Raw genomic sequence first — 54,791 nt, 5'->3', positions numbered from 1 at the left:
TGAAAGTCTCGAGTGCGACCGAGTAGTGGTAAGCACCTAGCCAACAGCAAGGGTGTCCATGGCGACGTGGAATCTGAAGGAAGCTCAAGGCAAATCTCTGGTCCGACGAACAGAAATCACATAGAAGGCGCCATGCAAGGATAAGGTTGCAAAAGAAGCCGAAGTCCAATAACTACTAGAAAAAAAATTGTATGGTGTAGATGTGGCGGATAGATGGAGAGAATGATGCCAAATTCATTCTCTAGTATCATTTTGATACTTCTAGCGTCCTTTTTTGAAACCGCGACGATGGAAAGCTTTTAGTATAATATCGCGCGATGCCTCGTCTTGATTTTCTCGCTTTGTTCGCTGCGATTGACACTGTACATACCGATAATAGCCTGATCTAGATACCTCTAATAAGCTAGAGAAATAGCTAACGCAACGAGAAAAATTGTTATTTGAGACCAGTGTTTGAATCCATTGAAATTTCATATCCGTTGTTAATCTGTTTTTTCTTGTGAAGCACCTTCCTTCTATCTTCTCAAGCTTTTTAGAACCTCTACTTGTTCTTCTAATACAGCTATTCTTGCTTGTTGTCGTTGGATTGATTCTTCAGGTGTCAGTACTCGTTTGAGATTTTTTTTGAGCCCCTTTACGATTGTCCATCAAACCTATGACACTGTCTTTTTCATAGGCTTTTTCCAGTGGCTGGCACATTGCTCGACACGTTTCTTACATTTGGATTTTGTTTTAATTTTTGGATTTCGGCGTTTGAGAATAGTTTTTTTGTTCATGATTGCTTCCTTTCTGGCGGAGTTATTGCTTTATTTGAGTATATAAAAAATACCTATAGAATGCACTTCTTTTTTTTGAAGTGTCCATTCTATAGGTACCATTGTAGATTGAGCGTCTTAACTTCACCTTTTATTTTATTTGGAAACTTCGATTTGGATGTTTAGTTTTACTTCGTCACCAATAAGTACGCCGCCAGTTTCAAGAACTGCATTGTAGTTTAGTTCGAAGTCTTTACGATTGAATTTACCAGTTCCTTCAAATCCAGCAACCATATTTCCTGACATTGGGTCTTTGCTTGTTCCTTCATATTCTACGTTGAATGTGATTGGTTTAGTCACTGTGCGAATTGTTAAATCACCAGTTACTTTATATTCGTTACCACCATCTGCCACAACATTTGTAGATTTAAAAGTAATCGACGGATAGTTCTCTACATCGAAGAAATCCGGGCTCTTCAAGTGGCCATCGCGCGCTTCTTGACGTGTATCAACAGACGCTGCGTCTACTGTAAATGCTAGGCTAGCTGTCGTTAAGTCTTCTGGATCAAGCGTTAAATCGGCGCTAAAATCTTTGAATGCGCCTTTCACTTTAGATACCATCATGTGCTTCACTTGAAACTCGATTGAACTGTGTGCTGGGTCTACATTCCATTTTTCTACTGTCATTTTAAAATTCCTCCAATTAGTCAATTTTTTTGTTGGCGCCATCTTCATTTTGCTCGCCAGTGGGATTCGGCGTTTAGACCGATTGTTTTTAGTCCCATTATTAATGTTCCCTTCTCTTCCTCGTCTAACACATCGAGTTGTTCTTTTATCAATGCTTCAAACTGTGGAAATAAGTTGCTGATGAAAGTTGTGCCTTGCTCTGTCAGCGTTGCATAAACGATACGGCGGTCGTTTGGATCTGTTGTGCGCACGACATATTGTTTTTTTTTCAAGTTTTGTTACCATGTACGTCGTGTTACCGTTTGAAATGAGATTTTTTTGACCGATAGCCTGTAGTTGTTGTGGTCCAAGGTGATAAATCTGTTCTAAAACACCGAATTCACTTGGCGTGATCCCATTTTCCTCAACTAATTGAGCAGTCAATTTTTGAATCCAGCCTGCCGATCTCAGCAGAACCGTAAATAATTTCAAATCAACATTGTCCAAGGATATCACCTCGTTTCAACAAAGTGTTTTAATATCGAAATATCTTACAAACAAATAATAACATACTTGTAAAAAGTAAGTCAAGTGATTTAGAAAAAAATTTTAAAAAAAAATGGATTTCGTTAAGTTTATGTAAAGATCATTGTGTATAATAGAAAGTAGCGTAAAATAGAAGAGGAAGAGGTGATGCTAGATGGAATTAAGTGAAGATAGAGTAAATCGGGTACGTGACGTATTGGGGTCGTATTGGGCTATTAATCGAATTACGGCGAAGCATGCCGAACAGAATGCACTGAGTTTAGGTTTATCGTTGCAGCAAATGGCGATACTTAATATTTTATATGGACGTCCAGAATCGACAGTAGATGACTTAAAGAAGAAACTATTCACATCGACAGAAGTCATTTCGGCAAACGTGGATGGGTTGGTTCACGCCAGACTAGTCGAAAAAATGAACACAGAATTTGTAGAAAATGCCGATGCATGGCGCTTGCAGTTGACAGAAAAAGGCAAGGAAATGTCAGAGCGCTCGACGCAAAACGCATTCGCATACAAAGCAATGATGAAAGCTTTGGACGAAATGGATGACGAGGATATCGATAAGTTGATAGAGATTAACCACAAAATCGAAAGTCTTTTAAAAACAGACTAAGAAAAAGCGAAAAACCATTGAACGAAGCCGCAGAACCTCGGCGCGCTGAAAGATTAAAAAAGCAGATTGGCATATGGCCAATCTGCTTTTTTTAATCTCGTTTTCCGTTTTCATAGGAGTGTTCATCGAAAGAACATTCGTCGAGTGGGATAACTTTTGATTTTTGCGTATACTTATAAATGAGCCAAAATGCTAGGAAAATCGGAAGTCCGATATAGGAAATCGCGATTTTTTGCCACCATTGTGGATTTGAAATGTCTGGGTGTAAGAATGCGTTATAATCTTGTCCAATGATAACTAACAAACATAATACCAGTGCTAGAATCGGACCAAATGGGAAGAATTTCGCTTTGTATTTCAGATCGTCTAAGTTAAGCCCTTGCTTCACATATGCGCGTCGGAAACGATAATGACTAATCGCGATACCGACCCAAGCAATGAAACCGGTCAGACCAGAGGCGCTCAGAAGCCAAGTATAGATCACGGCACCATTGTCGCTTAAAGTGGTGATGAACGTCATAGCACCAACAATCGTCGTCAAAATAAGAGCTGCCATTGGAATACCGCGACGGTTTACTTTGGATAGAAACTTCGGCGCTTTTCCATCTCTTGCCATGGACCATAACATCCGAGTGGAAGCGTATAGTCCAGAGTTACCAGCGGATAATACGGAAGTCAAGATAACCGCGTTCATCACGGAAGCCGCAATGGCAAGGCCTGCTTTTTCAAAAACGAGCGTGAATGGGCTAATCGCAACATCTGTCGCTTCGCCACCAAGCAAGTTTGGGCTCGTGTAGGGAATAATCATACCAATAATGAAAATCGCAAAAATGTAAAAAAGCAAGATGCGCCAGAAAACTTGTTTAATCGCTTTCGGTACACTTTTCTCAGGTGTGGCACTTTCACCTGCTGCAATACCTACGAGCTCTGTTCCTTGGAAGGAGAATCCGGCGAGCAGGAAGGTCCCAAGAATGGCGAAAAATCCACCTTTAAATGGTGCGTCTCCCATTGTGAAGTTCTCAAAACCGATGAAGTGCCCACCAAGAATACCAAGAATCGTAAGGACACCGATGATTAAGAAGACGATAACGGTGACTACTTTGATGATAGAGAACCAATATTCTGATTCACCGTAAGCTTTGACGGATAGGGCGTTTAGGCCGAATATGAGCAATAGGAATACGGCGCTCCAAAGCCAAGCCGGTGCATCGGGATACCAAAATTGAATAATAAGTGCGGCGGTCGAAATATCAACGGCAAGCGTAATCGCCCAGTTAAACCAATAATTCCAACCAAGAGCAAATCCGAAAGCGGGATCGACAAACCGTGAAGCATAGGTACTAAAGGAACCCGAGACGGGCATGTACGTCGCCATTTCCCCGAGGCTCGTCATTAAAAAGTAAACCATTAAGCCAATCGCAGCGTAAGCGACAAGTGCGCCACCAGGTCCTGCTACTGCTATGGCATTTCCACTCGCAAGGAATAATCCTGTTCCAATCGAGCCCCCAATGGCAATCATCGATAAGTGGCGCGTTTTTAAATCTCTACGAATGTGACCTTGTTGCTGTTCTTTTTTCACTAGTAAAACTCCCTTTCTTCTCTGTTTGAAAATGAGGTTTTGGGAACAAAAAAAACCGAATCCCGTGTGCTTCTTTCGAGATCAGTCTATAGATACCAACATCAAAAAGCGTTAGATAGCACATCCGTTTCGTCAAGCTAATGGCAAAAACGGCAGTCCTGTTTCTTTCGATAACAGTCCCAGCTAAAGAGCAGTCATAAACCTGTCTTCACTTCGGCGAGCATCCTTTTTGCGGTGAGTCATCAGTGTGTTATGCACCTCGTCAACGTTACTTGTGAATTTCGCAACCTCTACCTCACCGTTTGGATGAGGATTTTATTAAGTTTTCATGTTCTATACTAACGAATATAGCGAGGAATTGCAAGGCTTTTTTTGTATTTCAAACGTTTTTTAGAGCTTCACGAACGGTGCTATAAGTGGGAATGCTTGGTAAGCGATTGTCGTAATTGACCATCAACATCGCAAAACGTGGTGAAACACCGGTCAGCATGAGGCTAACGCCTGTTAATTTCGTTAAGGCTAAAAATTTGATCAGATTCGCGGCAACATCTTCATTGAAATCAGCGAGTCCGGAAATATCCATAATTAAATAATCGATATGACTTATCTCAAGATAGGAAGCTACATTTTGCGTCATTTCTTCAAAACGATCGGTCGACAGCGCGCCAACTAGAGGAAGCACAGCGACACCTTCTTGGACGGGAACGATTGGCGTCGACATTTTGACGATTTCTTCAATCGAATCTTCAAGTAACATTTTGTATTTTTCTTCGCGTGTAACATCACGTTGAATGCCGATAAAGTAGTTTTTACCAGAAGCTTCATCGTAAAGCGGATCAATCGTCAATTCATTGAAAAAGACATCGCCATTTTTACGATAGTTTTGCAAGAAGACGTTCACGGTGGTACGGTTTTTTATGGCTTGGCCGATTTTAGCTAGCGCAGATTTATCTGTTTTGCGGCCTTGGAGCATGTGGCAGTTTTTCCCCATAACTTCTTCGGAGGTATAGCCTGTAATTCGTTCGAAGCCACTGTTCACATAAATAATTGGATTATTCGGTAGATCACCGTCTGTAATGATAACGCCAACACTGGTCATATTTAATGCTTTTAGAATAATATTGAACTGCAACTCTGCTTCTTTATTTAACATCCAAACAAGCCCCCGTTTTCGATTTTTATATACGTCCATCATACCAAAAAAAAATGGTAAATAGAAATGGCTTTGCGAAAATTCATTTTTAGTTCATAAAAGGGTGTTATACTTTGAGAGAAGCTGCTCGCTACCTAATAAAATGATGATAAAATAGTAAGAAATCGCTTTGATTTGATGAATAATTGTGCGTAAACTTGCAAAATGTAGTAACATAGGAAGGTAGAATAGTGAAGTGGAGAGAGGAGTAATTTTTGTGCAACAACCTTCCGTAAATGAATTGAAAGAATGGCGTAATGTGATGTTATTGCATCGCTTTGCCTTAGAAGAAGTGAATACGAAATTAAAAATATTGAATGATGAGTTCCAATTTCTGCATGATTATAACCCGATGGAGCATTTGAAATCGAGGGTCAAGAGCTTTGAGAGCTTAACGGCAAAATTGGAGAAAAAAAGGCTCGATATTACGCCGGAGAATGCGTATGAGCATGTGCATGACATCGCTGGAATTCGGGTGACATGCTCGTTTGTGTCGGATATTTATAAGATTTATGAGATGTTGGCGAACCAAGATGATATGACGATTTTGAATGTGAAGGATTATGTGGAGAACCCAAAACCTAACGGGTATCGGAGTCTGCATTTGATTTGTGAAGTGCCGATTTTCTTGACGAATACGTCGCGCAAAATGTGTGTGGAAATTCAGATTAGAACGGTTGCAATGGATTTTTGGGCGAGTTTGGAGCATAAGATTTACTATAAATATAAATCGACGGCACCGGCGCATTTGACGCAGGAACTATATGAGGCTGCGGCAATTATCCAGCACTTAGATGAGAAAATGAAATATTTAAATGACGAGATCGATCAATACAAAAATGAGGTTGAAGGCGAATAAGGGGTTGAAAAAAGGGTGGAAATATTTTATTACGTATTAATTATGCTGGCGACGATTTTAATTTCGAACGTTGTGAACCGGTTTATTCCGTTTGTGTCGATACCATTGATACAAATTGGATTGGGTGTTTTGGTGGCTTGCATGCCGCTCGCATTCGAATTGAAATTGAATCCAGAACTATTTTTGGTGTTATTTATCGCACCATTGCTATTTAATGACGGAAAACGGACGGATCGGCAGGCGTTATGGAATTTGCGTGCGCCGATTTTAATGTTGGCGTTAGGGCTTGTGTTTGTGACGGTGCTCGTGATTGGGTATTTTGTCAATTGGATGATTCCAACGATTCCACTAGCGGCGGCTTTTGCGCTCGCAGCAGCACTTGCACCGACGGACGCTGTGGCTGTAGGATCGCTTTCTGGACGCATCGATCTGCCTAAAAAAATCACGCATCTTTTAGAAGGTGAGGCGCTCATGAACGATGCTTCGGGTCTGGTTGCCTTCCAATTTGCGATTGCGGCGATGGTGACGGGTGTATTCTCAATTTGGAGTGCTTCGATTAGCTTTGTGATTATCGCGGTCGGTGGGATTATTTGTGGTCTCGTACTGACTTTCGTTAAATTTAAATTTCTAAAATGGATTCGTAGTCTGGGCATGGAAGATGTTACGCTACATATGTTAATTCAAATTTTGACGCCGTTTGTAATTTATTTGGTGGCGGAAGAACTGCATGTATCCGGTATTTTAGCGGTTGTTGCGGCTGGGATTATGCATGCTTTTGAAAAGCGGAAAATGGATCCGATGACCGTGAAATTGAACGTGGTATCGCAAGGCACGTGGTCGGTTATTATTTTCGTGTTGAACGGTTTAGTGTTTATTATTTTAGGAACGCAATTACCAGATATTATTCAAGTCGTTTGGGAAAATTCGGGTGTGAGCAACTGGCAAGTCGTGTTTTACGTCCTTCTCATCACGTTTAGTTTGATTACGATTCGTTTCTTGTGGATTCATTTAGGTTGGCTGATTCCGCATTTGATGAAAGGAAATGATCTGAGTAAGCCGAATTTACGAGCGACAGTACTGACTTCTTTATCGGGTGTTCGTGGCGCGGTAACGCTTGCTTCGGCGCTCTCGATTCCGTTTGTACTTGGGGATGGTAGCCCGTTTCCACAGCGATCTTTGATTATTTGTATCGCGTCAGGTGTTATTTTATGCTCACTCATTATTGCCACAGCGATTTTACCGCTTTTGGCTCGAAAAGATGAGAGTCAATCGGATAGCCCTCGTGCTGAAAAATCGATGAAGCTGAGTGTTTGTCGTCATGTTGTAGAGCAATTGAACAAAGAGATAACATCGGAAAACAAGGCGGCAACACAGTTTGTGATGGATGATTATCGTGGGCGTATGCGTGCCATTCAAAAAGAGGATATAGACATGGGCAAACGACGGGAAATCGATCGGGAGCAACATGCTTTGCGTTTACAAATTGTACAGTGGGAAAAACAAAATACGGATAAATTGTTGGCGCAGGGCGAGGCAAGTCATCATGCTGCCAGTCGTTACAATAATTATCTTGATGCGATGGAAAAAGCATTGTCTGGTAGAGGACGATCGCGCTCTGGCATGATGGGTATGATGTTTAAGCGCTTGATGCGCCAAGTGATGCATCCTAAGCAGTGGCAAAGAGCGAAAGAAAAAAATGAATGAAATGAAGCAAAATCCAGAGCAGTATCAAGAAATGATTGGTGAAATTAGGGATTTGCGTGAGAAGAATGCGAGTGTCGTTAATGATAAACTAAAGGCATTGCTGAATGATACGAACCAAGCTGTGATTTGGCCACTCATCAATGAGAATAAACGTATTTTGGAACAGATGAAACAAGAGCGTGGCAGTATGAAATCAAGAGAGAAGTTTGAACAAGCGAAAAAAGATGTGCAACTTCAAGCGGTTCAAATTGAACGTGATGTGATTCAGAGCCTGTTTGAGCAAGGTAGAATTTCAAGGGATTTGGCGCGTGAGTTGCGGCAGAATTTGAATTTATATGAGACGTATTATTTTGGGAATGAAGAATTAGCATGAAAGGGCAAGCCTGATGAAAGTATCCGACTTTCATCAGGCTTGTTTTTTTTGTAAAAAAGTATTGCGATTGTGGCGTACAATGATGTATAATTAGCGGTGCTGTAGTAAACATGAAGTTTACTATTACTAAACAATAATGACTCGGAGTTTACTTCTACTAAACTAATAGGAAGGGCGCGACTATGGATATTGGCAAGCGGATTAAGAATTTACGACTTAGTAAGAATTTGACGCAGGAAGAGCTTGGGGAGCGAACGGATCTGACAAAGGGTTATATTTCACAGTTGGAGCGGGATTTGAGCTCGCCTTCTATTGAAACGTTATTTGATATTTTAGAGGTTCTTGGCTGTACGCCGAAAGAATTTTTTGATGAGGAAGAGCAAGAGCAGAAGGTTGTGTACGACGCGAGCGAGCATACTTTTTTTTGAAGATGAGGAAAAAGGGTACCAAGTAAAGTGGTTGGTCCCTGAGTCTAATGAGAAAGAAATGGAGCCGGTTTATTTAACGCTTTCTGGAAAAGGGGCTTTTAAACAGTTTGAGCCTTCGTTATCGGAGACGTTTGCCTATGTTTTAGAGGGGAAAGTGACCATCAAATTAGGCCGGAAAACATACATGGCGAAAAAAGGCGAGGCAATTTATTTCCATGCTTCGGATGAACACCAAATTTGTAACGAGGAAGATGTACCGGCGACACTGATTTTGGTGGCAACGGATTCGTATTTGTAAGGAGGAAGACGCAAATGGCAGAAACAATTATTCGCTTCGAAAATGTGACCAAGCAGTTCGATAATAATCCACCAGTGCTTGATAATGTAAGTTTTGAGATTGAAAAAGGGAAATTCTATACATTGCTCGGTCCATCGGGGTGTGGTAAAACGACGATTTTGCGCCTGATTGCTGGTTTTTTGGAGGCAAGTGATGGCAAGATTTTTCTGAATGATAAGGTGATTAATGATATTCCTGCGAATAAGCGACCGGTGAATACGGTTTTTCAGGATTATGCCTTATTTCCGCATTTGAATGTGTTTGAGAACGTGGCTTTTGGTTTGCGTATTAGGAAATTGAAGAAAGACGTGATTCAGCAAAAAGTGACGGAAGCATTGCGATTTGTGAATTTGGAGGGTTATGAGCAACGTGAGATTACAGAAATGTCTGGCGGGCAGCGTCAGCGTGTGGCGATTGCGCGCGCGATTGTGAACGAGCCGGAAGTTATTTTGCTGGATGAGCCATTGTCGGCGCTTGATTTGAAATTGCGGACGGAGATGCAATATGAGTTGCGTGATTTGCAGCGTCGGCTTGGGATTACGTTTATTTTTGTAACGCATGATCAGGAAGAGGCGCTGGCGATGAGTGACGAGATTTTTGTGTTGAATAAGGGCGAGATTCAGCAAAGTGGGACGCCGATGGATATTTACGATGAGCCGATTAATCGCTTTGTGGCGGATTTTATCGGTGAATCGAATATTGTTTCCGGTAAAATGGTGCAGGATTTCGAGGTCGAGTTTGTGGAGCGCCGGTTTGAGTGTGTCGACCAAGGTTTCCATCCGAATGAGGTTGTCGAAGTCATTATTCGCCCTGAGGATTTGGAAATCACGGCGGAGGAAAAAGGAAATCTACGCGTGACGGTTGACTGGGTCTTGTTCCGCGGGGTTCATTATGAAATTGGTTGTATCGATGAGGACGGCAATGAATGGCTAGTGCATTCTACTAAAAAAGCACGAATTGGTGAAAAATTAGGGCTGGCGTTTGATCCAGAGGCAATCCATATTATGCGTCTTGGGGAAACCGAAGAAGAATTTGATGCCCGTCTAGAAAGTTACGAAGAGGCGTAGTGCGATGACGAGACGAGCGCGGACTTTTTATTTGATTCCTTATGCCTTTTGGATTTTGCTGTTTGTTATTGCGCCGATTGTGTTGATTGCTTACTATTCGTTTTTTGATATTGATGGGAATTTTACGTTTTCGAACTATGTGAATTTTTTTTACGCCGGTTTATTTGAAGATGACGGTGAGCTCTTTCTGGTATGCATTTTTGATTATGTTATTTACGTTATTGATTTCGTATCCTACGGCGCTTGTTTTGACAAAATTGAAACATAAACAGCTTTGGTTGTTGTTGATTATTTTGCCGACTTGGATTAATTTGTTGCTAAAAGCCTATGCGTTTATGGGGATTTTTGGAACGTATGGAACGGCGAATAAGTTTTTAGAATTTATCGGGATTGGTACGCAGCAGATTTTGTTTACGGACTTTAGTTTCTTGTTTGTGTCGACGTATATTTTTATTCCGTTTATGATTTTGCCGATTTATAATGCACTGGAGGAGATGAATCCGTCGTTAACGCATGCGGCGCAGGATTTGGGTGCTACGCGTTGGACGACATTTTGGCGGGTTATTTTTCCGATTACGCTAGATGGTGTGAAAGCGGGATGTCAGGCGGTTTTCATTCCGGCATTGTCGCTCTTTATGATTACGCGTTTGATTGCAGGAAACCGGGTGATTACGCTTGGGACTGCGATTGAGGAGCATTTCTTGGTGACGCAGGACTGGGGAATGGGCTCGACGATTGGCGTGTTCTTGATTATTGCGATGTTTATTATTATGTTTGTAAGTGGTGCTAAACGGAAGAAAGGGGCGATGAAATGAAGAAAAACAAATGGGGAAAAATTTATTTAGCCGTCGTATTCTTTGTTTTGTACGCGCCGATCTTCTATTTGATGTTCTACTCGTTTAATGCGGGTGGAACGATGAATCATTTTAGTGGCTTTACGTGGGATTATTATAAAGAGGTATTTCAAGATACCCGACTATTAATTATTGTGTTGAATACGTTTGTGATTGCGCTACTTTCTTCTGTGGTAGCAACGATTCTAGGCGTTCTCGGAGCACTGGCGATTCGCTATATGCCACGCCCGTTCGCCAAAAATTCATTGCTCAGTTTGAACAACGTCTTGATTGTGAGCCCAGACGTTGTGATTGGTGCTTCGTTCCTGATTTTCTTCACGATTTTAGGTGTAAAACTTGGCTTTATTTCGGTACTCGTGTCGCACATTGCGTTCAGTATTCCGATTGTTGTCCTGATGGTTCTGCCAAAATTGCAAGAGATGAGTCCGACGCTGATTGATGCAGCGCGGGACTTAGGAGCGAGCCAGTGGAACGTGTTGAGTAAGGTTATTTTGCCGTATATTTCACCAGGTGTTTTTGCGGGATTCTTTATGGCTTTGACGTATTCACTCGATGATTTTGCGGTGACTTTCTTTGTAACGGGAAATGGTTTCTCGACGCTTTCTGTGGAGATTTATTCGCGGGCGCGCCAAGGAATTTCGCTATCGATTAACGCGTTGTCAACCTTGCTATTCCTATTTACGATTGTGCTCGTTATCGGTTACTACTTTATTAATCAGCGCAATGCGAAGGCGGCGCAAGCGATGGAGGTGCCGAAAAAATGAAGTCATTAGTTCGTGTTTTTTGGTCTAGTCGTGATTGCGGCGCTATTGATGATGGTGCTTACCTTTTCACTGAATAAATCGGAAGGTTATTCGGGCGGCAATACGCTGACGATTTACAATTGGGGCGATTATGTTGATCCTGATTTACTGAAGAAATTTGAAAAAGAGTCTGGCATCAAAGTGATTTATCAAACGTTTGATTCGAATGAAGCGATGATGACGAAAATTGAGCAAGGCGGGACAACGTTTGACATCGCGGTTCCGAGTGATTATGCGATTAGTAAGATGCGGGAGGAGAACTTGCTAATTCCACTTGATAAAGCGAAATTGCCGAATAGGAAGTATTTGAATCCGCGTTTTATGGACCAGTCGTTTGATCCGGAAAATAAGTACTCGATGCCGTATTTCTGGGGAACGCTGGGCATTATTTATAACAAGAAGATGGTTCACGATATTCCGTTCACGAGTTGGAACGATTTGTGGCGACCGGAATTGAAAAATCAGATTCTGCTCATCGACGGCGCGCGTGAGGTGATGGGGCTTGGACTCAACAGCCTTGGCTTCTCGCTGAACAGTACGGATGAGGCGCAGTTACAGGAAGCGTTGATGAAACTAAAGGAAATGACGCCGAATGTGAAGGCAATTGTTGGGGATGAAATTAAAATTTTGATGGCTGGAAATGAGGCCGGAGTTGCGGTGACGTTCTCTGGTGAGGCTGCCGAGATGTTGGATCAAAACGAGGACTTGGAGTACGTGATTCCAAAAGAGGGTTCCAATTTGTGGTTTGATAATATGGTCATCCCGAAAACCGCGAAAAATGTGGATGGGGCGCATAAATTCATCAATTTCATGTTAAAACCTGAAAATGCAGCACAAAATGCGGAATATGTCGGTTATGCGACGCCAAATGAAGCTGCTGTAAAACTTTTGCCAAAGGAAATTTCAAGTGATGAACGCTTCTATCCAGACCTAGACCAATTGAAAAATTTAGAGGTTTACGATAATTTAGGTAAGAAAATGTTGGCGCATTACAATGAATTGTTCTTGGAATTCAAAATGTATCGTAAGTAGACCACTTTTGTGAAATCACCCAACTTTTGTGTATAGCTAGGATATGCATTGTAATTATTCGAGCCATCCCTTATAATCCAGTTGTAACTTCATTTGAAAGGTGGAAAACAAGATGGCAAAATTACATGCTTATTTAAGTTTTGAAAATGCGAAAGAATCGATGGAATACTATAAAGAGGTATTTGGTGCAACCTTATTGAAACGCAATCGAATGGATGAGAATATGGCGAAAGAATGGGGCATGTCAACTGAGAATTTAGAGGATACAACAATTCATGGTGGCTTTGTTGTGCTTGGAAACACGATTTTCTGTAGTGATCGTTTTGGTAAAGGTGAACCGTTTTCCTCCAGTGTTACGTTGATGCTGGACTTTAATTCAGAAGATGCAGAGGATGTTGCAGCATTGGAGGCGCTATATAAGAATGTAACCGAAAGTGGTGCCGAAATTATTGATCCGCTTGACGAGAAATTCTGGGGCGGAAAAATGGGAATTATTAAAGATAAGTACGGCTTACTATGGATGTTCCACGCGCAAGCCTATTCGAAATTAAAATAGTGGTTAGTAAGGAAGCATGTTCTCTCGTAAAAGCGGAGGATATGCTTCCTTTTTTATCGTGTACAACTTGATTTCTTGCCCCAAGAAGCATAAAATCAAGAGGTTAGCTTAGCAAAACTGAAAGAGGCAAGGAAGTGAACATATGTTTCAAAATTTACCAGATTCTTTTTTACAAATGAATACGATTTTTATCTCGATTATGATTGAGGCTTTACCATTTGTGTTGATTGGGGTTTTTATTGCAGGTTTCATTCAAATGTTTATTTCTGAGGCGTTTATTGCTAAGATTATGCCAAAAAATCGATTTTTAGCGGTGATTGTAGGTTCGGTGATCGGTGTGCTTTTTCCGTCGTGTGAGTGCGGGATTGTGCCTATTGTCCGAAATTTGATTGCAAAAGGGGTACCGCTTCATGCGGGAATCGCGTTTATGTTGACGGCGCCGATTATCAATCCTGTGGTACTATTTTCAACGTATGTTGCGTTTGGGAGTACGTGGGAAGTTCCGCTGCTACGTGTTTTAGGGAGTTTAGTCGTCGCGATGGTTGTAGGGAACGCGATTGCTTATTTTTATAAAGGTGAAGGTTTGAAAGAGAAGTTTATGTTGTATGAAACGGTGGGAGAGGCCAAGGAGAAAGCGGAGGCTCCAGCTGTGATGGCGATTGTGGGAATGGACGGGACAATTGCTTCAGGATCGGCGCATACGATGCCAACGGAGGCAAAACAGCCTCATCATCACCACGAGCATAGTCATGATGAGGCTAAAATGCCGATGAAAGATAGGGTTTGGCACACGTTGCAACATGCGGTGGATGAATTTTTCTCAGTTGGGAAATTTCTTGTGTTTGGTGCGTTGCTGGCGGCGGTTATGCAAACGTATATTAAGACGTCGACGCTCGTTTCGATTGGGCATGGACCCGTTTTATCGATTCTGTTAATGATGGTTTTGGCGTTTGTCTTGTCGCTTTGCTCGGAGGCAGATGCCTTTATTGGCGCTTCTTTCCGCAGTGTTTTTTCGACGCAATCGATTGTTGCTTTCCTCGTTTTTGGGCCGATGCTCGATATTAAAAATTTGATGATGATGCTGGCGACTTTTAAAGCGAAGTTTGTAGCATTTGTCGTGATTGGTGTTACCGTGACGGTGTTTGTCTATGCATTATTATTATAGAAGGAGGGCGTTTTGATGTTTCGTGTCTTTATTTTATTCGGATTCGCCTTCTACTTGATGCAACTACATGTGACGGGCGATATTAGCAAGTATATTAACATGAAATATGCCTATTTGTCGCTTGCTGCGATGATTGCCGCGTTTTTCCTAGGTTTGGTGCAGCTGATTATGATTTTCCGCGACGAGGACTTGGAGCAGGATCACGCGCATATGGGGCACACGCATGATGGTGAGAATACGTTTTGGAAAAAGATTTTGGTGTATGGACTGCTTATTTATCCGCTGATTGCTGGATTTATGTTTCCGATTGCGACGCTGAATTCGACGATTGTGGATGCGAAAGGGTTTCATTTTCCGAAAAATAATGCGGCGGGCGATGATCCGTATGCGATGAATCAATTTTTGAAGCCAGATACGAGTGGTTATTTTGGTAAGTCTGATTATGAGAAGATGATTGAAAAAGAGAAGGACCAGATTATTGATGATGATCCAATCAAGGTGACGGATGAGAATTATCTGATGACGATGGAAATTATTTATAGTTATCCTGGTGAATTTGAAGGGAAGCGGATTGAATTTACTGGCTTTGTTTATAATGATCCTGTGACGAAGGGCGCGAATCTGTTTGTATTCCGTTTTGGCATTATTCATTGTGTCGCGGACTCTGGTGTTTATGGAATGCTTGTGCACATGCCAGACAAGGAGACGAATCTTAGCAATGATACGTGGGTGAAAGTGAGCGGTGTGATTGAACAGGAATACTACGCTCCTTTTAAAATGGATATTCCAGCGGTGAAGGTGACGAAATATGGTGAAATTCCGAAGCCGAAAGATGTGTATGTTTATCGCAAATATTAGGTTGCGGAATCGGGTCAGATACGGTATGCTTAAACCTGTGAAAACGAAAACAAACTAGAGAAGGATGGAATGACTATGAATCATTATTCCCCCTACTTTCATTTTCCGCGCGAGGATTGGCGTAAGCTGGAAGTAAGTAAAGACCAGATGTTATCGGCGGAAGAGTTGGAAGATATACGTGGTTTAAACGACCGCATCTCACTCGAAGATATTGCTGAAATATATTTACCACTCGTGAAATTACTTGCGATTCATTATCACGAGCAGATTTTTATTCACGGTGAAAAAATGGAATACTTGAAGCGGCATGCAACGCACACACCGTTCGTGATTGGCATCGCAGGTAGTGTGGCTGTCGGGAAAAGTACGACGGCGCGGGTACTCAAAATTATGCTTGATCGCTGGTTTTCTAAAACGCGGAAAGTCGAATTGATTACGACGGATGGTTTTTTATATCCGAACGCGGTGCTTAAGGAAAAAGGTTTGATGGAGCGTAAAGGTTTTCCAGAGAGCTATGATCGGAGTCGGTTTGTTGCTTTTTTGAGCGATTTGAAAAGTAATAAAGAGAATGTCGAAGTACCACTTTATTCGCATTTTACGTACGATATATTGGAGGAAACGCGGGTGATTAGTCAGCCGGACATCATCATTGTAGAGGGGATCAATGTGTTACAAGTAGACCCCGAACAAGCCGTTTTTCCGAGTGATTTCTTTGATTTTACGATCTATATGGATGCGGAAGAAAGCGAGATTAAGCGTTGGTACTTAGAGCGATTCTTCATGCTACGCGAGACTGCTTTTCAAGATACAAGTTCCTATTTCCATCGCTACACAAAAATCAGTGAGGCCGAAGCACGCCAGTTTGCCTTAGACACATGGGATAAAATTAATGGCGTGAACTTGAAGGAAAATATTGAACGGACGAAATATCGCGCCCAGCTTATTTTGAAAAAAGGCGCAGATCATTTGATATCGGACGTGTATTTAAGGAAGTAGCCCAGGGTGTTGAAAAAGGGAAAAAAATGTGTTAAGATGGTGTTAGGAAAAAGAATCAGTGGACATACGAAGAGCCCCGAAGCTGCTCAAAGACATCGGGGTTCTTTTGTTGTGGTTAGAACTTGGGTCGTCGGTTACTCTTGTTGCTACGACGTTCTAACCAGTACTTATAAGTGACAAGCGTTACACCTACAAGAATCGGAGCAACAATGCTGGAAAAAATCAGAATCAATGGACACACCTCCCTTCAGTGAAACGTGACATTTGAAGGTTGACGACTCCTTCATTATAGCACGGCTACGCGGGTAAATTAAGTCTTTCTTGTAAACTTGTATTATGATGGATATCCATGTTTTTTCACCCCTTATGTACAGCTTTTTACTTTACTTTTATTTTTTTTAGGTTAAAATAAAAGTGAGTAATCACTCATTTATGTTTTTTTAACCTAGAGGAGGTTTTCGAAATGGGAGAAGTAGCGATCCGGGTGGCAGGTCTTGATGTGTCATTCGGGAAAAAACAGATTTTAACGGATATTGGACTGGAAGTGGCGAAGGGAGAAATTTTTGGATTGATTGGTCCTTCTGGGGCCGGGAAAACGACGCTTGTGAAAGTCATTGTTGGGATGGAAAAAGGGGATTCTGGCGAGGTGACGGTGTTGGAGAAGCGGATGCCAAATCTTAGTGTGATTGCGAATATTGGTTATATGGCGCAATCGGATGCGTTATATATTGATTTGACGGCGAAGGAGAACATGGAGTTTTTTGCAGCGTTATATTCACTGAAGGGTGCGAAGCGTAAGGAACGGATTGCTTATGCGGCAAAACTTGTGAATTTAGAAGGGGAATTGAATAAACAGGTGAGCGATTTTTCGGGAGGCATGAAGCGGCGGTTGTCGCTTGCGATTTCGATGTTGCAGGATCCTGATGTGCTGATTTTGGATGAGCCGACAGTCGGGATTGATCCGGAATTGCGGAAGTCGATTTGGGAGGAACTGGACATGTTGAAGAGGGAAGGCAAGTGCATTCTCGTGACAACGCATGTGATGGATGAGGCGGAAAAATGTGATCGGTTGGCGATGGTTCGTGATGGGAAAATTATCGCGGTTGGGACGCCTGCAGAACTCGAAGCGCAGACGTCGACTGGAAAATTGGAAGATGCCTTTTTGCAATTTGGGGGTGCGAAATCATGATGCGAGTAATGGCGATTGTGAAGCGGATTGCGAATCAGTTTAGACGAGATAAAAGGACACTAGCTTTGATGTTTATTGCGCCACTTATTTTGATTACGCTGATTAATTATTTATTTGATGGGGATACGGTGAAGCCAAAAATTGGTGTGGAAGGTGTGTCGTCATCAATGGTGACACAGCTCAAGGATACCGATATGTCTGTGAAACAGTATGGTTCTGCGGGAGACGCGAAGGGGACAATAAAGTCGGATGGGCTGGATGCGTTTGTGAAGCAAGATGGCGCGGATGTGACGCTGACTTTTGAGAATAGTGATCCTGGTATTAGTAAGCAGATTCAGATGAAGTTGCAGGCGGCTTTGATGGCGGAGCAAAAGGACGCGATGAAGCAGTTGGGTATGTCAATGCAGGAGGCGAGTGCGAAGATACAGCAGTCATTGGCAGCGATTGCGAAACAGTATGCGGCGCAAACAGGGCAGCAATTGGATATTCCAACGGTGAATTTGAAGCTTCCGGAGCAACAGCAATTATCAATCGACACGGCCTATATATATGGTGACGCGGATACGACGTTTTTCGATACGATTGGACCGATTTTCATTGGTTTCTTTGTTTTCTTCTTTGTCTTTTTGATTGCGGGAATTTCGTTCTTGCGGGAGCGGACAACGGGGACTTTGGAGCGGTTGATGGCGACGCCGATTAAACGGTGGGAACTGGAAACGGGATATTTGCTTGGATTTGGTATTTTTGCTTTGGCGCAGTCGATTATTGTTGCGCTGTACTCGATTCATGTGCTGGATATGGTGCAGATGGGGTCGATTTGGTATGTCTTGTTGATTACGTTGATGCTCGCGATGGTTGCTTTGACGCTCGGGATTTTGCTGTCGACATTTGCGAATAATGAGTTCCAAATTGTGCAGTTTATCCCGATTGTGATTGTGCCACAAGTGCTGTTTTGTGGGATTTTCCCGCTGGAGGGAATGGCGGATTGGTTGCAGTGGATCGCTCACATTATGCCGCTTTATTATGGCGCGGATGCTTTGACGTCGATTATGGTAAAGGGAGAGGGATTCAGTGGTTTTGCGACGGATTTCTACATTTTGGTCGGATTTGCGCTCGTATTCATGATTCTAAACATTTTTGCATTGAAAAAATATCGTAAAATATAGGAAGGAATGGCGAAAATGGGTGAAAATAAAGACATTCTGACGCAAATGTTAGAGGTGGCGGAGCAGGATAAAAAAAATGAGTGAGAAGCAGAAAAAAAATCGTGGCGGCTGCGATTGAATTGTTTGCGGAACGTGGTTTTGCAGCGACATCAACGAGTGAAATTGCGAAGCGTGCTGGTGTTGCGGAGGGCACGATTTTTAGACATTATAAGACGAAGAAGGATTTGTTGACGTCGATTACAGTGCCGATTATGATTGATAGTGTGGCGCCATTTTTAGCGCAGGCTTTTGTGGCGGAGGTTTTTGAGCAGGAATATCCTGATTTCCGGACTTTTTTAAAGGCGCTTATTCGGAATCGGTTTGAGTTTGCGCGTGAGAATAGCCAGGTGATTAAGATTTATATGCAGGAATTGTTGTATCACGAGGAGATGCGAGAGCAGTTTTCGAAGGTGTTTATGGTGCATGTGAAGGGGCAGTTTGATCGGATTATTGGTTTTTATAAAGAGCGTGGGGAAATTAATGAGATGCCGAATAGTACGATTATGCGGACACTAATTACGAATATTGTTGGATTTTTGGTGACGCGATTTATGATTATGCCTGATGCCAAGTGGGATGACGATGCGGAGATTGAACGGACGGTGAGCTGTATCGTAAATGGTATTAGTTAAAAAACAGGGTGGATGCGCCAAATTTGGCATATCCACCCTGTTTTTTTTAATTTTTTTCTGGAATCTGCGACAATGTGAATATCGATGCCGTCCGTTTCGCGCATAATCGCGTTGACAACGGAGCCCTTCGTGAGTTCTTCTAATCGTGTTTTTACCGATTGGCCGAGAATGATCTGTGTGATATGATGCTTTTTTGCTACATCTGTAATAACGCTAAAAAATTTTGCGGTTATGGTTCGTTTCAACTAAAAAATGAGCATCGAATTCATTAGCAAGTTTTTTCCAGGACTCGTATTTTTTACGGGTATAGGGATCCAAATCGCCAAAATCTCCTGGAATAGCAGTTAGAATAAATAACTCTGCTCGTAAACGATTGGCAATTCGCCAACCACGCCGTATTAGTTTCTCTGCATTGTCATCATTTTTAACACAAACAAGAATTTTCTCATTGACAGCAGCGGCACGGAGTTTTGCTTCCGTTTTGTCTGTTTTGTCATCGACGTCATCAGCTACTTCTCGAAGCGCCATTTCACGAAGAGCGGACAGGTTACGCTGCGTGAAGAAATTTTCAAGGGATTGATTAATTTTATGACTGGCGTATATTTTCCCTTCTCGAAGCCGTTTTTGAAGCGTTTCAGCGGAGACATCGATGAGGATGACTTCGCTTGCCGTGTCCAAAAGATGGTCGGGAATGCGTTCACGAACTTTGACACCGGTAACGGTTTGCACGGTATCATGCAGGCTTTCCAAATGCTGAATATTGACAGCGGACAAAACATTGATACGGTGATCGAGGATTTCTAGTACATCCTGATACCGCTTGTTGTGCTTGGAGCCAGGGATGTTGGAGTGCGCGAGTTCGTCAATCACAACGACATCTGGATTGCGTGCTAAAATCGCTTCGACATCTAGGTCTTGGAAAACGGTGCCTTTGTAGGGAATCTCCTTTAAGGCAAGCGTTTCGAGATTACCAATCATGGCCGCCGTTTCTGGTCGATGATGGGTCTCAACAAGGCCTATAACGACATCGATTCCTTCTTTAAGCAGGTCTTGGGCTTCGGAGAGCATCCGATAGGTTTTCCCGACGCCAGGAGCCGAGCCAATATATATTTTCAGCTTCCCTTTTTTCAAGCGCTCAATTTCGGCAAGGATTTCTTCCGGACTTTTGCGACGAAAGGAAAACTCAGATTCTTCGGACATAGCGGCTGGACCTCCTTAATCAAGTAGTTTTTCTAAGGCTAGATTTAGTTCTAAAACATTGACGCGCGATTCACCAAAAAGGCCAAGGGAGCGCGGTGTCGTGTTGTCTGCTACGAGTTTTTGCACAGCGTCCGGTTTTAGATTGTTTGCTTCTGCGATACGTGCAACTTGTAGTTCCGCGCTGGTAACGGAGATATCGGGATCAAGTCCTGAGCCTGAATTCGTGACTAAGTCAGCAGGAATATTGGTACGCTGCATCGTTGGATTTTCTTTTTCAAGACGCGCAATCGATGCTACCACGCGTTTTTTCAGTTCTGGATTCGATGGTGCCAGATTCTTAGAACCGCTTGCGCTGGCATCATTCTTAATCGACGAAACGCGGCCATGGAAGAATTTTTCTGATGCAAAATTTTGACCGATCCATTTGGAGCCGAGGACTTGGTTGTCTTTTTTAATCAGAGAACCGTTCGCTTGGCTTGGAAAAATAACTTGTGCGACGCCGGTTGCAGCGAGCGGATAAATCAGCCCGCATAGGACGGTGAACACGAGACATAATCTTAGTGCTTTCATCTTTTTTCCCTCCTACATAAAGACCGAAACGGCCATATCAATCACTTTAATTCCAAAAAATGGGGCGACGACACCGCCAAGACCGTAGACGAATAGATTTTTTTTGAGTAGCTTGCTAGCTTTCATCGGTACATACTTGACGCCTTTCATTGCGAGTGGAATCAAAATCGGAATAATGATGGCATTAAAAATCAATGCCGAAATAATCGCGCTAGTAGGGGAGTCGAGTTGCATAATATTTAGTTTGTTCATGGCAGGAATCGCGATGGCAAACATAGCTGGAATGATCGCAAAATATTTCGCAATGTCATTAGCAATACTGAATGTTGTTAAGGCGCCACGAGTCATGAGCAACTGTTTACCAATCGACACGACTTCGATGATTTTCGTCGGATCAGAGTCAAGATCGACCATATTAGCCGCTTCTTTTGCAGCGATGGTCCCAGAATTCATTGCGAGGCCAACATCCGCTTGAGCAAGGGCTGGCGCATCATTGGTTCCATCGCCAGTCATCGCCACGAGTTTGCCAAGCGCTTGCTCATCTTTAATGACCTGGATCTTATCTTCGGGTTTGGATTCAGCAATATAATAATCGACACCAGCCTCTGCCGCAATCGTTTTGGCAGTCAACGGATTGTCTCCAGTACACATAATAGTTTTGATTCCCATTTTGCGGAGCTCGGCGAATCGTTCTTGCATCCCAGGTTTCACAGTATCTTTCAAATAAATAAAACCGTAGACTTCCGAATCAACAGAGACGGCGAGTGGCGTACCACCAAGACGCGCGATGCTGTCACCAACTTCTTGCATTTCTACTGGCAAAATTCCACCAAGACTCTCGACCCAGCGACTAATTGAATCCGCCGCACCTTTTCGGATTTTACGACCATCTTGAAGCGTAATCCCACTCATCCGTGTTTCTGCTTGGAACTCAATTTCCTCAGCAATCTGCGCGTCATCACTAGGAAACGCAATCACCATTCGTTTGGCAAGCGCCAAGACCGATTTCCCCTCCGGCGTATCATCTTTCAGTGAACTTATCGCAGCAATTTCCGCTATCTCCGCCACCGAATGACCTCCTACAGGCAAAAATTCGCTCGCCATCCGATTTCCAAACGTAATCGTTCCCGTTTTGTCCAAAATAATCGTATTGATATCACCGGCAGCTTCCACGGCTTTCCCGCTCATCGCAAGGACATTGAAACGAGTCACCCGGTCCATTCCGGCAATACCAATCGCAGAAAGTAGGGCGCCAATTGTCGTTGGAATCAGGCAAACAAGAAGCGCAACCAGTGTTGGAATGGACAATTCGACCCCATTAAAACGGGCAATCGGATAAAGTGTGATCACAACAATCATAAAAATAATCGTGAGTGTAATAAGCAAAATCGTGAGCGCAATCTCATTCGGTGTTTTTTGACGCTTGGCACCTTCGACCATAGAAATCATTTTATCAAGAAACGACTCACCAGGATTACTCTCAATCCGAACTTTAATCGAATCACTGAGCACCATCGTACCACCCGTAACCGAAGCAAAATCACCACCACTTTCCTTAATGACAGGCGCTGATTCTCCGGTGATAGCAGATTCATCAATCGAGGCAAGCCCTTCAATAATCTCACCATCACTCGGTATCAAATCGCCCATTTCGACAAGCACAATGTCCTCTTTGTGCAACGTCGAGGCCACAACTTCCTTCACCGAACCATCTTTTTGAATAAGTTTTGCCATCGTATCTTGCTTCGTTTTTTTGAGTGAATCCGCCTGTGCCTTCCCGCGACCTTCCGCCAAACTCTCTGCAAAATTAGCAAATAAAATCGTAACTAACAAAATTAGAAATACCGTCAACTCATAGCCAATCGAAGCGGTAACCCCAAAAAACTGTGGAAAAAGCATTAACAACAAGACAACAAATGTCCCAACTTCGACAACAAACATGACTGGATTTTTAATCATCGCTACTGGATTTAATTTCACAAAGCTATCTTTCACAGCAGTGAGCATCATTTTGCGGTTAAATAATACGTTCTTTTTCTCCATTTTCACACACTCCTATAAAGTTAAACTTTCTGCAATCGGTCCAAGTACGAGAACTGGCAAGAAGGTGAGGGCGCCAATAATGAGCACAACCATTACTAAAATCCCAGTAAACAAGCCATTATCCGTTCTAAAAGTACCAATCGTTTCCGGAATAAATGGCTTGCGCGTCATCGAACCAGCGACCGCGAGTAAAAGCACAATCGAGAGGTACCGACCTAAAAACATCACAATGCCCGTCGTTATATTCCAAAACGCCGTATTATCTCCAAGTCCCTCAAATCCCGAGCCATTGTTTGCCGCAGAAGACGTGAACTCATACAAAACCTGCGTCATCCCGTGAAAACCAGGGTTGGAGATTGCATCCGTTCCCGCTGATGTAAGTAAGGCCACAGCGGTAGGGACTAATATAATAATCGGATGTATCAGAAGCGTCAACGTAATCAACTTCATCTCGCGCGGCTCAATTTTGCGGCCGAGAAATTCCGGGGTACGCCCAATCAAGAGCCCACATAAAAACACACCAAGCATCGCGTACATCAACATGTTTATCAAACCAACACCATCACCGCCAAACACTACGTTCAGCATCATCAGCGCGAGCGTCCCCATACCACCAAGCGGCGTCAATGTGTCATGCATATTATTCACCGAACCAGTCGTAGCCGCGGTCGTAATCGTACTAAACAACGTCGAAGCGCCGAGTCCGAATCGCATTTCCTTGCCTTCCATACTGCCCTGTGCGTTCGAAACACCAAGCTCCGTCAACACCGGATTTCCCGCTTTTTCCGACATGAAAATAAGTCCGAGAAACACGATAAACAAGACAAACATCGCTGAAAAAATGACCCAGCCTTGCTTTTGATTTTTAGCGAAGCGACCGTAAGTGTAAGTCAAAGAAGCAGGAATACACCACATCGCCAGCATTTCTAGCACATTCGTGAGCGGCGTCGGATTCTCAAAAGGATGCGCTGAGTTAGCACCGAAAAACCCGCCGCCGTTCGTGCCCAAGTGTTTAATCGCTTCAAGCGACGCCACCGGACCAAGCGCAATCGTCTGCTTCACGCCTTCTAGCGTCGTCACAGCATGCGAGCTTGCCAACGTCTGCGGAACCGCCAATCCAACCAAAACAAGCGTCAAAATAAAAGCTAGCGGCAACAATAAGCGCGTTATCGCCTTCGTGAAATCCTCATAAAAGTTGCCTAGCGTCTCGCCCTTACTCGTAATCCCACGAATAAAAGCAATCGCCACCGAGATCCCACTTGCCGCCGACGTGAACATCATCATCGTAATAAACATCATCTGCGTCATGTTCGTCAGCACCGTTTCCCCGCTATAATGTTGCAGATTTGTATTCGTCATAAAACTAATCACCGTATTAAAAGCAAGCGTCAGATCAAGCCCCTTCAAACCATCAGGATTCGCCCAAAGCCCTTGCATAAAAACCATCACAAAACCAACAACCATCAAAATTCCATTGACTAAAACGAGCGAAAAGGCATACCGTTTCCAAGTCATCGCAGGGCGCTCTTTCAAACCAGCCAACCGGAAAATACCGGACTCTATTTTCTCAAAAAAGCGATTCCCCCTTGTCGGTGTCCCCGCAAAAATCTTGTACATGTAAGTCCCAAGCGGCTTGATTAAGCAAAACAAAATCAAAATGACAACAACAATTTGTAAAATTTCCATGTTTCTTATCTCCCTCAACTAAAATTTCTCCGGATGGATTAACGCATAGACTAAGTAACCCAACAATAAAATCGCAAATAACAGCATTATTATCATAAAATAAACCTCCCATAATTACCTATGCCGAGTTTTTAAGCTAGACTCCAATAAAAAAAACACCCCAGATTCATCATCCGCGGATCATAAGTAAGGAACCATACTAAACAATGTTTCATCTCCCTTTTCTTATCGCGAAATACAAGTTCTGTATCCTGTTATTCACGCCATATGCACTTGTTAAAAATCGATTTTTAAACGAAAATATTGCTATGAAAAAACCTTGAAACCTTAGTTATACCAGTACTTCATAAAGTGAACTATTATTTCTATTTCGAGCTATGCGACATATCATACTCCTAAATCTGAGAAAAGTAAACCATAATTTAAAATAATTTTTCGAAGCGGGGAGGAGCCTCAATTTTAGGCAAAATAAAAAGGCGAAAGAAGTCTAAAAAACTCCATTTCGCCTCAGCGTGACGACAAAAAACTATTTTCATCGTTAAAAGCTCCGTTCCGATGCTCAGGGACTCCAGTACACTCCACGTTGGTACTCGCTTTTTCCTAGAAACTAGGCATTTGTCGTCACGATTCGCATGGCAAGTAAATTTAAGCAAACTGTTTTGAAAGCCAATGCTTGCCTTCCACAAATCGGCTAACAAGCATCGCACAAACCGTATTTCCTGTTGAATTCAATAATGTTGCAGGTATATCAATTATCGTGCTAATAATCATAATCGTCCCAACGAGTTCAGGGTTGAAACCAAACACCGCGCAAATCATCAATTCGCCAGTCATACCGCCACTTGGAATTGCGCCCATTACAGCGCCAACAAGGAAAGCGACACCAATAATCGCTAGAATACTCATCGGCGAGGTCATATCTTTTCCAAATAACGTAAACAGGAAAATAATCTTGATAATCCCGCCCATCACAGAGCCATCCTTATGTGTATTAGCCCCAAGAGGAATCACTGTTTCTGCGATATCATCTGGCACACCCATTTTTTTTCGTTGCTTGTAAGTTAACCGGAATACATGCCGCACTTGACGATGTAGCAATCGCTGTAATCGAAGGCGTAATCACGTTTTTCCAGTAAACTTTGACACCTAGCGGACCACCTGCGATAAAAGCGTACAAGGTGAAAGCGCCAAAATAATAAATAACCGCGAGTACTAAATAAAGTAAGAAAGAGTTCAAATAACCATTAATAATCTGTGGTCCAAGTTTTCCGACTGTATCCGCAAAGTAACACCCAAGACCAATCGGTGCAGCGTACATAATTACCTTCACCATTTTCAAAATAACTTCTGTACCAGCATTCAAGAAATCTGCCACTGGTTTTCCTTTCGCGCCTGCCATCGACGTAGCAAGCCCCAAGAGGATTGAAAATACAATCAAGGGTAATAAGTTAGATTTAGAGAATAAGTCCAGAAAATCAGGCACTGTGAACGTTTTGACGATTGTTTCGCCTATTGTCGAGCTAGCCGCTTCAGGAGCTGCAGGCAAGTTCTTGATAATCTGCGTCATATCCACACCTTTAAGCGGATTATAAATCGTTGTTCCAATAAACGCAATCACCGCAGCAATCAAGGCCGTCGTAAAGAACACCGCAAAAATGGTCCCCATAATCTTACCGAGTCGCTTCATTCCTTGCATGTTCGCAATAGCACTTGAAACGCTCAAAAACACAAGCGGTACAATAACGACGAACATCAAATTAAGAAATAATTCCCCAATAGGTCGAACAACCGATGTCTTATCTCCAAAAATAAGGCCAGCCGCACCTCCGACAATAATTCCGGCGATTAAGAATAAACTGAATGCATAGTTTTTAAGTATCTTCATATGTAGTAAACCTCCCTTTATCTTTTTCTAGAATAGCATTTTAAAGCACGAAAGGGAAGCGCTTTTTTAAAAGAAGTGCAAAAGAAAAACCTCCAATCCTAAAAATTTCTTAGAATCGGAGGTTGGATGCTTATTTGGTGTTTGTTGATGTTTCGTCTGTGTCTTCCTTGTCTGTACTCGTTGTTTTATTTTTGTTGTTATAATTGTACTTCGAAGGATCTGTTTCCTTAAAGCCTTCCGGAGTGTAGAAACGAAGCAGATCACCTTGTAAGACTTCATCGGAAAGCTCAAGCTCTTTTGCGACATTGTCTTTTGTTGCTTTCATTGCATCCGTCTCGGTTGTGATTTCTTCGCCTGTCTTCTGATTGTAGAACTTGCCACCAATCATGGAATAAGCAGGGGTAATGAAATCACCGTTTCGGAATGGTACGACTTGTTTCGCGTCTTTTGAAAGCAAGTCATTACCTAATTGTACGTAGTTTTTCGTGTCCGTACCTAGCAAGTGAAGTAGCGTTGGTAAAATATCGATTTCACCGCCGTACGTATCCTGCACGCCACCTTCCACGCCAGGAACACGAACCATGAATGGCACACGTTGCGCTTGAGCATTTTGGTAAGCATCGTAATCCGTACCAAGCACTTTACTCATAGCTTGCGCGTGATTATCAGAAATACCATAGTGATCGCCGTACATCACGATAACCGAATTCTCATACAAACCGCTATCCTTCAAATACTGCACAAAACTTTTCACAGATTCATCTAAATAACGCGCCGTTTGGAAATAACTATCTACCGAAGCATCGCCAGTTTCGGCTGGTTGAATCGTCGCTTCCTCCTCCGAAATCGGATAAGGGAAGTGGTTCGTCAGCGTGATAAATTTCGCATAAAACGGTTGTTGCAACGTTTCGATATATTTCTCTGATTCTTGGAAGAACGGCTTATCTTTCAAACCGTAGTTGGAAACATCTTTTTCGTTCATATCATAATAACTCGCATCGAAGAAATGATTATAACCGAACTGTTTGTAAATTTCGTCGCGATTCCAGAAACTCTTATAGTTACCATGGAAAACCGCTGAATCATAACCTTGCTGGCCTAAAATCGCAGGCGCTGATTGATACGTATTCTTACCTTTTGTAGAGAAGGCAGAACCTTGTGGAAGTCCGAATAAAGAATTCTCAAGCATCATTTCGGCATCGGAAGTTTTCCCTTGCCCAGTTTGATGGAAGAAATTCGTGAAGCTAAATGTATTTTTGTCCTTAAAGAACGAGTTGATAAATGGTGTAACCTCTTCACCGTGAAGTTTATAGCCAATCAAGAACTGCTGATAACTCTCCAAGTGAATATAAATCACGTTTTTGCCTTTCGCTTTACCAAAGTATTCTGGATTTGGCGCGGCATAATTCGATTTCGTATAGTTCAACACTTCATTGACATCGCTACTATCGGCGAGGGCACGCTGCGTCGAGTTCTGCGTACTTTTCACTGCATCATACAGCTGGAAGTTCGTCATACCAAGATATTTCACAATATACGTCCGGTCAAAAGTACGTGTCAAAAGCTCAGGACGATCGATTTCCGCAAGGCCTAAGTTAGCAAAGAACATCGCCACACCTAGCGTCAAGACACCAACCGTTTTACGAGCACGAATACGCGCTTCTTTGTTCGGTTTCACAACGCGGAATACCAATAATCCAATCAGGAAAATGATATCCAAGAAGTAAAGCGCATCCGTCCAGTTCATCAAAGCACCAATACTACCACTTTGTTCGCCAAGGCTTGACGCCTCTTTAATGTTTGGCAGTGTAATAAAATCACTGAAGAACCGGTAGTAAACCATGTTCGCAAACAAGACGATAGTTAATAGTAGATCGATGATAATAATCCAGACAAACGAGCGTCGACCTTTTGCAAATAAGGCAAGTCCCATAAAGAACACAGCCGAACTCAGCGGATTAATAAGTAATAAAAATTGTTGCATGGCATTCTCGATACCAAGATTAAATTCAGTTTGATAAGCAATATACGTTTTTAGCCAGAATAGAATGACGGCTAGAATAAAAAATCCGTAGTTCTTACTTAAGAAGCTGAGGACTTTTCCTTTCCATTCGTTCATAGTTCACCTCTCCTAATACTCTGTGTGAGTAAGTACTTTCATATTTAATAGAATAAAAAAAAACTGGGCTCTATATGTAAGAAGCGTTACGCTAATTCCAAACCCACGTTAATCTAATTGTAACATAACTTTAACAAAAACAAAACTAAAAAACATGCGTCTAGAGACCGAGTTCATATGGGAATCCCTTCGTGGTGCGGAATATCGATAATTGAAAGAGAAAGGTTGGGTGGTTTATTTGGGGATAGACTGGGGAATATAGGAAGAAGATTATGTGTATAAAAAAGAACGTATAGAATAATGTCCAGCATTTTTCTAGGTTGCAATTAACACTAAACCTACTATATAATAAAAAGAACAGCAAGGAGGAATATATATTGAAGAAAACGATTGCTATTATCATTTTAATAGTCGGGTTACTACTTGTGCTTTCACCGTTCATTAAAAGCGGGATTGTGAAGTATCTAAGTGAACGGGACTCGGTGACGAATTACAGTGTAGAAACAATTGAAAAAAATAATAACAGAGACGCAAACTTTGATTTTGCGAGTGTCGAACTACCCTCGATGACATCCGTGGTGAGAGGTGCAGCCAATTACGACAAGAATGCCGTTGTAGGCTCGATTGCTATTCCGAGCGTCGATCTTAGTTTGATGGTCTTAAAAGGAACAAACACGGCAAACCTACTCGCTGGTGCGACGACGATGCGATCGGATCAAGTAATGGGGAAAGGCAATTACCCACTTGCCGGACATCACATGCGTAACGGTTCGATGCTATTTGGTCCAGTGATGAACGTGAAAGAAGGCGCCAAGGTGTATTTGACCGATTTGACGAATCTGTACACCTATGAAGTAACGAATACAAAAATCGTGAAAGATACAGAAGTTGGCGTGATTGATGATACGGAAGAACCGCAGATTACACTGGTCACGTGTGATGTTGCGACAGAGACGGATCAACGGTTTATTGCAACAGGGAAGTTGGTTTCAACCGAGAAGCTGACGAAAGAGAAGAAAGAAAAATATTTTGAATAAGATTTTTAGAGCACGCCACATGGAATTTTGATTCTGTGTGGTGTGTTTTTTTTATTGGGGCTATTTCCCACGAAACTATTTTCCTAGTTCAATCAGCTATATTTATCAATTATTGTTAAAGAAATTATCATTAAAATTAAATATTTCCTAAAGAAGATCTATATGGCATTGTTTAGATGGGAATTTTGTGATATTTTTAGTATGCATATTGGGAAATAGAAGTAGAGAGGCATGCTAAAAAAGTGAAAGAGGGAGAAACAAGATGAAGAAAGGGCTATCAAGAGTACTTGTAAGCAGTATGGCAATGATGCTGGTATTTTCTAGTGTACCCATCCTTGACGCACAAGCAGTAGACCATGCTACAGTTACAGCAGAAACACCGGACAGCCCAGAGAAGAAGGCAGTAGAGGTAGTTGAAGAACGAACGGATAGAGAAATGGTATATGACAATCAAGATGGAATGTTCACGAAGCAGATTTACACAGAACCTATTAATGTGAAAGAAGACGGCGATTGGGAGCCTATTTCCAATACAATGATTTTCGATGGCGGTGATAATATTGCTTCTGAACGAACGGAAATCCAGCCAACATTCTTCACAGAAGGGAGCAAGGGAAATACAGTCAATTTGGTGAAGGTGATAATCAGATCACATTTTCTTTGGAATCGGCAGAGGGAGAACAAGGAAAAGAGACTGTGAAAGATGTTTCTGCTACATTAAAAGATAACGAAGTCCGCTACAAAGATATTTTAAAGAGTACAGATCTTCGGAATCTAACGTTCAATACTTCCGTTAAAGAGGATATTGTTTTACGCGAATACACGGGAGTACATAGTTACAATTTTAAAGTAACGACAGCTTTAAAAGCCGAGAAGCTAGCGGATGGCTCGATTATCTTTAAAAATGGAGCAGGCGTGGTGGCATACACACTGCCAAAACCTGTAATGACAGATTCGAATATTCATCCAGCAACAGGAAATGCAACAGAATCCGAAGCGGTATCATTTGAGTTGAATAATATCGCAGCTAACATTTATCAAATTACGCTCATAGCTGATCAAGTTTGGTTAAAGGACAGTGCTTGTGTCTATCCAGTATACATTGATCCTAGTGTGCAATTGAAAAAAGTGGTGGACGCAGGGATTTCTAGCGTTACACCAACCACGAATTACTCAGGAAGCAAATTATGGGATGCGGCTTTAAACGAATACGTATTGAAAGTTGGCCGTTACGATGATACAACAGGATTTAATTATGCGTATATTAAACCAGATACAAGCTCACTAGCGAATGCAACTATCGAATCCGCAACATTTAAAGCATACGCGGTGTGGCATCACTCATCAACAGCCAAAAATCCAGTGAAATTAGAAGAAGTGACTGGCGATTGGACAACAACAGGCGTAACATGGAATACACGTCCAACAACATTTAACGTCGGTTCAGTAGATATCGGTCGGAATCAGTGGGCAAACTTTGATGTGACGAGCTCAGTCCGCGCATGGACAACAGGGGTCCGTCCAAACAAAGGCTTCATGATGCACACGGTGAACCAACAAGACCATTGGAAAAAATTCACGGCGACCGAGACAGGTAAAAATGTACCTTATCTAGAAGTAACGTACACGTATGATAAACCAGAAAAAGCAACGATCAAAACAGTATCGAATGGCGCTGGGACAGGCACAGGATATATGAATTTATCATGGAATAAGATGCCAGGAGCTACAGGATATAAAGTGATTATTGGAAATGGCTATAACTATGAACAAATCCCAGTGGGCAATGTAACATCATGGACAACGAAAGGAAAGAACATTTTCCCAACACAAGCTGAAATAGCGAGCGGGCTCTATAAATTCCATACGGATGGAAAAGGAACCGAATTTGCGAGTGATCCACGTGCGCTCTATGAGAATGGCTACAAAGCAGGCAGTACATTTGGACTTCGCAATCAAACCAAATATATTGTTCGTATTCTAGCAACCTATCCAGGTGGAGATGGGCCAACATCGGATATCACGGATGCATATATGCCACCAGAAACATTACCAGCTAAGCCAGAGAAATCAGTAATTAAAACATTCTCTAGTGGTGCTGGAACTGGTACAGGTTATATGGATATTTCTTGGCAAACCGTACCAGGAGCGATTGATTATAAAGTAGTGATTGGAAACGGTTATAACTATGAATATTTCAATACCGGCAATGTGACTAATTGGTCAACGAAAGGTAAGAAGATATTTCCAACACAAGAAGAAATAGATGAAGGGAAATATAAGTTCCATACAGATGGCAAGGGAGAAGAATTTGCGAACGACCCTCGTGATTTATACGAGAATGGCTTTGTAGCAGGAAGTACGTTTGGTCTACGTAATCAAGAAAAGTATATCGTTCGTATTTTGCCAGTGTACAATTGGGGTGATGGCATGTCATCAGATATTACAGATGCTTATATGCCGCTTGAAACTCCAGCTCCACCAACAGGACAAGCATATGCTAATGCAGAAGGAACAGATAGTGGCTATGTGATATTAGATTGGGATGAGATAGAGGGTGCAGATGGATATAAAGTCACCATTTTTGATGGGAAGAAGAATGTTTATTTTGATGTCGGGGCAGAAACTAATTGGACAACAAAGGGGAAAGGAATTTGGCCAACCCAACAAGAAGTTGCAGCAGGGAGTTGGAATATCCGGACAGATGGTACAGGTAAAGAGTTGGCGCAAGATCCGTCTCAAGTCTATAAGAATTCAGGTGGTGTCTATGGCGAACGTAAGAATTATTGGTTCCGTGTGCAGGCGTATACAAGAGAGGGAAAAAGAATGGATAGTAGTATTTCGGACGTGTTTACACCAATTATACCAAAAGAGCAAATACTTTCAGAACTCTCCACTATTGGAGAAGTCGAGAGTTTTCTTATGAATTATTTGAAGATGCAAGGTAAGGATATAGCTATAAATTCAGCAGACTTTAAAGATTTTGTTATCAAGCAGTTAATGGATGATGAGGATGCGGTCTTATCATCAAGAGAAGACTACTCAATAATTTGTTCGTATCTTTCTGAATACTTACATGCAGAGACAGCTAAAGAGGATAATACAGAACAGATAGAGGGGACCCAGGAAGTTTTTGATACTCCAATTGATGCAGAGGATACTTCTGCAGGAGAAGAAGTTATACCAGAGCCATCAGAAGATTTGGAGATTATCGAGATCAATAAAAAAGATTTAGATACAGTATCACCACTTTTAAAGGAAGAAAGTACAACTATCAATGATATGAATGAGGTCGCTAAATCTGAAGAAGTTGAAAATAATTTAATTGAGGAATCTAATGTTGGCTTACTTAAAGCTTCCGCATATAATCCATCAAAAGCAGTGAAGTACGCAAAAAAATGGGCGTATGGAAGAAATTCTAATTATAGGAGTTTTAGTGATAGCGATGGTGATTGCACAAATTTTGTATCCCAAGCTATTTATAATGGTGGTATGAGTGAAAGAGTTATTCGTCCAGTACCCTATGGTATAAAGAAGACAACAAGTTATTGGTATAGTCAAATAGTATATACTAAAGTTTATTCGCAACGCTCATATGTTTATTATAAAACTATAAATCCTTCAACGTCTTGGGTTAATGTATCTGACTTTGCAGCGTATTGGAGCAAGTATCAACCAGTAAAAACTTATACTAATGTAGATGGTGCGATAGGGTACGCCAAAGTAGGTGATATTATTCAGTTTAAGAAAAAAGGTGGGAGTCGTTATTTTCATTCTATGATTGTAGTTGAAAAAAGTGGAGGAACACTTTTTTTAGCCGGCCATACATCAAGTTATGATAGAAGGAATATAAAAACTTCAATGAATGGGCTTAAAGGTGGTTCAATAAGAGTTATTAAATTTAATAGATGATGGAGAGTTTTATTATGAAAAAAAAGAAATATTTTTGGTTGATTATAATTGTTCTGCTAGTCAGCTGGATAACTTATTCTTTGTTACAACCAGCCATTGTATATTCAAAAGGGGACTATTGGAAAATAGTCTATAAACCAAGGGGAAGTGGAGTTACAGATTCAGCAGGAAATCCTTGGAGTGGCTATATAAAATGGAGAGGACTTAAAGAACCAAAAGTTTTACAAGTAGATTTGATAGTAGACGGCGAGTTAGTGAACTTATTTGAGGAGCGCGATTTGAAAAAGAACAAGGATGCTAATTTTGACGGACGAACTATCTTTGATCCTGAAACATTTTACAATGGTCCAGATATTAGTAGTATTCAGGCAATAAAAATAGCTTGGGAGAAAGATGGGGAAAACTATGAAGAAGTCGTGAAATTAAAAATGTATAAAAGAATCTTCATCCCGTTTTTCTAATGGGTCTCGATTGTTATCTACCTTGTAGGTGAAATTTTGAAAAAAGTTGTGAAAATACTCGGTGTAATCGTGCTAGTTTTTCTGGTAGTTTTCAGCGTTTATCTATACAAGAAAAATGTAGCGGAAAATGCGATTGATGCGTATATTGCGGAATATGGAATACCTCAGAGCGCAATAAGAGAGGAATCTTTTGGTTACGCACATGCGCCACCTGGCTTTGTAAAAATAGTCTACACGAAAGATGAAGGGGACGATATTCACTATATATTTCAGTATATCTCAAAAGAGAAAAGAGCGGACTATAGTGCTTACATTCAAGGAACCGAAGTCGGAATTGACGATCCCGGAACAAAAGAATTGAAATACCAACCACCAGCTTCCCTACAAAATGAATAATTACTAAAAAGGAGAGCATGTCGCAAAACTGGGCATGCTCTCCTTTTCTAATCCCAAAATCTGTTCTCCATACCGATTTTAGTGTATGATAAAAAGGTAAACTAAATCGAGAGAGGACGTGGTGGCATGAAGTTGACTGTGTTTGGTCATTGGGGCGGTTATCCGAAAGTGGATGAGGGAACGTCGAGTTATTTATTGGAAGAGGACGGATTTAAATTATTGATTGATGTCGGTGCGAGTGCCGTTTCTATTATGCAGAATTATGTGGATCCGAACGAGATGGATGCGGTGATTATTTCGCATTATCATCCGGATCATGTGGCGGATGTTGGGATTTTGCAGCATTATCGTTTGATTGGTGGGATGAACGCGGATGTTCCGGTGTTGCCGATGTATGGGCATGACGAGGATGCGCGTGGTTTTTCTTATCTTTCGATGCCAAATGTGTCGGAGGGCATTGCTTATGACCCGAACAAGCCGCTCCATGTTGGACCTTTTACCATCACGTTTTTGAAGACGGTGCATCCGGTTGTTTGTTATGCGATGCGGATGGAGGCGAACGGGAAGGTGTTTGTGTTCACGGCCGATTCAGCGTATCAGGAGTCGTTTGTTCCGTTTGCTAGGGGCGCGGATTTGTTGATGGCGGATACGAATTTCTATAAGGATTTGGCTGGGAAAAGTCAGATTCATATGGCGAGTACGGAAGTTGGAAAATTGGCGCGGGATGCTGGCGTGAAGACGTTGTTGTTATCGCATTTACCGCAGTTTGGTGAGTTGGCGACGCTAAAAGCTGAAGCGGCATCGGCATTTGATGGGCAGATTGTGTTGGCTGAAAAGGGTTTGATTATCGAGTTTTAAGGAGGAAGTAAGGCGTGTATTTTATTGATAATAAGAATGTGTTGGATCCGACGATAAATTTGGCGGTGGAAGAGTTTATTTTGACGGAGTTGGAATTGGACGAGCCAGTATTGCTTTTTTATATTAACCAGCCGTCGATTATTATTGGGCGGAATCAGAATACGATTGAGGAAATTAATACGGAATATGTGGCGGCAAATAACGTCAAGGTTGTGCGTCGTTTATCGGGCGGTGGCGCGGTTTATCATGATGAGGGGAATCTGAATTTCAGCTTTATTACGAAGGATGATGGGGATTCGTTCCACAACTTCGCGAAATTCACGGAGCCGATTGTGACGGCGCTTAAGAAGCAAGGTGTGAACGCGGAGTTGAAAGGGCGCAATGATTTGCTGATTGATGGCTTCAAAGTGTCTGGTAATGCGCAGTTTGCAACGAAGGGTAAGATGTTTTCGCATGGGACGTTGATGCTTGATCTTAATTTGGATCATGTCGTGGCGTCGCTGAAGGTGCGCAAGGATAAGATTGAGTCGAAGGGTATTAAGTCGGTGCGTAGTCGGGTTGCGAACATTTCGGAGTTCATGGAAAATAAGATGACGACGGAGGAGTTTCGCGATTTGCTGTTGCTTGATATTTTTGATGTTGAACGTGTGGCTGATGTGAAGGAGTATGTGCTCACGGAGGCGGACTGGGAGAAAATTCATGCGATTTCCGAGAAGCGTTACAATAACTGGGATTGGAATTACGGCAAATCGCCTAAGTTTAACTTGGAGCGGACGAAGCGTTTTCCAGTTGGTGGCATTGATGTGCGCTTAGACGTTGTGAAAAGTGTGATTGCGGACGTGAAAATTTTCGGTGACTTCTTCGGAGTTGGCGATGTGACGGAGATTGAGGACAAGCTTCGTGGCGTTAATTATCAGCGTGAGGCGATAGAAGAGGCATTGAAAGATGTGGAGATCAGACATTATTTTGGGAACATCACGAAGGAGGATTTCTTAGATTTGGTGTATTAAGGGGAATGTGGAGAGTCCAGGTGAACTAGCTTGGGCTCTTGTTTTGCGCAGATTTTTGCGATTTTTCACTGTTTTTGAAAATGTTATCTATTTTACTAGTGGTATTATTTTCAAAAAGGGAAGCAATCTGGTATATTAGAGATAAGGAAATTAGTTTGACAGTTTCCGATTTACTTCATAATGAACGCGACAGAATGATTTTTTTGTTTTGGGAAAGAGAAAAAACAGATTATTCAAAAAGGGTGTGGTGAAGTGAGCAATAAATTGCAGATCGGAAACATGTCAGAAGCGGATACATATTTATTTAATACGGGGAGTCATTTTCAGAGTTATCAGCAGCTGGGATGTCAGTTTGCAGTGGATGCGAACGGTAAGGAAGGATTCTCGTTTCGGGTCTGGGCTCCTAACGCGAGGGGAATTGCCATTGTGGGCGATTTTTGCGATTGGGATGCTGGAGTGAAATTGAGTAAAATTGGTGAGACTGGGATTTGGGAAGGTTTTTCGATGGATGCGAAGCCGGGGCAGCATTATAAGGTTCTGGTGGAGGATGCGAATGGGAACACAAAATTAAAGATGGATCCGTATGCGTTGGCGTTTGAGACGAGGCCAAAAGATGCGGGGATTGTGACGAAATTACCTGATTTTAAGTGGTCGGATGGGCGCTGGATGGCGAAACGAAAGCGCAAAAGTGTGTATCAGGCGCCGCTGAATATTTATGAGGTTCATGCTGGGTCTTGGCGGAAACCAAAGGATGGCAGAGATGCGGAGTTTTACACGTTTGCGGAACTTGCGGAGACGTTGATTCCATATGTGGCGAAGATGGGTTTTACGCATATTGAGTTTATGCCGCTCATGGAACACCCGCTGGACGCGTCTTGGGGCTATCAGATTACGGGATATTATGCGTTGTCGGCGCGTTACGGGAGCTTAGAAGATTTTATGGGCTTTGTGGATGCGTGTCATGCGGCGAATATTGGCGTGATTATGGACTGGGTGCCTGGGCATTTTTGCCGGAATGATAATGCGTTGTCTTATTTTGATGGGACGCCGCAATTTGAGTATTGGAAGTCGTTTCAGGCGGATAATGTGCGCTGGGGAACGCTTAATTTTGACTTGTCTAAGGCTGAGGTGCATAGTTTTTTGATTTCGAATGCGCTGTTTTGGATTGAGATGTGCCATTTGGATGGTTTGCGGGTCGATGCGGTGTCTGCCATGATTTATTTGGATTATGATGATGGGTATTGGGAAGCGAACGAGGATGGCGGCAACGTGAATAAGGCGGGTGTCGCTTTTGTGCAAAAGTTAAACACCGAGGTTTTTAAGCGGTATCCGGATATGTTGATGATTGCGGAGGAAAGTACGGCTTATCCTGGTGTGACGATGCCGGTGGACGCGAATGGGCTTGGTTTTAATTATAAGTGGAATATGGGTTGGATGAACGATATTTTGAAATTTTTCGAGATGGACCCGCTGTATCGCAAGGATCATTTTAATCTCGTGACGTTTTCGTTTATGTATATGTTTAAGGAAAATTATATTTTGGCGCTGTCGCATGATGAAGTGGTGCATGGCAAGAAGTCGATGATGCATAAAATGCCAGGCGATCGTTATAACCAATTTGCTGGTCTCCGAACGTTGGAGGCGTTTTTGATGACGCATCCTGGTAAAAAATTGAATTTTATGGGCAACGAGACGGGGCAGTTTTTGGAGTGGAAGTTTGCGGAGGAATTGGAATGGGCGGATTTGGAGCAGGATTTGAATCACCAGTACCAGTTTTTTGTGCGGACGTTGAATGAGATTTATGTAGAGCATCGGGCGTTGTTTGAGTTGGATCATGATCCTGCGGGAATGGCGATTTTGGATGCGGATAATCGTGATGAATCGTTGTTGACGTTTATTCGCCAAGGTGTAAAGCCGCGCGATTTCTTGATTGTTGCGTGTAATTTTGTGCCGGTGGAAAGACAGCGGGTGCGGATTGGCGTGCCGTATGAAGGGGTTTACGAGGAGTTGCTGAATACGGAGTCGCATGATTTTGGCGGAACGTGGAATGTCGCTCAGCCGGAAATGCGTACGAGTCAAGAGGGGCATAATGGGCAACCGTATAATATTGAAGTTATAATGCCCGCAATGAGTGTACTGATTATTAAACCGAAACGAATAAAAGGATATAAAAAGGGCGGTGAAAGGGATTTGCTTTAGATGGCAGTCCCAAATAATTATGAAAAATGACATGATTGCAATGATTTTAGCAGGTGGACAAGGTTCAAGGCTCGGCGATTTAACGAAAACGATGGCAAAACCGGCAGTTTCGTTTGGCGGTAAATATCGGATTATTGATTTTTCACTGAGTAATTGTTCGAATTCAGGGATTGATACGGTGGGGGTTGTGACGCAGTATCAGCCGCTTGAGTTGAACGAGCATATTGGGGACGGTTCCTATTTTGACTTGGATTATAAAAGCGGCGGCGTGACCATTTTGCAACCCCATCTTAGTTTAGAGGGCGAGAAGTGGTTTAAAGGAACGGCGCACGCGATTCATCAAAATGTGAGCTTTATTGATAGCCATGATCCGGAGTATGTACTGATTTTATCGGGCGACCATATTTATAAAATGGATTACGAGAAAATGCTTGATTATCATAAGGCGAAGAATGCGGCGCTGACCGTTGCTGTTATTGAGGTGCCGATGGAAGAAGCATCGCGATTCGGTATTATGAACGTGGATAATACAGAGCGAATTATTGAGTTTGACGAGAAACCTGCCGAGCCAAAAAGCAATTTGGCATCGATGGGGATTTATATATTTAAGTGGAGTCTGTTGAAGCAGTATTTGAAAGATGGTCAGGCGAAAGATATTGATATGAACGATTTCGGTAAAAATATTGTGCCGGCGTATTTGAATAATGGGGAGCATATTTTTGCATATCGGTTCTCGGGTTATTGGAAAGATGTTGGAACGATTTCGAGTTTGTGGGAGGCGAATATGGAGTTTATTAATCCGTGTCATGAGCTGAATATTAGAGATCGTGAATGGCGGATTTATTCGAAAAATCCGATTGCACCGCCGCAACGCGTCACGAAATTGGCGGATGTGAAAAATGCGCTAATCGTAGATGGTTGCTTTATTAATGGGCAAGTAAAACACTCGATTTTGTCGCAAAATGTGAAGATTGGCGAGAATAGTGTCATCGAGGACAGTGTGATTATGCCGAATGCTGTCATTGGGAAGAATGTTGTTTTGAAACGGGCGATTGTTGGCGAAAATGCGATTATCGCAGACAATGTAGAAATTATTGGTGGGGACGAGATTGAAGTCGTTGGTCACTATGACGTGATTGGAGTGTCGGAAGATGAAGGCTAATAAAATTTGTGGGATCTTAAACTTATCGGAAAATAAAGAAGGTCTGAAACCGCTGACGAACAATCGACCACTTGCAGCTATGCCATTTGCTTGTCGGTATCGCTTGATTGATTTCCCATTGTCGAACATGACGAATGCTGGAATTAACACGATTGCGATGTTTTTAAATGAGAATAATCGCTCGTTATTTGACCATATTCGGAGTGGAAAAGAGTGGGATTTGAACACGATGTATGGTGGTTTGTTTGTGTTCGATGAGCGGAATGCGGATGATTTTTCACAGGAGAATTATGATAATAGTCTGAACTTCTTGACGAAATCGGCGACGGAATATGTAGTTATTATGGGGAGTCGGATGATTTGTAACATTGATTTAAAAACGATTTTACAGCATCATAAGCAGCAAGATGCGGACGTGACGGTCGTTTATAAAAGGATTTCGAAACCTATTGCGGCGGGGGATCACGACCAGGTGACGACGCTTGAACTGAATAATGAAGGCAAAATTATGGGGAATACGATTGTTGAAAAGACAGAAGGCGTGGTGCAAAGTAGCGCGCTGAATTTGGAGATCTACTTTTTGAAACAGGAATTATTGCTAAAGTTGTTAGCTAATTATCGGGAAACTGGAAGAGATTTTTCGTTGGATGCAGTGATGAAACAGGCGGTGGAACATACGAATGCCAGTGGTTTTGAGTATACGGGCTATTTGCGCCAAATTTATTCGGTGAACTCGTATTTCGAAGGGAACTTTGATATGTTAGAGGACCAGAATTTGTCGGCATTGTTCCAAGAGAATCAAAAAATCCATACGAAGGCTAAAAATGAGGTGCCGACATTTTACGCGGAAAACTCGAATATTAAGGATTGCCTCGTCGCGAATGGTTGTTTGTTGCGTGGAACGGCGGAGCATTCCCTTTTATTCCGGAATGTGGTGTTGGAAGATGGCGCAAGCGTGAAACACTCAATGGTGATGCAGGGTGCTCGGGTTGGTGCGGGTGCGCGATTGGAGTATGTCATTGCGGATAAGAAAAGCGTGATTGCACCAGGTGTCGAGTTGATTGGGACGCCAGATAATCCGATTGTCGTTAAAAAGGATGAACAGATTGAAACGAACAGAGGGGCGGAAATCGGATGAAGGTCTTATTTGCAGCGGCGGAAGTATTTCCGTTTGTGAAAGTAGGTGGCTTGGCGGATGTGGCGTATGCGTTACCGAAAGAATTGGTGAAGCAGGGCGTGGATATTCGCGTGGTGTTGCCGTTTCACACGAAGATGGCGCAGGAATTTAAGGATGAAATGGTCGACGTGACGCAGTTTACGGTGGATGTTGGTTGGCGCAAGCAATTTTGTGGTGTGAAATCGTTGGTGCGTGACGGTGTGACGTTTTATTTTATGGATAACTTGTATTATTTTGACCGTCCGAATGTGTATGGGGATTATGATGATGCGGAGCGTTATGCGTTTTTCTCGATGGCGGTTTGTGAAATGATGGAGAAAATTGATTTTATTCCGGATTGGTTGCACGTGAATGATTGGCATACGGGAATTGTTCCGTTGTTGCTTGCGGATAAGTATCATTGGATTGAGGCTTATCGGGGGATTCGGACGGTGCTGACGATTCATAATTTGCAGTTCCAGGGGATTTATTCGCCGCGTGTGTTGGAGGAATTGCTCGGAATTGGGATGCAGACGTGGCATGAGGACGGGATTAAGTATTATGAAAATGTGAACTTTATGAAGGGCGCGATTCAGTATGCGGACCGGATTACGACGGTGAGCCCGAGTTATGCGCAGGAAATTCAGACGCCGCTTTACGGGGAGCGTTTGGACGGTTTGCTTCGCGCGAATGCTTGGAAATTGACGGGAATTCTGAATGGGATTGATCAGGAGTTGAATGATCCTGCGAGTGATCCGCTGATTCCGAATCATTTTACGAAGGCGGATATGTCGGGAAAAGCGGCGAATAAGGCGGCGATGCAGGAACGTCTGGGATTGCCGGTTCGTGTGGATGTACCGCTCATCATCATGGTCTCGCGATTAACCCACCAAAAAGGATGCCATTTAGTCGAAGAAAGCCTGGATGCGTTATTGCAAAAGGATATTCAAATCGCGATTCTAGGCAAGGGCGAGGCTGGTTTTGAGGAGTCATATCGCTTTTTCGAGCATGTGTATCCTGAAAAAATGTCGGCGAATATTGATTTTGATATTGGTTTTGCGCAACAGCTTTATGCAGCGGGAGACATGTTGTTGATGCCGTCTTGGTTTGAGCCATGCGGGATTGCGCAGTTGATTGCGATGCGGTATGGGACGCTTCCTGTTGTCCATGAAACGGGTGGTTTGAAAGATACGGTGCAGCCTTTTAACCAGTATACGCGAGAGGGAACGGGGTTTAGTTTTCATAACTATGAGGCTGGCGTTTTCAGAAACATTTTGGAATCGGCAATCGCGCTTTATGAGGCGCAACCTACTATCTGGAAGCAACTCGTGACGCAGGCGATGGACAAGGATTTCAGTTGGAAAGTTTCAGCAGAAAAGTATAAGGGTATTTACGAGGAACACTGATCAAGCGTGGCGACAAACAATCAGCTCCGTCGTTAAAAGTTCCGTTCCAGTGCTCTTCTACACGGAGTTTCGCATAACTTCTCACACGGTCGGGGATAATACTCCCTCCCTGTTTTTAGTTAACGTATCTTAGTACACTCGTGCTGGACTCGCTTTTGCCTAAGATCTAATCATTTGTCGCCGCGCTTGTGGTTTGGCGGAAACGCGTAGTTTTTTAAGCCCGATAAGGAGGAATCATATTGGAAATTAGTAAGGAGCATTTTAAAAAAAGAGTATAATCGTGCATTGACGAGTCTTTATGCCTCTGAAATTCATGATTTGACGCCATTGGAACAGTACATCACATTGGGAAGTGTAGTCAAGGAGTACACGGCTCAAAACTGGATGCAGACGAAGAAGGAATATCAGCAGGAGCAGGCAAAGCAAGTTTACTATTTTTCGATTGAGTTTCTACCTGGGAAGTTATTAAAAAGTAATTTGTTGAATTTAGGAATATTAGATACGGTTCGTGAAGGGTTAGCGGAACTTGGCGTGGAATTTGCCAGTTTGGAAGCTATTGAGGCGGATCCTGGACTTGGAAATGGTGGGCTAGGTCGATTGGCGGCTTGCTTTATGGATTCGATGGCGACGTGTGATGTGCCTGGAAATGGGAACGGAATTCGTTATCGCTATGGTTTGTTTAAGCAGAAGTTTGTGAATGGTTACCAAGTGGAGTTACCGGATGACTGGTTGAGGCACGCGAATGTGTGGGAAACGCGGCGTGAAAATAAGGCGGAGATTGTACGCTTTTTCGGCGATGTTCATTTGGAAGAGGATGAGGATGGTAATATTAAGCCGATTTATTCGCATACGGAAGATATTTTGGCGGTGCCTTACGATACGGCCATGACAGGCTATGAAAATGATACGGTGAATAATTTGCGGCTTTGGTCGGCTGAAATTCCGCCGAGTGAGGAAATGGATTATTTTTCGGAAGGGAAACGGAAGTCGATTCATAGTATTTCGGAGATGCTCTATCCGGATGATTCGAGTTATGATGGTCGCTTGTTGCGTTTGAAGCAGGAGTACTTTTTCGTGTCGGCGGGAATTCAGAGTATTATTCGGTATTACCGGAAGCTTGGCGTGCCCATGGAGCATTTGGCGGAGAAGATTTCGATTCATATCAATGATACGCACCCAACGATGTGTATCCCTGAATTGATGCGGATTTTGCTCGATGAAGAAGGCTTAGGTTGGGATGCGGCGTGGACGATTACGATGAAAACGTGCTCGTACACGAACCATACGATTATGGCGGAGGCGCTTGAGAAATGGCCGGAGCAGATGGTTTCGAATTTAGTGCCGCGAATTTATCAGATTATATGTGAGATTAATCGCCGACATCTGGAAAGTATGACGCCGCTTTATGGGGAGAATTTTACGCATCGCACGGCGGTGATTCAAGATGAGATTATCCATATGGCGCATTTGGCGATTATCGGTAGTCATAGTGTTAACGGTGTGGCCAAGCTGCATACGGAGATTTTGAAGGAGAAGGCGCTACATGATTTTTATTTGGCGTACCCGGCTCGGTTTAATAATAAAACGAACGGTATTACGCATCGCCGGTGGTTACTGCTTAGCAATGAAGGCTTGAGCGATTTAATCAGCGACTATATCGGTACGGAATGGAAGAAGAAGCCGAATGAACTTTACTTACTGAAGGCGTTTAAAGAGGACACGGTTCTACTTGAAAAATTAGAGCAGGTCAAATTGGCGAATAAGGAAAGATTGGCGGCTTACGTGAAGGAAGCGATGGGGATTGAGATTGATCCGAATGCGGTTTTCGATGTTCAAATCAAGCGACTTCACGCGTATAAACGCCAGCTCTTGAATGTGTTGCATATTTTATCGTTGTATTTGAAGTTGAAGGAAACGCATTCGGAGGAAGAGATTGTACCGCGCGTCTTTATTTTTGGAGCGAAGGCGGCACCGAGTTACTCGTACGCGAAGGAAATTATCAAGCTGATTAACGCGGTGGCGGATCTAATCAACAACGATACGACAATTGATAACAAAATTAAGGTCGTATTCGTGGAAAATTACGGCGTGACATTGGCGGAAAAAATCATTCCAGCCGCGGATATTAGTGAGCAGATTTCGCTTGTGACGAAAGAAGCATCGGGAACAAGTAATATGAAATTGATGCTAAACGGGGCGATCACGCTTGCGACGCTTGACGGGGCGAATGTTGAAATTCGTGATAAAGTTGGCGATGAGAATATGTTGTTGTTTGGGATGCAGGATCAGGAATTGTATCATTTTTATGATTCTAATTCGTACCATTCGCAGGAGATTTATGATCATAATCCGCGATTGAAGCGTTGTCTGGATGCGCTGATCGATGGAACGATTCCGAACATTGAGGCAGAAGGACGCGAGATTTTTGATTCGCTTTTGAAGTATAATGATGAGTATTTTGTGTTGAAGGATTATGAGTCGTATGTACATGCGCAGTCGCGGATTGATGGGCTGTACCGTGATCGGAAGAAGTGGAATCAGATGTCGCTTCTGAATATTGCGCATGCGGGCGAGTTTTCGTCGGATTACACGATTATGCATTATGCGGATGAGATTTGGAACGTGCACCACAATAAAAATCTGTGACGAGGGGAAGTTTAGCCAGTGGCGAAAGTAGTCTTATTTGATTCATGGAATGAGCTTTACAAACGACCTTTTGGCGCAGTGAACGCGAGCGCGACGATTGATTTTCGAATCGATGTCGCGCTTCCTTACGTTTCCAAAGTGGAGCTTAAGATTCACAAAGATGGCATGGAGGAGCAAAGTTTTGAGCTAAACCATACGCAGGACAATGCTTATCAGGTTTCCTTCCAGCCATATGCGGCGACAGGGCTTTATTTCTATTATTTTAAAATTCAGCAGGACTTTGATACGCAGGCGCGGACGACATACTATTTTAATAATCATGATTTGCATGGTGGGGAAGGTTTTTTCACGGAGAATTATCATGATATGTGCACGTATCAACTGACGTGTTTCGAGTATGCGGATAAGGCGCCGGAGTGGTATCAGGATGCGGTTTTCTATCATATTTTTGTGGATCGATTTTTCAATGCGGATGATCATGTGCGTTCGCCGAAGCCAGATTCGTTTATTTATGCCAGATATGAGGACACGCCTTATTATATTAAAAATGCGCAAGGTGAGATTGTGCGCTGGGAATTCTTTGGTGGGAATTTGGACGGAATTACGCAAAAATTGACGTATTTAAAAGAGCTAGGCATCACGGGACTGTATTTGAGTCCGATTTTTGAGGCGAAGAGTAATCACAAATATGATACGTCTGATTACAAGAAAATTGATCCGATGTTTGGCGATGAGTCGATTTTAGCGGAATTGATTCAGAAGGCTGGCGAGATGGGGATGCGGGTTATTTTAGACGGCGTTTTCAATCATGTTGGTGAGGATAGTGCGTATTTTAATCGGTATGGGAATTTTGATTCGGTTGGGGCTTATCAAAGCGTGGATTCGCCGTATCATTCTTGGTTTACATTCCATCATTTTCCGGACCAGTACGATGCTTGGTGGGGCGTCAGTAATTTGCCGGTTGTGAACAAGCAGGATGCGGATTTTCAGCGGTTGATTTATGGTGGGCCGGATAGTGTCATCGATTATTGGACGTCGCGCGGGATTGCTGGTTGGCGGCTAGACGTTGCGGATGAGCTTCCAGATGCGTTTATCGGTGGGATTCGCCAGACGTTGATGAAATATCCGGATCGCGTGTTGATTGGTGAGGTTTGGGAAGATGCTACGAACAAAATTGCGTACGATAAACGGCGACATTATTTAGAGGGTGGCATGTTGCAAGGCGTGATGAATTACCCGTTCCGCCAAATTATCATTGATTTAATCAATGGAAGTTTGACGGCGCAACAAGCCGCGCAAAAGATGATGGCGTTGAAGGAGAATTATCCAAATGAGGCGTTGCAGGCGAACTTGAATAATATTGGGACGCATGATACCGCGAGGATTTTTACGATACTATCGGAGAATAAGGCGAAGATGCGTTTGGCAATTTATCTATTGATGGTGTTACCGGGTGTGCCGTGTGTGTATTATGGAGATGAAGCTGGGCTAATAGGTGGCGCAGATCCTGATAATCGTAAATTTTACCCGTGGGGACGCGAAGATACCGAGATTAGCGACTTTTTCCATGCGGCAATTCAGCTTCGAAATCAGAATGAAGCGCTACGAAAAGGTCGGTACTATCCATTTTCGCTAGGTTCATTATTCGGCGTGATTCGTTATATTGCCGAAGATAATTGGCACGTATTTGTGATGAATCCGACAGGGCAGGAGCAGCAAGTGGATTTGACGACGATCTATCCAGAGCGCGACGACTGGCTGCCGGTCTTAGAGCTCGCGAATATTCATAAAACTAACATCGCAGCCTACGATTTTTTCTTTCTATAGATACCAAAAGAAGGTTTAGCACATTTTTTGAGGTGCTAAACCTTCTTTTTCGTCCCCATCCAGCGCTCCAACCGCTTGCCAACGTACCATAAAATAGCGACAATCACGATCAAAATAAGTAATTTCACAGGATGCTGCAAGATGTCTCGCAAATCATAGCCAATGTAACTAATCGCGAAAACTTTAATCACCTTCCCACCGATAAGCGCCATCAAAAATTGGAAAAAACGAATTTCTGATAAAGCAGCGACCACATTGACAGCAGAAGATGGCGTAAACGGCATTACGAGCAAAATAAAAATCGGGCCAAATCCATGTTCATCAATCCAATCCATCACTTTGCGGACATGCCGATGATGCGTCACAAAACGTAAAAATCGAGTTTGTCCGAACCGCCGCACAATCCAGAATACGCACAGACTCCCAAGGATCGCCGCGACACACGAAATCATGAAGCCCCAAAACAAACCGTACGCGCTCACATTGACAATAACAAACAAAGAGAATGGCAAAAATGGCAAAAATGCTTCAATAAACGGCAAGAAAAATGCTAATAAGGGTCCAAATGCCCGATACGACTGCATCCACTGCATCACATTATCATACGAAAAAAAATTCTTTCATCGAATTATACCAATCCATCATGGCTATCTCACCCAATCCTTAACAATTTTCTATTATTTTCTCATAATACCCGCAAAATTGCATTTTCAAGCTACCGAAGCAAAACAAAACCACATTTACCGTGATGTCTAGCATCACGAGAAAATGTGGTTTGCGCCTTTTTAATTCGCTCTCTGATTCATAAATACTGCCTCACTTTTCACATGCGATTTTTCAAAGCCATAATGTTCAGCAACGATATACAGCGGTCGATCCTTAACTTCATCGTAAATCCGACCAATATATTCGCCAATCATGCCTAGGATAACGAGGACGAAACCACTAAACAATAACTGGATAACAATCATCGAAGACCAACCACTTACCGTCGTACTTGTGAATAATGCTTGAAATAGCACGATTAACATGTAGCTGAAACCAGCGCCAGATAAAACGACACCTGCGTAACTCGCTAACTTCAACGGCTGATGAGAAAAAGAGGTAATCCCATCGATGGAGAGTTTGAGCATTTTTTTTGAGTGGGTATTTCGTTTCCCCAGCAGCTCGTGCATCGCGTTCATATTCCACTGCAATCTGCTTAAAGCCCAGCCAGCTCACCAAACCACGAACAAATGGATTTTTTTCATTTAGCTTTTTCAGTTCCGTGTAAACTTTTCGATCCATGAGGCGGAAATCCCCGGTATCAACGGGAATCTCCACATCTGTCAGTTTATGCAGCGTCCGATAGAACATCTTAGCGCTCCATTTTTTGAAGAAGGTCTCACCATCTCGTTTCGACCGTTGTGCATAGACGACATCGTAACCGTCTTGCCACTTGTCTACCATTTCCGGAATCAGCTCTGGTGGATCTTGCAAATCAGCATCGATAATGACGACTGCATCGCCACTCGCATAATCTGTCCCAGCCGTAATCGCGACTTGATGCCCAAAATTCCTGGAAAAAGCGAGGCATTTCACGTGTGGATCGGCGAAACTAATCGCCTGAACGAGTGCTAACGTCTTATCTTTACTCCCGTCATTCACGAAGAGGAGTTCGTAATCCAAGGGCAACTGCTCCATTACATTTTTCAAGCGCTGATACGTTTGTTCAATGACAGCTTCCTCGTTATAGAGTGGAATGACCACAGAGATTTTTTTTCGTCATTGTCCTCAATCCTCCTCAGTAAGTTTGTAGAGTGTGCCACCAGATTGTCCACCAGGCCCACCTTGCATGCCGCCACCTTGCGAATTTTCACTTGTTGTCGCGCTCGTTGTTGCATCTGTTGCGGTCGTTGTGTCGTCGCTCCATTCCGAGCTATCCACTTTCGTACCATTTTCCTCGATCCAAGCCACAACATCTGAATTACTCGCCTTATTATTCGATGGTAAATAGAAGTATTTAATTTTGCCTTCCTTAATCATTTGCTTCAATTCCTTCACTGTCAAAATTGGATCGGTACCGTTGAATCCACCAAGTGCCATCACGGATTCACCCGTTTTGATAATGTAAGGAGCTGCTGTTGAAGCATCGGTTGTACCAAATAAGAATTCCGTTCCGCTACTGTTCTCCTCTAAATAAGCAATCAATTTCTCGTTCACCGTCGCATCAGCAAAACCGCCACCGCTGCTTGTTTTTAATTGAGGTCCCGCTTCCGGAAGCGCGCTATTTCCACCGTACATCATCGGCGTCAATGCCCAATAAGTCGGGGCTAGCAGGAGAGCAACCAAGGATGCCGCGGCGATCCAAGAAGTCCATGCAGGTTGTTTATGCTTCACGATGAATAGTGTCGTTGCAAGACCTAGACCAATCACGCCAACGAATCCCATCCAAAGCATCGAATACTGCGCGATGAAGAACATTTGTAGACCTGTTGTTGCGACTACTGCGCTTGGTAATAAGTAACCAGGCACTCCTTTATTTTTGCGATAAAGTTTGAGTAGAGCCATAAATCCAGCACCAGTTAACGCTGCGATTGCAGGAGCTAACATGATTAAATAATAGTGATGGAAGAAGCCAGCAATACTGAAGAATCCGGCAACTGGAATAAGCCATGCAGCCCAGAAAGCCATCTCTTTTTGCTCGGTATTCCATTGGAAGAAGCGACGTTTGCGACTCCAATTAGCGATAAAGATAGCTGCCATGCCGAAGAGTGCCATCGGTAATAACCAACTGATTTGATCGCCGAGTGCCGTTTGGAAAAGACGCAATGGACCGGCTGTACCAGTACCAAACATGCCCGTTCCACCCATCATTTTCAAGCCGCCACCCTGACTGCCATTTTGTCCACCACCGTTTCCACCAGGACCACCGCCATCCATGCCATTGGATGAGCCACTTGGAGGTTGAGGAGGTTGGCCAGATGTTGATTGCCCATTTTGAGCCGATTCCGTACTTGCGTCAGGTGCGATATTGTCGTTATTGGAGGAGTTGCTGGATGATCCAGCTTGTGAATTTGCTCCATCTTGACCGCCACCACCAGAGCTCGTACCTGTTTCCTGCCCTAGAAGCCGCTCCATGCCGTTATAGCCAAACGCGAGCTCTAACACGGAATTTGTCTGACTACTGCCGACGTAAGGCCTTGAGTCCGCTGAGGTACTGTCCACGATAACCGCCCATGAAACGGAAACGCCTAGCATCATCACGAGCGCAATCACAAGATGTAGCAGTTTTTTCTTCCAGTTTAATTTTGCTGCGATTAAATAAAATAATAAAAATGCGGGAACAACCATGTAAGCTTGTAACATTTTGACATTAAATCCGACACCAATTAAAATGAATGCCAGTAATAAAAAGCCGATTTTTCCTTTGCGTACTGCTTGAAACAACGCCCATGCGCCGAGTAATAGTACGAAAACGAGAATACTATCCACGTTATTCGTCCGGCTAACCGCAACAGCAATTGGTGTCGTAGCCATGACGAGTGCTGCGATTCGAGCCGCCCAGCTACCAAATGTCGGTTTTACGAGGAAATAAAGTAATAATACCGAGCCAACACCTGCGAGCGCTTGCGGTAAAATAACGCTCCACCCATGAATCCCAAAAATAAGAGCACTAATCGTTTGTAACCAGAGCGCGACCGGCGGCTTATCCACCGTTACAAACCCAGAAGGATCCAGCGCTCCGTAGAAGAAGTTAGACCAACTCTCCGTCATACTCGTAACCGCCGCTGTATAATAAGGGTTCACCGTATCATCATTCCATACACCCCAAAAATTCAGAAACGCAGCGAGCACTGCAATACCAATTAAAAACCAATCAATCCGTCGTTGTTTCACCATTTCCATCACTTCCTTCATTTACTTATAACCCCAGTGTATCTGGCAAATGTGAAAAAAGAATGAACAATGTAGGAAATTAGTTTTAAATGTTTTAGGAGCATAAAAAGCTTGTAAATCCAAGATGATGAGGATTTGCAAGCTTTTTTAAACAACATTTATTTTAAGAAATCTGCCAAGAAAAATGAACCTTTTTCATTTTTTGCTTTTCGTTTATGGAGGATTAATGATTCTTTTAAATCATATTTTTGATAAAACTCTAAAATAAAGGGCGTACTCTTTATTTTTGAAGTAGTTTTTTTTAGGTGTTCAGCGACAAAAATAGAAGGCTTTTTGCTCTTCTTGACCTTTTGATATTGATTGTATAAACCCAGCGAATGAATCATCAACATTTCAATTTCTGGTGCTGTGACAACTATATGCGGACCTCTGATTTTATTTGAGTAAGGCTTTCTAATGAGGAATGAGGTCTTGTTATCTTGAATAATAAATATAACTACTTCCTGTTCTCCGTAATCCATTGTGAGGAATTGGTCTGTGAATTTGTCTGATTTACGGTAAGGCCCTGTAAGTACCTTTCCTTGAAGTAACTGTTCTTCTGAAAAAATTAGAAGGTTATTTTGTAGTAGCAGATGAATGATGTTCTTTTCAGAAGAACCCTCACATATACAAGCAACAATATCATTTTCGGTACAGTGCATGTTAATCTGCCTCCACAATAAAACGGGTCATATCTTTTATTAATTGCCTGTAGCCAGTATAACTTGGGGCAGATTTCAATTCTCCACTTAAAAAAAGATCGCTTTTCTTTTTGTCGCTACGATCTTTTTCAGAAGCCAATGTGGAAAATTTATCAAGTGATATATTTTTATATTTGTGTAGTATATATATACTGTCACTTCTATCTATTGAATCTAAAATCTCACTATAATGCGTTGTAAAAATTAAAGTAGCACCATTTTTGTTTAATGAACTTGTAAACATGTCAATAATATTTATAACGATGGTTTTATTTAGATGGTTTTCAATCTCATCAATAAGCAAATAACCACCAGTATTTAAAACAGTCATCATGTTTATTAAGATGCTAATGCCCTTAATTGTTCCAGAGGATAGATATTTCTCTAATTCGAAGACCTCAGATATTATTTCTTTATTACTTCCTTTAAACTTGATTTTAAATTTAGGAATTTTTTTGATGGTATTAACTTCTTGATTAAGGATACAAAACTCTTCTATGGATGCGTCTAGATAATTCACAAAAGATATGGGCATTTTCTCCGAGTAGACAGACAAATAGTTGAAATTTGTCTGATGCCCCATGTCTTTAATAATTTTTTTGCTTGATGAATCCATGGTATTCAAGATGCTTGAAAATAAGGAGTCCTCTGGCTTAAGAAAATTATTTTTTAGGGTGCTCCGTACCATTTCTGGTTCAACATCTTCGAAAAGAAGAAAATCTTTTTTTTGCGATATTAGAATTAACTTTCTTTTTATATAGAAATTCTTCGTCAAATATCAATGATTGATTGCCATTATCTTTTTTGATGAATGAAGTCAGTTTATAAACAAAGCCATCATAGTAGAAATAGTTTTCAATTTCCAATTGCTCTTCAAAATAATTAGAGATAATCATTTGATAGTTTAGACTCTGATTTTGGATAAAAACTTTTAGATTATCTGATATTATATTTAAAGTAGTAGTTTTACCAGAAGCATTTATTCCTGCTAATGAAATTGAATTTAATTTATAAATATTGTTAACAAGCTTGGTTACAATATTTTCATCACTTTCCAATTCATAGACTCTTTTTGCAGCTAAGAAATCAATCGTTAACGTATTATTTTCGTAGCCCTCTAAATTTCTAAAGATACTCTTAATTATTTTAATATCCATAAAAACCACCTCCATCATATAAATATGGTATCATAATTGAACGTGAAAAGCGATTAAAAGCCTTGTTTTTAATACATTAAAGGTTTTTATCTTGTTTTAAAACGAAAAAATCGATTTAGGTATAAATTTATAATAAGAGGAAATGATGGATTATCGATTTATATACATTAGTTATCTTGAAGGGGGTGATGGTATAAATAAGGTTGATTGAAAAAGTTTTCAAAAACCTCTTGCCAAACACGCGTAGTAGTGATAATATATTAAATGTTGCTAGAACAACTTGTTCTAAACTATGCGGGTGTAGTTTAGTGGTAAAACTACAGCCTTCCAAGCTGTTGTCGTGAGTTCGATTCTCATCACCCGCTCTTAAATATGTTATCAACGCAGTGTTTCGACCTTTATAAGCGAAGCATTGCGTTTTATTTTGTGTGGATGATATGCGGTGTAAATCGGCGGCAAACGTTCGCAATGGAAAGTTTAGGCGGATTTCCGGTTCTCACGTACATGAGTACGCTCCGCTTCCTGCTTCCACCTAAACTTTCCATTTCAAACGCTTTCGCTCGATTTGTTTAAAGCCATATTTAGATTTTACCCAGAAAGACAAAGACAAAAGATACTAAGAACTGAGGTGTGAACCTTGCAAAATATAGATATGAACGAATTAAAACAAGACATCATTGAGTACGCAGATGAAATAGGTATTCAAAAAATAGGATTTGCTTCGGCTGATCCTTTTTTGGAATTGAAAACAAGACTAGACGTAGCGGCGAAAGAGGATGTTTTAACTGGTTTTGAACATCCGAATATCGATGAACGTGTGTATCCTGATCTTATTTTTAAAGAGCCACGGTCGATTATTGCGATTGCGTTGGCGTATCCTTCGAAAATGAAGAATGGGCCGGTGAGCCGGAAAGAGGCGCGTCGTGGTGTTTTTTCTCGGGCTTCTTGGGGAACGGATTATCATACGGTGCTTCGTGAGAAATTGACGCTACTCGAGGCTTTTATCGTGGAACGTGTTCCGGAGGCTCGCTTTAAATCGATGGTGGATACGGGAGAATTTTCAGATGTTGCGGTGGCGGAACGGGCGGGGCTTGGTTCTCGTAGCAAGAATACGCTTTTGATAACGCCGGAGTTTGGTTCATTTGTTTATTTGGGCGAGACGCTGACGAATTTGCCTTTAGCGCCGGATAAGCCGATGGGAGATTTGTGCGGCGATTGTAATAAGTGCGTGGAGGCCTGTCCTACGGGGAGTTTGCTCGGAGAAGGGAAGATGAATCCGAAAATTTGTCTGAGTTATTTGAGCCAGACGAAAGGCTTTTTGGATGAAAAATATCGCGATGTGTTGCATAATCGGTTATACGGTTGTGATACGTGCCAAGTGGTCTGTCCGTATAATCGCGGGCATGATTTCCATTTTCACGAGGCGATGGAGCCTGATCCGGAATTGGTGAAACCTGAATTGAAGCCGCTTTTGTCGATTTCGAATAAGGAATTCAAGGAGAAATTTGGACCGATGGCGGGTTCGTGGCGCGGGAAGAAGCCGATTCAGCGTAATGCGATTATTGTGTTGGCGCGTTATAAGGATAAAACGGCGGTGCCAGAGCTGATTCGATGTATGACGGAAGATCCACGACCGGTTATTCGAGGGACGGCGGCTTGGGCACTCGGCAAAATTGGCGGGGCAGATGCGGAACAGGCGTTGATGCAGGCGCATGACGACGATGCAGAAGTTTTAGCAGAAATGACGCGCGCAAAGAATTTAATAGGAGTAAGGTGAAAAAATTGGCAAATCATATTGTACTTTATCAACCGGAAATCCCGGCAAACACAGGAAATATTTCGCGAACATGTGCGGGGACGGATACGTATCTGCATCTGATTCGGCCGCTCGGGTTTTCGACGGATGACAAGATGTTGAAGCGGGCTGGGCTTGATTATTGGGATCACGTGAAATTGAAATACTACGATTCAATAGAGGAATTTTTTGAAGTGAATGCGGGCGGCGAATTTTATTTTATATTACAAAATTTGGA

At 42.4% G+C, this 54,791-nt stretch carries 40 protein-coding genes, 1 tRNA gene, 9 pseudogenes and 1 riboswitch; of the genes and pseudogenes, 31 read left to right on the top strand and 19 right to left on the bottom strand.

Annotated features, from left to right (window positions below):
• Positions 1-911: 911 nt before the first annotated feature.
• The 3 genes and pseudogenes from PCORN_RS05170 to PCORN_RS21240 all read right to left on the bottom strand — a co-directional run.
• Positions 912-1,442 (bottom strand): YceI family protein, encoded by a 531-nt coding sequence (locus tag PCORN_RS05170; RefSeq protein WP_036078207.1) that lies wholly within the window; start codon positions 1,440-1,442, stop codon positions 912-914.
• A gap of 44 nt (positions 1,443-1,486) precedes the next feature.
• Positions 1,487-1,714, bottom strand: coding sequence for a MarR family winged helix-turn-helix transcriptional regulator (locus PCORN_RS20100; protein WP_241433080.1), 228 nt, complete (start codon positions 1,712-1,714; stop codon positions 1,487-1,489).
• A 46-nt stretch (positions 1,715-1,760) separates the two neighbouring features.
• Positions 1,761-1,937, bottom strand: a pseudogene (locus PCORN_RS21240) (MarR family transcriptional regulator); the annotation flags it as partial.
• Positions 1,938-2,121: 184 nt separating this feature from the next.
• Between PCORN_RS21240 and PCORN_RS05160 the strand changes: the two are divergent.
• Entirely contained in the window at positions 2,122-2,580 is a 459-nt protein-coding gene (locus PCORN_RS05160) for a MarR family winged helix-turn-helix transcriptional regulator (protein ID WP_036078205.1), read from the top strand.
• Between the two features lie 91 nt (positions 2,581-2,671).
• Here the strand turns inward: PCORN_RS05160 and PCORN_RS05155 are convergent, their stop codons facing one another.
• Together PCORN_RS05155 and ytvA are read right to left on the bottom strand one after the other, a co-directional pair.
• Positions 2,672-4,159 (bottom strand): amino acid permease, encoded by a 1,488-nt coding sequence (locus PCORN_RS05155; RefSeq protein ID WP_036078202.1) that lies wholly within the window; start codon positions 4,157-4,159, stop codon positions 2,672-2,674.
• 108 nt (positions 4,160-4,267) lie between these two features.
• Positions 4,268-4,460, bottom strand: a riboswitch (Lysine riboswitch).
• A gap of 78 nt (positions 4,461-4,538) precedes the next feature.
• On the bottom strand, positions 4,539-5,312 hold the full coding sequence (ytvA, locus tag PCORN_RS05150; protein ID WP_036078201.1) for a YtvA family blue-light photoreceptor: 774 nt from the start codon (positions 5,310-5,312) through the stop codon (positions 4,539-4,541).
• A 256-nt stretch (positions 5,313-5,568) separates the two neighbouring features.
• Here ytvA and PCORN_RS05145 point away from each other — a divergent pair, with 256 nt between their 5' ends.
• The 11 genes and pseudogenes from PCORN_RS05145 to coaA all read left to right on the top strand — a co-directional run bounded on the left by PCORN_RS05145 (position 5,569) and on the right by coaA (position 16,383).
• Positions 5,569-6,210: a GTP pyrophosphokinase gene (locus tag PCORN_RS05145; protein WP_036078199.1), complete on the top strand. Its 642-nt coding sequence runs from the start codon at positions 5,569-5,571 to the stop codon at positions 6,208-6,210.
• A gap of 15 nt (positions 6,211-6,225) precedes the next feature.
• Positions 6,226-8,287, top strand: a pseudogene (locus PCORN_RS05140) (Na+/H+ antiporter).
• Positions 8,288-8,469: 182 nt separating this feature from the next.
• Positions 8,470-9,013 (top strand): annotated as a pseudogene (locus PCORN_RS05130) (helix-turn-helix domain-containing protein).
• Between the two features lie 14 nt (positions 9,014-9,027).
• Positions 9,028-10,119, top strand: coding sequence for an ABC transporter ATP-binding protein (locus PCORN_RS05125; protein ID WP_036078195.1), 1,092 nt, complete (start codon positions 9,028-9,030; stop codon positions 10,117-10,119).
• Between the two features lie 4 nt (positions 10,120-10,123).
• Positions 10,124-10,934 (top strand): annotated as a pseudogene (locus PCORN_RS05120) (ABC transporter permease).
• Complete coding sequence (locus PCORN_RS05115; protein WP_036078193.1) at positions 10,931-11,737, top strand: ABC transporter permease; 807 nt, start codon at positions 10,931-10,933, stop codon at positions 11,735-11,737. Before PCORN_RS05120 ends, PCORN_RS05115 begins: the two are co-directional and overlap by 4 nt.
• A gap of 48 nt (positions 11,738-11,785) precedes the next feature.
• The gene (locus tag PCORN_RS05110) at positions 11,786-12,808 is read left to right on the top strand and encodes an ABC transporter substrate-binding protein (protein WP_051999270.1); all 1,023 of its coding nucleotides are present in this window, start codon (positions 11,786-11,788) and stop codon (positions 12,806-12,808) included.
• Positions 12,809-12,920: 112 nt separating this feature from the next.
• A complete protein-coding gene (locus PCORN_RS05105) occupies positions 12,921-13,364 on the top strand; it encodes a VOC family protein (RefSeq protein ID WP_036078188.1) in 444 nt (147 codons plus the stop codon).
• A 142-nt stretch (positions 13,365-13,506) separates the two neighbouring features.
• Entirely contained in the window at positions 13,507-14,529 is a 1,023-nt protein-coding gene (locus tag PCORN_RS05100) for a permease (RefSeq protein WP_036078185.1), read from the top strand.
• Between the two features lie 15 nt (positions 14,530-14,544).
• The gene (locus PCORN_RS05095; RefSeq protein ID WP_036078183.1) at positions 14,545-15,387 is read left to right on the top strand and encodes a TIGR03943 family putative permease subunit; all 843 of its coding nucleotides are present in this window, start codon (positions 14,545-14,547) and stop codon (positions 15,385-15,387) included.
• Positions 15,388-15,462: 75 nt separating this feature from the next.
• On the top strand, positions 15,463-16,383 hold the full coding sequence (gene coaA, locus PCORN_RS05090; RefSeq protein WP_036078180.1) for a type I pantothenate kinase: 921 nt from the start codon (positions 15,463-15,465) through the stop codon (positions 16,381-16,383).
• A gap of 115 nt (positions 16,384-16,498) precedes the next feature.
• Here the strand turns inward: coaA and PCORN_RS18965 are convergent, their stop codons facing one another.
• Complete coding sequence (locus tag PCORN_RS18965; RefSeq protein WP_241433078.1) at positions 16,499-16,624, bottom strand: type I toxin-antitoxin system Fst family toxin; 126 nt, start codon at positions 16,622-16,624, stop codon at positions 16,499-16,501.
• A 222-nt stretch (positions 16,625-16,846) separates the two neighbouring features.
• Between PCORN_RS18965 and PCORN_RS05085 the strand changes: the two genes are divergently transcribed.
• From PCORN_RS05085 to PCORN_RS05075, 3 genes and pseudogenes are all read left to right on the top strand, one after another.
• The gene (locus PCORN_RS05085) at positions 16,847-17,572 is read left to right on the top strand and encodes an ABC transporter ATP-binding protein (protein WP_036078177.1); all 726 of its coding nucleotides are present in this window, start codon (positions 16,847-16,849) and stop codon (positions 17,570-17,572) included.
• Positions 17,572-18,738, top strand: coding sequence for an ABC transporter permease (locus PCORN_RS05080; protein ID WP_036078225.1), 1,167 nt, complete (start codon positions 17,572-17,574; stop codon positions 18,736-18,738). Before PCORN_RS05085 ends, PCORN_RS05080 begins: the two co-directional genes overlap by 1 nt.
• Positions 18,739-18,753: 15 nt before the next feature.
• Positions 18,754-19,409, top strand: a pseudogene (locus tag PCORN_RS05075) (TetR/AcrR family transcriptional regulator).
• Here PCORN_RS05075 and kdpDN read toward each other — a convergent pair.
• The 7 genes and pseudogenes from kdpDN to ltaS all read right to left on the bottom strand — a co-directional run bounded on the left by kdpDN (position 19,406) and on the right by ltaS (position 28,912).
• Positions 19,406-20,609 (bottom strand): annotated as a pseudogene (gene kdpDN, locus PCORN_RS05070) (KdpD-like non-kinase potassium sensor). The pseudogenes PCORN_RS05075 and kdpDN overlap by 4 nt on opposite strands.
• Positions 20,610-20,624: 15 nt before the next feature.
• Entirely contained in the window at positions 20,625-21,179 is a 555-nt protein-coding gene (kdpC, locus tag PCORN_RS05065) for a potassium-transporting ATPase subunit KdpC (RefSeq protein ID WP_036078175.1), read from the bottom strand.
• Positions 21,180-21,191: 12 nt separating this feature from the next.
• Positions 21,192-23,222, bottom strand: coding sequence for a potassium-transporting ATPase subunit KdpB (gene kdpB, locus PCORN_RS05060; protein ID WP_036078172.1), 2,031 nt, complete (start codon positions 23,220-23,222; stop codon positions 21,192-21,194).
• Between the two features lie 12 nt (positions 23,223-23,234).
• Positions 23,235-24,908 (bottom strand): potassium-transporting ATPase subunit KdpA, encoded by a 1,674-nt coding sequence (gene kdpA, locus PCORN_RS05055; protein ID WP_036078169.1) that lies wholly within the window; start codon positions 24,906-24,908, stop codon positions 23,235-23,237.
• An 18-nt stretch (positions 24,909-24,926) separates the two neighbouring features.
• Positions 24,927-24,995: a K(+)-transporting ATPase subunit F gene (gene kdpF / locus PCORN_RS21235; RefSeq protein ID WP_420912017.1), complete on the bottom strand. Its 69-nt coding sequence runs from the start codon at positions 24,993-24,995 to the stop codon at positions 24,927-24,929.
• 558 nt (positions 24,996-25,553) lie between these two features.
• Positions 25,554-26,793, bottom strand: a pseudogene (locus PCORN_RS05050) (dicarboxylate/amino acid:cation symporter).
• Between the two features lie 130 nt (positions 26,794-26,923).
• The gene (ltaS, locus tag PCORN_RS05045) at positions 26,924-28,912 is read right to left on the bottom strand and encodes a lipoteichoic acid synthase (RefSeq protein ID WP_036078167.1); all 1,989 of its coding nucleotides are present in this window, start codon (positions 28,910-28,912) and stop codon (positions 26,924-26,926) included.
• Positions 28,913-29,286: 374 nt separating this feature from the next.
• Between ltaS and PCORN_RS05040 the strand changes: the two genes are divergently transcribed.
• The 13 genes from PCORN_RS05040 to PCORN_RS04980 all read left to right on the top strand — a co-directional run bounded on the left by PCORN_RS05040 (position 29,287) and on the right by PCORN_RS04980 (position 46,982).
• A complete protein-coding gene (locus PCORN_RS05040; RefSeq protein ID WP_036078223.1) occupies positions 29,287-29,949 on the top strand; it encodes a class A sortase in 663 nt (220 codons plus the stop codon).
• Positions 29,950-30,211: 262 nt separating this feature from the next.
• Complete coding sequence (locus PCORN_RS17170) at positions 30,212-30,649, top strand: hypothetical protein (protein WP_051999268.1); 438 nt, start codon at positions 30,212-30,214, stop codon at positions 30,647-30,649.
• On the top strand, positions 30,610-33,861 hold the full coding sequence (locus PCORN_RS17165) for a DNRLRE domain-containing protein (protein WP_206537426.1): 3,252 nt from the start codon (positions 30,610-30,612) through the stop codon (positions 33,859-33,861). The genes PCORN_RS17170 and PCORN_RS17165 overlap by 40 nt, the downstream gene beginning before the upstream one ends.
• Before the next feature lie 14 nt (positions 33,862-33,875).
• Positions 33,876-34,322, top strand: coding sequence for a hypothetical protein (locus tag PCORN_RS05030; protein ID WP_149024262.1), 447 nt, complete (start codon positions 33,876-33,878; stop codon positions 34,320-34,322).
• A 36-nt stretch (positions 34,323-34,358) separates the two neighbouring features.
• Positions 34,359-34,718 carry a DUF3139 domain-containing protein gene (locus tag PCORN_RS05025; protein ID WP_036078161.1) on the top strand — a complete coding sequence of 120 codons (360 nt, stop codon included), beginning with the start codon at positions 34,359-34,361 and terminating at the stop codon, positions 34,716-34,718.
• 126 nt (positions 34,719-34,844) lie between these two features.
• Positions 34,845-35,576 carry an MBL fold metallo-hydrolase gene (locus PCORN_RS05020; RefSeq protein ID WP_036078159.1) on the top strand — a complete coding sequence of 244 codons (732 nt, stop codon included), beginning with the start codon at positions 34,845-34,847 and terminating at the stop codon, positions 35,574-35,576.
• 14 nt (positions 35,577-35,590) lie between these two features.
• Complete coding sequence (locus tag PCORN_RS05015) at positions 35,591-36,586, top strand: lipoate--protein ligase (RefSeq protein WP_036078157.1); 996 nt, start codon at positions 35,591-35,593, stop codon at positions 36,584-36,586.
• A 252-nt stretch (positions 36,587-36,838) separates the two neighbouring features.
• Positions 36,839-38,785, top strand: a complete 1,947-nt coding sequence (gene glgB, locus PCORN_RS05005; RefSeq protein ID WP_241433076.1) for a 1,4-alpha-glucan branching protein GlgB — start codon at positions 36,839-36,841, stop codon at positions 38,783-38,785.
• 19 nt (positions 38,786-38,804) lie between these two features.
• The gene (locus tag PCORN_RS05000) at positions 38,805-39,947 is read left to right on the top strand and encodes a glucose-1-phosphate adenylyltransferase (RefSeq protein WP_036078151.1); all 1,143 of its coding nucleotides are present in this window, start codon (positions 38,805-38,807) and stop codon (positions 39,945-39,947) included.
• On the top strand, positions 39,937-41,085 hold the full coding sequence (glgD, locus tag PCORN_RS04995) for a glucose-1-phosphate adenylyltransferase subunit GlgD (RefSeq protein ID WP_036078149.1): 1,149 nt from the start codon (positions 39,937-39,939) through the stop codon (positions 41,083-41,085). Before PCORN_RS05000 ends, glgD begins: the two co-directional genes overlap by 11 nt.
• Positions 41,082-42,509, top strand: a complete 1,428-nt coding sequence (gene glgA / locus PCORN_RS04990) for a glycogen synthase GlgA (protein WP_036078147.1) — start codon at positions 41,082-41,084, stop codon at positions 42,507-42,509. The genes glgD and glgA overlap by 4 nt, the downstream gene beginning before the upstream one ends.
• Positions 42,510-42,794: 285 nt before the next feature.
• On the top strand, positions 42,795-45,155 hold the full coding sequence (locus PCORN_RS04985; protein WP_241433075.1) for a glycogen/starch/alpha-glucan phosphorylase: 2,361 nt from the start codon (positions 42,795-42,797) through the stop codon (positions 45,153-45,155).
• Positions 45,156-45,173: 18 nt separating this feature from the next.
• Complete coding sequence (locus PCORN_RS04980; protein ID WP_051999266.1) at positions 45,174-46,982, top strand: glycoside hydrolase family 13 protein; 1,809 nt, start codon at positions 45,174-45,176, stop codon at positions 46,980-46,982.
• Between the two features lie 35 nt (positions 46,983-47,017).
• On the opposite strand, the gene PCORN_RS04975 is transcribed toward PCORN_RS04980, so the two are convergent.
• The 6 genes and pseudogenes from PCORN_RS04975 to PCORN_RS04950 form a co-directional block, all read right to left on the bottom strand.
• Positions 47,018-47,575: a TVP38/TMEM64 family protein gene (locus PCORN_RS04975; RefSeq protein WP_051999265.1), complete on the bottom strand. Its 558-nt coding sequence runs from the start codon at positions 47,573-47,575 to the stop codon at positions 47,018-47,020.
• 192 nt (positions 47,576-47,767) lie between these two features.
• A pseudogene (locus tag PCORN_RS04970) lies at positions 47,768-48,737 on the bottom strand (glycosyltransferase family 2 protein).
• A gap of 18 nt (positions 48,738-48,755) precedes the next feature.
• On the bottom strand, positions 48,756-50,870 hold the full coding sequence (locus PCORN_RS04965; protein ID WP_036078215.1) for an ArnT family glycosyltransferase: 2,115 nt from the start codon (positions 50,868-50,870) through the stop codon (positions 48,756-48,758).
• 149 nt (positions 50,871-51,019) lie between these two features.
• Positions 51,020-51,562, bottom strand: coding sequence for a hypothetical protein (locus tag PCORN_RS04960; protein WP_036078143.1), 543 nt, complete (start codon positions 51,560-51,562; stop codon positions 51,020-51,022).
• Position 51,563: 1 nt separating this feature from the next.
• On the bottom strand, positions 51,564-52,136 hold the full coding sequence (locus PCORN_RS04955) for an AAA family ATPase (RefSeq protein ID WP_479481418.1): 573 nt from the start codon (positions 52,134-52,136) through the stop codon (positions 51,564-51,566).
• Positions 52,137-52,296: 160 nt separating this feature from the next.
• Positions 52,297-52,758: a P-loop NTPase family protein gene (locus PCORN_RS04950; RefSeq protein ID WP_036078140.1), complete on the bottom strand. Its 462-nt coding sequence runs from the start codon at positions 52,756-52,758 to the stop codon at positions 52,297-52,299.
• A gap of 294 nt (positions 52,759-53,052) precedes the next feature.
• Here PCORN_RS04950 and PCORN_RS04945 point away from each other — a divergent pair.
• From PCORN_RS04945 to PCORN_RS04935, 3 genes and pseudogenes are all read left to right on the top strand, one after another.
• Positions 53,053-53,123, top strand: a tRNA-Gly gene (locus tag PCORN_RS04945).
• 287 nt (positions 53,124-53,410) lie between these two features.
• Positions 53,411-54,535 carry a tRNA epoxyqueuosine(34) reductase QueG gene (gene queG, locus PCORN_RS04940; protein ID WP_149024264.1) on the top strand — a complete coding sequence of 375 codons (1,125 nt, stop codon included), beginning with the start codon at positions 53,411-53,413 and terminating at the stop codon, positions 54,533-54,535.
• Positions 54,536-54,540: 5 nt separating this feature from the next.
• Positions 54,541-54,791: pseudogene (locus PCORN_RS04935) on the top strand (tRNA (cytidine(34)-2'-O)-methyltransferase); the annotation flags it as partial.

The organism is Listeria cornellensis FSL F6-0969 (genome assembly GCF_000525855.1).
Classification (GTDB): Bacteria; Bacillota; Bacilli; order Lactobacillales; family Listeriaceae; genus Listeria_A; species Listeria_A cornellensis.
The sequence above is the reverse complement of the archived record's forward strand: the minus strand, read 5'-3'. Positions and strand labels throughout refer to the sequence as shown.

Bases quoted from the DNA above. Each gene is read 5' to 3' on its own strand.
- PCORN_RS05115 (WP_036078193.1), top strand. From the start codon at position 10,931: ATGAAGAAAAACAAATGGGGAAAAATTTATTTAGCCGTCGTATTCTTT.
- queG (WP_149024264.1), top strand. From the start codon at position 53,411: ATGAACGAATTAAAACAAGACATCATTGAGTACGCAGATGAAATAGGT.
- PCORN_RS04960 (WP_036078143.1), bottom strand. From the start codon at position 51,562: ATGCACTGTACCGAAAATGATATTGTTGCTTGTATATGTGAGGGTTCT.
- PCORN_RS05020 (WP_036078159.1), top strand. From the start codon at position 34,845: ATGAAGTTGACTGTGTTTGGTCATTGGGGCGGTTATCCGAAAGTGGAT.
- PCORN_RS17170 (WP_051999268.1), top strand. From the start codon at position 30,212: ATGAAGAAAGGGCTATCAAGAGTACTTGTAAGCAGTATGGCAATGATG.
- PCORN_RS05105 (WP_036078188.1), top strand. From the start codon at position 12,921: ATGGCAAAATTACATGCTTATTTAAGTTTTGAAAATGCGAAAGAATCG.
- glgD (WP_036078149.1), top strand. From the start codon at position 39,937: ATGAAGGCTAATAAAATTTGTGGGATCTTAAACTTATCGGAAAATAAA.
- kdpA (WP_036078169.1), bottom strand. From the start codon at position 24,908: ATGGAAATTTTACAAATTGTTGTTGTCATTTTGATTTTGTTTTGCTTA.
- PCORN_RS04950 (WP_036078140.1), bottom strand. From the start codon at position 52,758: ATGGATATTAAAATAATTAAGAGTATCTTTAGAAATTTAGAGGGCTAC.
- kdpC (WP_036078175.1), bottom strand. From the start codon at position 21,179: ATGAAAGCACTAAGATTATGTCTCGTGTTCACCGTCCTATGCGGGCTG.
- PCORN_RS05030 (WP_149024262.1), top strand. From the start codon at position 33,876: ATGAAAAAAAAGAAATATTTTTGGTTGATTATAATTGTTCTGCTAGTC.
- PCORN_RS04965 (WP_036078215.1), bottom strand. From the start codon at position 50,870: ATGGAAATGGTGAAACAACGACGGATTGATTGGTTTTTAATTGGTATT.
- PCORN_RS05170 (WP_036078207.1), bottom strand. From the start codon at position 1,442: ATGACAGTAGAAAAATGGAATGTAGACCCAGCACACAGTTCAATCGAG.
- kdpB (WP_036078172.1), bottom strand. From the start codon at position 23,222: ATGGAGAAAAAGAACGTATTATTTAACCGCAAAATGATGCTCACTGCT.
- PCORN_RS05085 (WP_036078177.1), top strand. From the start codon at position 16,847: ATGGGAGAAGTAGCGATCCGGGTGGCAGGTCTTGATGTGTCATTCGGG.
- PCORN_RS05000 (WP_036078151.1), top strand. From the start codon at position 38,805: ATGAAAAATGACATGATTGCAATGATTTTAGCAGGTGGACAAGGTTCA.
- ltaS (WP_036078167.1), bottom strand. From the start codon at position 28,912: ATGAACGAATGGAAAGGAAAAGTCCTCAGCTTCTTAAGTAAGAACTAC.
- coaA (WP_036078180.1), top strand. From the start codon at position 15,463: ATGAATCATTATTCCCCCTACTTTCATTTTCCGCGCGAGGATTGGCGT.
- PCORN_RS05125 (WP_036078195.1), top strand. From the start codon at position 9,028: ATGGCAGAAACAATTATTCGCTTCGAAAATGTGACCAAGCAGTTCGAT.
- PCORN_RS05160 (WP_036078205.1), top strand. From the start codon at position 2,122: ATGGAATTAAGTGAAGATAGAGTAAATCGGGTACGTGACGTATTGGGG.
- PCORN_RS05095 (WP_036078183.1), top strand. From the start codon at position 14,545: ATGTTTCGTGTCTTTATTTTATTCGGATTCGCCTTCTACTTGATGCAA.
- glgA (WP_036078147.1), top strand. From the start codon at position 41,082: ATGAAGGTCTTATTTGCAGCGGCGGAAGTATTTCCGTTTGTGAAAGTA.
- PCORN_RS04975 (WP_051999265.1), bottom strand. From the start codon at position 47,575: ATGCAGTGGATGCAGTCGTATCGGGCATTTGGACCCTTATTAGCATTT.
- ytvA (WP_036078201.1), bottom strand. From the start codon at position 5,312: ATGTTAAATAAAGAAGCAGAGTTGCAGTTCAATATTATTCTAAAAGCA.
- PCORN_RS05100 (WP_036078185.1), top strand. From the start codon at position 13,507: ATGTTTCAAAATTTACCAGATTCTTTTTTACAAATGAATACGATTTTT.
- PCORN_RS05110 (WP_051999270.1), top strand. From the start codon at position 11,786: ATGATGGTGCTTACCTTTTCACTGAATAAATCGGAAGGTTATTCGGGC.
- PCORN_RS04955 (WP_479481418.1), bottom strand. From the start codon at position 52,136: ATGCCCATATCTTTTGTGAATTATCTAGACGCATCCATAGAAGAGTTT.
- PCORN_RS05080 (WP_036078225.1), top strand. From the start codon at position 17,572: ATGCGAGTAATGGCGATTGTGAAGCGGATTGCGAATCAGTTTAGACGA.